Source organism: Streptomyces sp. NPDC002588 (assembly GCF_040295925.1).
In the GTDB taxonomy this organism is placed as follows: domain Bacteria; phylum Actinomycetota; class Actinomycetes; order Streptomycetales; family Streptomycetaceae; genus Streptomyces.
In genome coordinates this window covers 1-57,188 of the sequence record NZ_JBEOWF010000012.1, presented here as the reverse complement: position 1 = coordinate 57,188, position 57,188 = coordinate 1, and the positions used below count along the sequence as shown (strand labels likewise).

Sequence of the window (57,188 nt, the reverse complement as noted above, 5' to 3'; positions counted from 1 at the left end):
ATTCGGGCAGTTCGGGCACGGTGAAGCGGGGCACCTCGCCGAGGCCGGCCTTGGTGAGCAGGGCGCCGTACTGCCGGGAGACCTCGCCGACGACCTGGTGGGGTACGCGGTCGAGGACGGTGACGAGGGTGGCGTCGTACTCCTTGGCGGTGCGCAGCAGATGCCAGGGGACGGCGTCGGCGTAGCGGGCCGCGGTGGTGACCATCACCCAGATGTCGGCGGCGCAGATCAGTTCGGCGGCGAGGACGCGGTTGTCGGCCACGAGGGAGTCGACGTCGGGGGCGTCGAGGAGCGCGAGGCCGGGTGGGAGGGTTTCGGTGGTCTCGATGCGCAGGACGCGGCGGTCGTCCCCGCCGGGGAGCAACAGGTCGTCCGCCGACTCCTGATGGGGCACCCACACGCGCGTGAGGCCGGGCAGGACCCGCATGCCGCTGAACCAGTGATGGTCCTCCGGATGGCAGACCAGTACCGGCGTCCGGGTCGTCGGCCGCAGCACGCCCGCCTCGCTGACGCGCCGCCCCACCAGGGAGTTGACGAGCGTCGACTTGCCGGCCCCGGTGGAACCGCCCACGACGGCCAGCAGGGGCGCTTCGGGCTGTCTGAGCCGGGGCACCAAGTAGTCGTCGAGCTGGGCGAGGAGTTCGTCGCGGTTGGCACGCGCGCGTGGCGCCCCCGCCAGGGGCAGCGGGAAGCGTGCGGCGGCGACACGGTCGCGCAGGGCGGAAAGTGCGTCGAGCAGCTGAGGCCGTACGTCCAAGGTCACCACATGCGAAGAATGCCCAATTTTAGGGGATTTATGAAGCATATAGGCATGTCTGCGCGCCGATAGGACACAAGGGACGGAAGGGGCGAGTGGGACATCGCCACAGTCCAGGCATAACGAGTGCACAACACCCGGGGTGCGAGAGGCCAAAAGCGATGCACGATTCGCACCTGCCTGCGATTATCAGGACCGCTTCACTGAACCTCCACATTGAGCCACGGAGGCGAAGCAACCAGGACAAGGAACCGGGAGCCCTATCCTTGTCCCCGGCAACGTCACGGATCAGCCCACACCCGGGCAGCACGTACGAGGCCACCACACCGGCCCCCGTAGCTCAGTGGATAGAGCAGGCGCCTTCTAAGCGCTTGGCCGCAGGTTCGAGTCCTGCCGGGGGCGCAAGTCTCCGCCCTCCCCCTGGGAGGGCTTTTTGCTGGTCAGAGTGGGTTTCGCTCGGCGTCGGTCTCGCTCGTCGGCACCGGGTTTCGCGGGTGGTCGTGTCGTACACGTGTCGAAGATCTCGGTGGGGAAGCCTCGGTCTCCGTCGGCCGGCTCGGGGAGATCTCCAGCAGCCTCCAGGCGCACGGCGCGCCATGTGCGGCGGGCAGGCGAGAAATGATCTACCGAGCGCGTGAGTCCCTGGACAGACTTTCCGCATGGGGGCAACCACTGAACGCGCCGCATTCCGCCTGACGTTCACCGACTACCGTCAGGACCCGGACGACAGCGACGTCCTGCGCCGAGCCGTCACGATCCAGGCGGACCGACTCACCTTCCGCGATGAGCATCTGACGCTCTGGCTCGCCGGAACCGAAGTGGGGCACTTCCCGCTGGAGATCATCGAGTCCGTGTGCCCCGAAGCACAGCCCGGCAGGATCCGGGCATCCCCGGAAGAGCTCCGGGCGCGATACCCCAGCATGGGCGCCCCCTGGTCCGCCGAGGACGACGAACGTCTCCTCGCCCTTTACCGGCAAGGCGAACGAAGCCTCGACTCTCTCGGTAGGAAGTTCGGCCGGAAGCCCAGCGCCATCGGCTCTCGTCTGGCGAAGCTCGGCCTCGAAAGTCTCGGCTGAGCGGGTCCCTCCGATCAGCAGCCACGACGGCTCACCTGAGGCACGGACACGCCTCCCGCGGGGGCGCTCGGGCTCCGCGGCCTGACGGCTGGGGTCGTCCGTCGTCGCCGGTCGTCGCCGGTCGTCGGCGAGTGGCTTCGGGGGACGTCGGACGGCCCGGGGGCGGCCCAGCGGGGATCGTCCGCTCTCTGTCGGGCAGCGCTGTCCCGAACCCCCAGGTCAGCCGTCCCCCACCAATCGGGTTAACACCCAGGGGTGGCGGTCAGGCAAGATGGGGTGTATCTGCCCACTGCCAGATTTCAAGCTGCCGGACGGTTTCTCTTGGCTGAGTACATCTACACCATGCGCAAGACGCGCAAGGCAATCGGCGACAAGGTGATCCTTGACGACGTCTCGCTGAACTTCCTGCCCGGCGCGAAGATCGGTGTGGTCGGCCCGAACGGTGCCGGTAAGTCGACCATTCTGAAGATCATGGCGGGGCTGGAGCAACCCTCGAACGGTGACGCTTTCCTGTCGCCGGGGTACACCGTCGGCATCCTGCTCCAGGAGCCGCCCCTCAACGAGGAGAAGACCGTCCTGGAGAACGTCCAGGAGGGTGTCGCCGAGGTCAAGGGCAAGCTCGACCGGTTCAACGAGATCGCCGAGCTGATGGCCACCGACTACAGCGACGCGCTGCTCGACGAGATGGGCAAGCTCCAGGAGGAGCTCGACCACGCGAACGCCTGGGACCTCGACGCCCAGCTCGAGCAGGCCATGGACGCGCTCGGCTGCCCGCCCGGCGACTGGCAGGTCACCAACCTCTCCGGTGGTGAGAAGCGCCGGGTCGCCCTGTGCAAGCTGCTGCTGGAGGCGCCCGACCTGCTGCTCCTCGACGAGCCCACCAACCACCTCGACGCCGAGTCGGTGAACTGGCTGGAGCAGCACCTCGCCAAGTACGACGGCACCATCGTGGCCGTCACCCACGACCGGTACTTCCTCGACAACGTCGCCGGCTGGATCTGCGAGGTCGACCGCGGCCGGCTGCACGGCTACGAGGGCAACTACTCCAAGTACCTGGAGACCAAGACCACCCGTCTCAAGGTCGAGGGCCAGAAGGACGCCAAGCGGCAGAAGCGGCTCAAGGAAGAGCTCGAGTGGGTGCGGTCCAACGCCAAGGGGCGTCAGGCCAAGTCCAAGGCCCGTCTCGCCCGCTACGAGGAGATGGCCGCCGAGGCCGACAAGATGCGGAAGCTGGACTTCGAGGAGATCCAGATCCCGCCGGGCCCGCGGCTCGGCAGCATCGTCGTCGAGGTCAGCAACCTCACCAAGGGCTTCGGCGACAAGGTCCTCATCGACGACCTCAGCTTCACCCTGCCGCGCAACGGCATCGTCGGCGTCATCGGCCCCAACGGCGCCGGCAAGACCACCCTCTTCAAGATGATCCAGGGTCTGGAGACCCCGGACTCCGGCGCCATCAAGGTCGGCGAGACCGTCAAGATCTCGTACGTCGACCAGAGCCGGGCGAACATCGATCCGAAGAAGACCCTGTGGGCGGTCGTCTCCGACGAGCTCGACTACATCAATGTGGGCCAGGTCGAGATGCCGAGCCGCGCCTACGTCTCCGCCTTCGGGTTCAAGGGCCCGGACCAGCAGAAGCCGGCCGGCGTGCTCTCCGGCGGTGAGCGCAACCGTCTGAACCTGGCGCTCACCCTCAAGCAGGGCGGCAACCTGCTGCTCCTCGACGAGCCGACGAACGACCTCGACGTCGAGACGCTGTCGAGCCTCGAGAACGCGCTGCTGGAGTTCCCGGGCGCGGCCGTGGTCGTCTCCCACGACCGGTGGTTCCTCGACCGCGTGGCCACGCACATCCTCGCCTACGAGGGCGACTCCAAGTGGTTCTGGTTCGAGGGCAACTTCGAGTCGTACGAGAAGAACAAGATCGAGCGGCTGGGGCCGGACGCCGCTCGTCCGCACCGCGCCACCTACAAGAAGCTGACCCGGGGCTGATCGATCTTGCGGCACATCTACCGCTGCCCGCTGCGCTGGGCGGACATGGACGCGTACGGCCACGTCAACAACGTGGTCTTCCTCCGCTACCTGGAGGAAGCCCGTATCGACTTCCTGTTCCGCCCGGACAAGGACTTCCAGCAGGGGTCCGTGGTGGCGCGCCACGAGATCGACTACAAGCGGCAGCTCGTCCACCGGCACTCGCCGGTCGACATCGAGCTGTGGGTCACCCGGATAAGGGCGGCGTCCTTCACCATCTCCTACGAGGTGAAGGACGGCGACCAGGTCTACGTCACCGCCTCGACGGTGATCGTGCCGTTCGACTTCGAGGCGCAGCGGCCGCGCCGGATCACCGCCGAGGAGCGCGAGTTCCTCGAGGAGTACCGGGACGACGCCGAGGAGGCCGTCGCCGCATGACGGTGCTCCACCTCGCCGACGAGAGGGAGGCGGCGGACCTCGCGGCCTTCCTCTCCCGGCTGCTCCACTACGACCGTGGAGCAGCGGTGCGCCTGCAGGCCGCCGGGAAGGCGCTCGCCGTGTTCGGCCGCCCGCCCTCCTTCGAGGTGCTCGCGATCCGTGCCGTACGGCTCGCCAAGCCGTACGAGGACGGGCTCGACGTCACGCTGGACGTGACCGTGTCGGCCGGTGAGCTGCTGGAGACCGTGGACGAGGCCGCGGCCACGACGGCGGTACCCGTGGCCGTCACCGGGCCGCCGTGGGCGGGCGTGCTGCCGCCCAGGGGCGGCTGGCAGCCCGAGGAGGGGCTGCCGGCGCCGGACGCGCTGCGTGCGACGGTCGGCGCGGCTGTCGGCGAGTTCCGGCGCCGCACGGAGGAACTCGCGCCGGACGGCCGTACGCGCGCCGAACTCGACCGGATCGGACGGGAGATCTGGTCCCGGACGGTCGCCGGCACCGGACTTCCGGTACGGGCCGTGCACGCGGCCCAGTCACTGGGCTTCCTGCGGGCCGCGGCGACCCCGGCGGAGCTGGTCCTGCTCTCGTCGGGCGCGTGGCTGCGGCTGCGCACGCCCTACGGGTCGATCGCCGTACGACGTGCGGGGCAGGGCGGCCTCGGGATGCCGGCCCTCAGCGTCCGCTGACCCGGCCCTTCCCGCTCACTCGGGCGCGTTCACCATCGACGCCGCCGCGTACGTCAGGTAGTTCCACAGCGTCGTCTCGTGCTCCTCGGACAGGCCGAGCTCGTCGACCGCGTCGCGCATGTGCCGCAGCCAGGCGTCGTGCGCGGCCCGGTCGACCACGAACGGCGCGTGCCGCATGCGCAGCCGCGGGTGGCCGCGGTTGTCGCTGTACGTCGTGGGACCGCCCCAGTACTGCATGAGGAAGAGCACGAGACGCTCCTCGGCCGGCCCCAGGTCCTCTTCCGGGTACATGGGCCGCAGAACCGGGTCCCCGGCGACTCCCTCGTAGAAACGGTGGACCAGTCGGCGGAAGGTCTCCTCCCCACCGACCTGCTCGTAGAAGGTCTGCTCCTGAAGCGTGCCGCGCCGAATCTCTTTCACCTCACCATCGTCTCAGACGGGTGGACGGAGGACGGAAGTCCTAGGACACCCTCGGGCCACGCTCGCCTCGGAGCGCGTTCCGCAGCACAGTGGGACGTATGGGCGCCCCTGTTCCGGAGAACGACGACGAACTCGAGGCCCTCGCCGTCTCGGCGCGGGCCGGCCTGGTGCGTCTGATCGAGGCGAGCGGGGCCTTCGCCGCCGACCCCGGCTGGCGGGACGCCTTCGCGGCGGTCCCGCGCCACCTCTTCGTGCCGTACTACTACGTCAGCGGCGTCGGCGGACACGAACGGCGCTGGGGGGAGAGCCCCGACCCGCGCACCCGGGAGCGCTGGGTGCTCGGCGCCTACGAGGACGTCCCGCTCGCCACCCGGCTGCGCGACGGCGAACTGCTCTCGTCCAGCAGCCAGCCCTCCCTGATGGCGCTGATGCTGGCCGAGCTGCGGGTGGAGGAAGGCGACCGGGTCCTGGAGATCGGCGCGGGCACGGGGTACAACGCGGCGCTGCTGGCGCACCGGCTGGGCGACGAGCTCGTCACCACCGTCGACCTCGACCCGGAGATCACGGAGTCCGCGCGCCGCCATCTCGCCGCCGCCGGGTACCACCCGGCCGTCGTCACCGGGGACGGGGCGCGCGGGGTGCCGGAGCGGGCACCCTACGACCGGATCATCGCGACCTGCCAGCTGGCGTCGGTCCCGCGCGCCTGGATCGCCCAGTGCCGCCCCGGCGCGCTGATCCTGACCCCGCTGGCGACCGGACTGGTCGCGCTGACCGTGCGGGACGCGGCGCACGCCGAGGGGCATTTCCTGCACAGCCCCGCCTACTTCGTGCCGCTGCGTGGGGAGAGCCGGCCCGAGTCCGGGCCGGTCGCGCTCGGCGGGGTGCCGCACCGGGCCAGGGAGAGCGACCTGTTCCGCTTCCTGCTGGCCCTCACCCGCACCGCCCTCGATCCGCAGGAGGCGTACGCGCTGTGGGAGCGCGAGGGCATGCCGGACCGGCGGCGCTACGGGGTCACGGTCGGCCCGGAGGCCGCCTGGGCGTGGCTGGACGACCCGGAGGGGCCGTACGCCTGGCCCCTGCCGGGGTCGTCGGGCGCACGGCTCGTCGAGCCCTGAGGGAGCGCCCCCGCCGGGTCAGCCCCGCCGGATGGTGATCGTCGTCCAGGCGCCCACGTGCACCCGGTCGCCGTCCTGCAGCGGTACCGGGACGAAGGGCTGGATCGGCTCCTCGCCGTTGTTGACCGTCGTGCCGTTCGTCGAGTTCTGGTCGACGACCGCCCAGCTGCCGTCGGGCTGCTGGACCAGGACCGCGTGCTGGTGCGAGACACCCGGGTCCTCCGGCGGCACCGACAGGTCTATGTCGGGGGTCTCGCCGGTGGAGTGCCGGCGGCGGCCGATGGTGACCTGGTTGCCGGTGAGGGTGCGCTGCTGCTCGGGCGAGTACGCGGGGAGGTTGAGCCCCGTGGCCTCCGGGCCCGAGCGCTGCATCATCGCCATGAAGTACGCGCGGTCCGGGCCGATCGTCGCCGTCCAGGTCGCCGGCGCCTGCGGGAACGCCGGACCGGGCGGGGGCGCCTGCGTGGAACCGGGCTGCGGATAGCCGTAGCCGCCCTGCTGTGGGGCACCGGGCTGCGGGTAGCCGTAGCCGCCCTGAGGGGAGGAGCCGTGGCCCTGGCCGGTGTGCGACGGCGGGGAGATCACCCAGTCGTCGTCGCCACCGCCGAAGCCGCCACCGCCGGGCTGCGGGCGGCCCGTCTCCTGCGGGAACCCGGGCGGGGCCGGCGGACCGGAGGGCTGGAAGGCCTGTGGGGCCTGCGGCATCCCGGGGCCGCCGGGACCACCGGGCCTGTTCTGCCCCGGCGGCGGCGGAACCGGCCGCGAGGGGTCGGCACCGAAACCGCCCGGACCACCAGGACCCGACGGGCCGCCCGGCCCCTGCTGGCCGGGCCCGGAGGAGGGCTCGCGGCCGAAGGGGTCGGCGGGATCGCGCCGGAAGGGGTCGGAGGGCGGACCGGACGGCTCACGTCCGAAGGGGTCCGAGGGCGGACCGGCGGGGTCGCGCCGGAAGGGGTCGGGGGACGACGGACCGGACGGCTCACGGCCGAACGGGTCGGAGGACGGCTCACGGCCGAACGGGTCCGCGGGCGGGCGACCACCCGGACCGCCGCCCTGCTGCCCACCGGGCTCCCGTCCGAAGCCGCCCCCGGGCTCCCGCCCGAAGCCGTCACCGGATTCCCGTCCGAAGCCGCCCCCGGGCTCCTGCCCGAAGCCGCCACCAGGCCCGCCGGGCGCACCCGGCGGCGGCCCCGACGGCTCGCGACCGAACGCCCCCGGGCCTCCGCTCGTGCTGCCGGGCCCCGACGGCTCGCGACCGAAAGCTCCCGGGCCCCCGCTCGTGCTGCCGGGCCCCGACGGCTCGCGACCGAAAGCTCCCGGGCCCCCGCTCGTGCTGCCGGGCCCCGACGGCTCGCGTCCGCCGAAGGCGCCGGGCGGCCCGGACGGCTCACGACCGAACGGCGACGCGCCACCGGGTCCCGAGGGGTCCGAGCCGAACGGGGGGATCGGCTCGGCGGGGCGGTTCACCTGCGACGGCCGGGAGCTCTGGTAGTCGAAGGAGTCGGTGCCGCCGTAGGACGGCGGCGGTGGCTGGAAGCGCCCGCCCTGACCGCCAGGGCCACCGGGGGAGGCCGGGGGGCGTGGGGCGGCCGGGGTGTAGGAGGTCGCCGTGTTGGTGAGGAAGTTCCACCGGCACTCCTCGCAGAACGGCGCACCGCCCTCGCGGGGCGTGCGGCACTGCGGGCAGAGCTCGGGCTCGTGGTTCGGCACGGCGGACAGGTGGCCCCGCCCGCCGGGACGGCCCCCGGGAGGGTCGGGCTGGGTGCCCTGCGGGGGTGGGAAGCCATAGCCGCCGGCGGTGGGGGGCGGCGGCGGGGGCGGAGGTACGGCACCGGCCATGCGGTGACCGCAGACCTCGCACCAGTCGTCGGAACCCGACTGGTGTCCGTTCGGGCAGGTCGGCATGTCGGCGCGTCCCCCTCTCCTTCAGGTACGTGCTAGTACGTCACTTCTTTACACGAACAGTCTTTGTGGACCGGGTCTCGAGGGTCATCTCGTCGGCCTCCGCGACCTTCGCCTTCAGTCGCACAGTACCTGTCGTGGCGTCGACCACGTCCACCACCTTCGCAAGCAGTTTCGCAGTATCCGCGTTCCCCGAGACGCTCGCGAGCTGCACGGCCCGGCCCAGTTTGGCCGTCGCCCCGTCCATGTCCCCCGCTTTGCGCAGGTCCAGCCCCTGCTGGATGACCTGCGCCAGTTCCGCCTGTCCGGTGTAGTGCGCGACCTGCGGGTTGATGGAGGTGGACGCGGCCATGTCGTCCGTCCACACGGCCCTGACCAGGCCCGGGGCGGCCGCCAGGGGCTGCGCCTCGCCGTCCGGCTTCGGGACGACCAGCGAGACCCTGGCCGCCAGCATCTCCCGGCCCACCTCGGCCGCCGGGACCTCGACGCACACGTGGTAGTCGCGGGACTCGTCGCCCCAGGAGCCGGTGGGGTAGTCGCCGGCGCGCGGGCCCGCCTCCGTGCGGCGGTCGGTGAGTTCCTCGACCGTCGGCGCGACCTGCTTGACGAACTTGATGGTGGTGCCGACGGGGGTCCACAGGCGCAGCGCCACGTCCGCGACCTCCTTGCCCATCGCCGTCTCCATCATCTGTGTGAAGTCGGCGGCGAGACCGGTCGGGTCGGCGACGATGTCGGCTGTGCCGAGCAGTGCGGAGGCGATTCCTGTGACTTCTTTCACTTCCCAGTCGGTGCCCACACCGCGGGCGTCACAGGTGAACCGGCCCGCGCAGTCGTCGAGGGCGGCCTTGAGGTCGCTCGGCGACTCGTGCTCGTTGCGGCCGTCGGTGAGGAGGATGCCGTGCCGGATGGCGACCTCGGCGGAGGACAGCAGCCGGTCGGCGAGCCGCAGCCAGGTGCCGATCGCGGTGCCGCCGCCGGCGCTGAGCCGGCGCAGGGCCTGCTTGGCCTGCTCGCGGGTGGTGCGGTCGGCGACGGCGAGGCGGCCGCCGCCGGGGTAGACCTCCTTGGCGACGTGCGTGCCGCCGACCACCGCGAAGTGCACCCCGTCACGCAGGGTGTCGATGGCGGCGGCCGTGGCGTCACGGGCGTTGCGCATCTTGGCCGGCGGGTAGTCCATCGAGCCGGAACAGTCCACCATGATCGCCACGGCGGCGGACGGGCCCGCGCCGGGCGAGTACAGGTGCGGTGACGAGACCGCGCTGCCGACCGTGCCGCCGCCGGTCGAGGTGACCGTGACGATCGCGTTGACCTCGCGGCCGCCCTCCGGCAGGTACTCGTTCTGGTAGACGTCCACCGAGAACTGCGGCACGTTCGACTTCGAGAAATTGGCCATGGCTGCTCAGATCCCCCTCGAAAACCCCGTGTTCACAGGGTGAATTCCGGTTACGGACCGGTCCCCTCCGGTCCGTACGACTGCCACGCGGTGGAGCCGCATATCGGCACAAGCCGTTGGTGGCCTCAGGCCGATCCTGCCCCCTGCGGCGGCGCGGGGAACGGCAGGACGGCCACTGTTACGTTGTCGTGGCCCCCGCCGTCCAGGGCGTGCCCGACGAGGACCTGGGCGCCGTGCAGCGGCCGTACGGCGGCGTCGCGGGGGACGACCTCGGCCATCTCCTCGGCCGCCTCCGCGTAGTTCCACAGGCCGTCGGTGCACACCACGACCGCACCCGGCCGGTCCGGCTTGAAGGAGGCGGTGTGCGGCTCCAGTTCGTAGGCGTCCGCGCCGAGCCAGCCGGTGATCGCGTGGGCGCGCTCGTCTGCGTAGGCCTCCGCCTCGCTCATCAGGCCCGCGGCGACCATCTGGGCGGCCCAGGAGTCGTCCTCGGTGAGCCGGGCGGGGGGTGAGGTGCGGTCGGCGGGGACCCAGTAGGCGCGGCTGTCGCCGACCCAGCCGACGACCAGCAGGCCGGCGGTGACGACGGCGCCGACCAGGGTGCAGGCCGGGGCGTTCTGGTGGGGGGCGTGCTCGCGGGCCGTGGCGGGCTCGGCGGCCAGCGCGTTGACCGCGTGCGAGGCGGCGACGATCGCCTCGTGCATCGCCTGCTGCGGGTGGGTGCCCTGGGGCAGGGCGGCCAGCAGTGCTTCGCTCGCGGCCTTCGACGCGGCCATGGAGGCGTCGTCGGGGCGGGTCGCCGAGGAGACGCCGTCGCAGACGATGGCGACGAGCGCGGGGGAGCCGTCGGGCAGGACGGTGTGGCCGAGCCCGAACGCGTCCTCGTTGCGGTGGTGGCGCAGACCGCGGTCGCTGACGGCGGCCAGCGGTCCCGACTCCAGCTCCATGTGGTCGCGTTCGCGAGGCTGGGCGTGGCCGCAGTTCTCGCAGTACCCGTCGTCGTCGACGCGCCCCGCGCGGCACGCCACGCACACCTTGGAGTTCTCGGCGACGGCGGCGGCCTCCGCGGCCACCCGGGGGTCCGGCGCCTGCAACGGATACTCCTCGGGTTCGGCGGGCCGGTCGAACCGGACGCCGGGGACGGGGGACTCGGGAGTCCCCGGGCCGCCGACGTGCGGGGGCGGCGGCAGCGGGGCGCCCGGGTGGCCGGGCGGCGGCGGGTCCAGGTGTGGGGGCGGCGGTGTCGCGCCGGCCTCGGCGCCCGGCAGGGGTACCGGAGCGCCCGCCCCCGGTGGCGGAAGCGGCACCGGTGATCCGTTCATGGTGAGGGTCGGGTGGTCGTCGGGGTGGGGCGGTACGACCGACAGGTCGTATCCGCACGCACCGCAGAAACGGTCACCCGTGTCGAGCGGCTCCGCGCAGCTCGGACACGTCGGCAGGGCGGCCTGCCGGGGCATCTGGGACATCAACTACACCCACGTCCGGGGGCGGTAACGGTTGGCACGTTCCACCAGGTCGATCCTCTCCTCACCGCCGGTCGCCAGCCGGGCCAGCGTGCGGTACGAGCGCTCCAGGCCGAAGCGGAGCCCCCGCTCGTCCAGCCGGCTGCCGAGCAGTGGCCGCCGGGCGTCCTCGGAGGCGCCCTGGCCACCGGAGAGTATCCAGTCCAGCGCGCAGCCGAGGACTTCCGCGGACAACTGCTCCCGCCGCGTGGGGTCGAGGCCGTACGCCTCCAGCGCCTCGACCTGCGCCGCCGCCGCGATGAGGTCCTCCTCGAAGGGTACGTCGGCGGCGGCCCCGGTCCGCTGCCGGAGCCGTGCCCGCACCGCCGCCACCCGCGCGGCGGTGTAGTGGATGGACGCCTCCGTCACCGATTCGAGCGTGCGTACGGCGCTACGGCGGTCCCCGGCGGCGAGCTGCACGCGCGCCAGCCCGAACGCGGTGCTCACGTAACTCGGGTCGGTCGACCAGACCAGGCGGTAGTACTCGGCCGCGTTGTCCAACTGGCCCAGCAGCTCCGCGCACAGACCGAGCGCCAGCTTGGGCGCCGGCTCGCCCGGGAAGGCGTCGTAGATCGCGTCGAAGGCCAGCGCGGCGCCCTCGTGGTCGCCGGTGACCAGGGAGACCACGCCTCTGTACCAGACGACCCGCCAGTCGTCGGGCCGTTCCTCCTCCAGCTTCGCCAGCGATGCGAGGGCGGCCTGATGGTCGCCGTTCTCCAGCCGGCCGCGGATCTGCCGCAGCCGGGTCTCCACGGACGGCGCGGGCGCGGCGGCGAGAGCCGTGATCAGCTCCCCGGGCGCCGAGGTCATCAGGCCCGCGAGGAAACCGGCGTTGGGGTCGGTGGGATCCACGTGCGGGACGGGCAGCGCGAGCCCGGCGGCGGGCGCGGGGACGGTTCTCACCAGGCCGGGAGCCGGGGCGGCGGTCTGGACGGCGGTCGTGGGCGTGGAACTCCCGTTGCCGGGGCGGGACTTGGTGACCCGTGCGCCGAGCCGCGACACCTCGCCGTCCAGTTTCGGGAACAGCTCCGTGTCCGTGACCTTCACCTCGGGCCCGAACAGCGTCGACAGGGCCGGCCGCGCCCGGCCGCTCTGCAGCGAGACGACCTCCCGCAGCACGCCCGTGAGCTGCTCGGCCATCTCCTGCGCGGAGGCGAACCGGCGGGCCGGGTCGGGGTCGGTGGCGCGGACCAGCAGCCGGTAGAACGACTCGTACTGGCGGAAGACCTCGATGTTGTCGGGGTCGGGGAGGGAATCGACGAAGACCGTCGTGTAGCCCTGGAAATCGAAGGTCAGGACCGCGAGTGTGCGGCCGACCGTGTAGAGGTCGCTCGCCACCGACGGGCCGACGTCCGCGACCTCCGGCGCCTGGTAGCCGACCGTGCCGTAGATGGCCGACTCGTCGTCGTCCATCCTGCGCACCGCGCCCATGTCGATCAGCTTGAGCTGGTCCTCGGTCTGGATCGCGTTGTCGACCTTGAAGTCGCAGTAGAGGAGGTTGCGGCTGTGGAGATGGCCGAGGGCCTCCAGGGCCTCGATGCCGTACGCGCAGGCCTGCTCCACCGGCAGCGGATCCCGCTTGCCGCCGGACGTGCGGCGCTCGTTGGCGATCTCCTTGAGGGACTTTCCGCCGACGTACTCCATGACGATGTAGCCGTCGAGCGAGCCGGTCCGCTGGTCGAGGTGCTCCACGAAGTTGTAGATCCGCACGATGTTGGCGTGCTCGATCTCCGCGAGGAAGCGCCGCTCGGAGATCGCGGCCTCCATCGCGTCCTGGTCGCCGGTGTCGAGGAGGCCCTTGAGGACCACCCAGCGGTCCGAGACCGCGCGGTCCACCGCCAGGTAGATCCAGCCCAGGCCGCCGTGCGCGAGGCAGCCCACGACCTCGTACTGGCCGTGCACGACGTCCCCGGCCTTCAGCTTCGGCACGAAGGAGTACGGGTGGCCGCACTTGGTGCAGAAGCCCTCGGTGCGCCCGGCGTGCTCACCGCGCGCGCGGCCCACCGGCGCGCCGCAGTCCGAGCGCGAGCAGTACCGCTTGCGCTCGGGCACCTCGGGGTTCTCCAGGACCATCGCGCGCGGGTCGGGGCGCGGCACCTGCGGCACCGAGACCAGGCCGACCCCGAGCCGGGCCCGCCCGGAGGAGCCCGCCGAGGAGCCGGAGCTGCGCACCGACACCGAGCGGCCCGTCGACTTGCCCGACACGGAGCGCGAGAGCCGTCCCGACACCGAGCGCCGCGACTTCGCCGACTGCGACGACGTACGCGAGCTGCGGGAGCTGGCGGGCGTGCTGCCGCTGCCCGGCGAGCCGACCAGGCCTCCCCCGGAGGCGGGACCCACGGCCGACACCACCGGGGCGAGCCCGCAGGTGTCGCAGTACAGCTCGCCGCCGCCCACGTCCTCGTACGACCCCTCGCAGCCCGGCCGCTGACACGTCTGCCCTGCCTGACTCATGGCTACTGCTCCCCCCTGTGGTCCTGAGGTCCGCCGCTCGGCTCCGAGCCCTGCTCCGTCGCGCGCGGGGCGGCCAGCTGTTCGGCGGCCGCCCGCTGGTAGCGCAGGACGGCCTGTTCGGCGACGCGCAGATCGCAGGGCGCGCTCCACAGCATGCGGCGCGCCGCGTCGTAGCGTTCGATGAGGAACGGGTCCTCGGCGAGCCCGTGCCGGGCCACCTTGGCCTTGTAGGCGTCGAGCCGGCCGCGCAGCTCCGCGCGGACCGCGAGCGGCGCGGTCACCGCCGTGAGCGACTCGCGGGCGCGCAGCAGTTCGTCCTCCGCCTTGCGCTCCAGGGACTCAAGGAGCGGGGACAGCCGGTGCCACTGCGCGTGCCGCCGGTACTCGGCGGCCGTCGCCAGCTGCTCCTGCAGCACGGTCGGCGGACCGCTGACCACCGGCACCTCCGTCGCCGCGATCTTCGCGAGCACCTCACCGCGCGCGGTGCGCGCCTCGGCGAGCGTACGGTCGGCGCGGCTGAGGACGTCCCGCAGCTTCACGAGCCGCTGCTCGGCGTCCTGACGGACCGTCAGCACGGCGTCGATCTCCCGCCGTACGTCCTCCAGGGCGCGCGCCTCACGGTCGTAGACCGTGGTGTCCGGGCGACCGCCGCCGGGCGCCGAACTGCCCTGCGCGGGAACCCAGTACGCCAGCGGGTCCGAGACCACCTCCTCGCGCAGCCGCGTCAGCGTGTGGGTGATGCGCTCCAGGTCGTCGCCCGCCGGGTGCTCGCCGGGGCGCACACCCACGGAGTGCGCGAGCCGACGGGTGCGCTGGAGCTCCGCGGCCAGTAAATCGATCCGCGCGGGCAGCGCCGACCACACCGCGTCGGCGGTGACGACCATGTCCAGCGACGAGGCGTACAGCTCGTTCATCCGGTCGACGAGGGAGGCCAGGGAGAAACTCTGACTGAGCCTGCCGGTGCCGAACAGGGTGGGCGCGTTCGCCGTGGCGGTGGTGGAGCCGGCGACCGTGACGGACTCGCCGCGCAGCAGTTCCGTCAGCTCCACCAGGTCCTCGCGGCTGGACCAGCGGCGCCGCGAGCGGATCTCCCGCGCGCAGCGCAACGCGTCCGTGTACGCGTCGAAGTACGCCCACAGCAGCGTGATCGACGCCTCCGCGGTCGCCCAGCGCTCCTTGGTGACACCGGTCAGCTCGGCGCCCTCGAGGAGCCTGCGGCCCGCGTGGTCCTGCAGGGCGAGGAGGGAGGTCTCGATGGCCTCGTGCTCCGCGCCGAGCCGCGCCAGCGCACGGTCGACCTCGTCCCGGTCCATCACCGGCCCGGGGGGTCCCGTGACGCTGCCCATCGATCACCTCTCCGCTGCTGTGTCGGTCGTCACGCTCGGTGCACTGCCTTGCCTGCCGGTCCGTCAGTTCTTGCGCAGGTACTGCGGCGCGTCCGGCTTCGACGAGTCCGCGTCCGGCCCCAGTGTGGCCGACAGCCACGTGTCGTACGACTCCTGCCAGCCGTTCGCGCGGTAGTCCACGAGGATCTGGTTGACCCGGCGTACCAGGTCGTCGGCGTCCTTGTTCATCGCCACGCCGTAGTACTCGGTCGTGAACGGGGCGCCCATCAGTTTGACGGTCGGGTCCTGGGCTGCCTGACTGGCCGCGAGCGCGCCGTCGGTGACGACCGCGTCGACCTCGCCGAGCTGCAGCCGGACCAGGCAGTCGAGCTGGTTGGGGACGGGAGGGACGATGTCGACGGAGGAGGGAATGGGGCTCCCCTTGTCCCGGTCCTCGGTCATCGTGCGGTTGGCCGTGGAACTGGCCGCCGTGCAGACCTTTTTGTTCGCCAGCGTGTCGTTGTAGCCGGTGATCGTCGAGGAGCGGGGAGCGAGGACCTGCTGTCCGGTCTTGAAGTACGGTGCGGAGAACGCGACTTTGCCGAGACGGTCGCAGGTGATCGTCATCGTGCGCACGACCATGTCGACCCGGTGCGCCTGGAGGGCCGGGATGCGCTGGTCGGTGGGGATCGCCTTGAACAGCACCGCCTTCGGGTCGCCGAGGATGTCCTTGGCGATCCGGTGCACCAGGTCGATGTCGAAGCCCTCGAGCTCCGCCCCGGAGTTGTTCGGGTCGCGGTAGCCCCAGCGGTAGCTGTTCTGGTCGACGCCGACGATCAGCTTGCGCTTCTCGCCCTGCCGGGCCTTGATCTTGGCGATCGTCTCGCCGTCCGCGCCCGACGGCGAGAGCGTCTGCTTCTCGGGGTCGGTGCAGTGGGAGTCGGCCGCCGTGGTGCCCTGGGCGACCCCCGGACCGGTCAGGCCCGTCGAGCCGTCGCCGCCCCGGGGCTGGGACAGCGGCAGCAGCAGCACGAAGGCCAGCGCGAGGGCGCAGAGGGCAGCCATCGCCCCTACTCCGCCCCAGCCCTTCAGACCGTCCCGTACACGTCGCGCACGCATCGTCACGCCCCCTCTCACCGGTACTCCGACAGCCTGCGGCCGATGCCGAGCACCGCGCCCGCCGCGGCCAGCAGGGCGAGGACGGCCGCGCCGACCGGCAGCCCGGTCATCGCGTCCCGGCCGCCGCCGGCCGCGTGCTGCCACTCGGTCTGCTCGAGCTCGAGTGCGTGGTCCAGGTTCTTGTCGACGCTGTCGAAGCACGCGCCGGTCGCGTCCTTGCCGCCGATCACCATGGCCAGCGCCTGCTCGTAGTTGCCGTAGTCGTCCTGCCTGCGGGCTTCGGTGTGGCGCTTCTTCCACACCGTCATGCTCTCCTCCGCCGCGGTGACCGGTTTCTCGCCCGACTGGTCGTCGGCGAGCTTCGCGGCCAGGGCGAGCCCCTTGCCGAGGTCGTCGATGTCGGTGGTGAATTCGTGGTCGAACTTCTCGACCACGACCTTCTTGCCGCGGGTCGTCACCTCCACCGTCTCCGCGCCGCGCGCCACCAGTGTGAGGTTCTCGTTGCCGCGCGCCTTGAGGGAGGCGATCCGCGCGTCGTGCAGCACGGTCAGCGAGCGCACGCCGTTGTCCCACGAGTCGTTGAGACCCGCGCGGGCCACGGTGTGGCCGACGACGAGCCACAGCAGCACGACCGTGGCGGACGCCGTCGCGGCGGCCAGGCCGTGGTTCAGGACCCGGTTCGTACGGCGGTAGTTGCGGTGCTGGGCCCAGGCCAGGGCCGCCAGCGCGAGGACGCCCAGCGCGATCGCCGCCCAGGGATAGGGCGTGGCTTCGGCGTAGTCGTCCTTCAGGTGCTGGTTCTCCTTCTTGTAGAGGTCCTGCGCCGCGGGGAGCATCTCGCCCTGCATCTTCTGGTTCGCGTACCGCAGGTAGGCGCCGCCCACCGGGAAGCCTTGCCGGTTGTACGTCCGCGCCTGCTCTACCAGGCCTTTGTACTCCGGGAGCAGCTTGTTCAGCTTGGTGATGGCGTCGGCGGAGGGGGAGCCGGGGTCGGAGCTGTTGGCCGCGGTGACCAGCTTGGCCGCGGCCTTGTCGATGTCCTCTTCGTAGCGCTGCCTGGACTCGGCCGTCTCCGTGCTGCCGGCCAGGAAGCCGCTGGAGGCGGTCGTGTTGGCGTCCGCCAGGGAACGGTAGATGTCGGCCGCGGCCGCGCTCAGCGGCTGGCTCTTGTTCAGCACGTCGTCGGCCGCGGCGGCGCGGTCCGTCGTCTGCCAGGCCGTCACGGCGCCGAACGCGACCACGAGGAGGGCGAGGACGGCGCCGATCACACGGAGCCGTCCCGGCTCCGTGGTCGCGGCGGCGCGGGCCTTGTCCACACCCTCGGCGAAAGCCGTGCGGCGTGTGGGCGGTGGTGGTGCTGTGCTGGTCATCGGCGGGTTTGCCACGTTTCTGACCTCCCCCATGGTCATGTCTCGCCGCAAGTATCGCGGGAGGGAGTGACAATGCGAACCCGCTTGGCTGGATCTTGATCAGATCGCAGTCACCCTCCGCCCATGAATACGCCGTGGGCGGGTGTTCGGTTCCTTCCCGGGGGAGGGTGTTCCGGGAGGTGAGGTGCGGGGTACCTGCGCCTACGCCTCGAAGAAGCCCCGGGTCCTGGCCTGTACGTCCACCCCCGCTCCCAGCCTGTCCAGGCCCAGGAGCGCCGCCCCCAGCACGGGGCGGGCCTGCACCACCCGCGGTACCGCCTTCGGCGCGCGAGCCGCCAGCAACTCGCGTACGCCGTCCTCCAGCTGTTCGTGCCCCGCTGTCAGGACCCCGCCTCCCAGCAGCACCGGAGTCTCCTCCTCCAGCAGTTCCAGGCGGGTCAGGGCCACCGTCGCCATCGTCACCACCTCCTCCGCCAGCCGGTCGACGATCGCCCTCGCCACCGGGTCGCCGTCCGCCGCCGTCGCGAAGAGGACCGGGGTGAGTTCGTGGCGGCGCAGGTCCGGGATGTGTTCCAGGTGCAGGGCCTCGATCAGGGCGTACATGCCGGACAGGCCGAAGTGGGCGGGCAAGGTGCGGGCCAGCGCCGTGGGGCCGCCCCTGCCGTCCTCCGCCCGTGCCGCGTGCCAGATCGCCTCCTCGGCCAGGCCCCAGCCGCCGCCCCAGTCGCCGGAGAGGCGGCCCAGGGCCGGGAAGCGGGCGGTGCGGCCGTCGGGGCGCATGCCGACGCAGTTGATGCCGGCGCCGCAGACCACGGCCACGCCCCGGGGGTCGGGGACACCCGCGCGCAGGATGGCGAAGGTGTCGTTGCGGACGTCCACCGACCTGCCCCACGCGCGCGCGTGCAGCGCGGCCGCCAGCTGTTCCTCCTCGACGGGGAGGTCGGCGTTGGCCAGACAGGCGGAGACGTGGGTCACCTCGTTGACGCCCGCGGCCGTGTACGCGCGCGTGACGGTCTCGGCGAGGTCGTCCACCGCCGTCTCGACGCCCACCGCCGGCGGGCGGAAGCCGCCGCCCCGGGCCGTGGCGAGAACCTCGCCGTCGGCCGCCACCACCGCCACGTCGGTCTTGCTGTTGCCCGCGTCGATGGCGAGGACACTTGCGGTCAGGCCCACGCGAGGTGCTCCCGGTTGTGTGCGATCAGCTGGTCGGTCAGCTGTTCGGCGTACTCGTACTGGGCGATCAGGGGGTGGGAGAGGAGGGCGCGGAACACCCGGTCGCGGCCGCCGCGCAGCGCCGCCTCCAGGGCCAGGTCCTCGTACGCCGTCACGTTCGCCATCAGGCCCGCGTACAGGGGGTCCACCGGGGCCACCGGGAGGGGGGAGGGGCCCTTCTGGCCCACCGCCGCCTGGACCTCGATCACCGCGTCGTCGGGGAGGAAGGGGAGCGTGCCGTGGTTGAGCGTGTTCACCACCTGGTAGGGGCTGCCGGAGCCGGTGAGCAGGGCCGCCGCCAGGTCCACCGCCGCCTCCGAGTAGAAGGCGCCGCCGCGCCTGGCGAGCAGCTCCGGCTTCTCGTCGAGCGAAGGGTCGGCGTACATCTCGAGCAACTGCCGTTCCATCTCCGCCACTTCGGCCGCCCGCGACGGCTTCGTACGCAGCTCTCGTACGACCTCGTCGTGCGCGTAGTAGTAGCGGAGGTAGTAGGAGGGGACCACGCCCAGCCGGTCCAGCACGGGCAGCGGCAGGCGCAGGTCCGCGGCGATCTTCTCGCCGTGGTCGGCCAGGAGCCCCGGCAGGACGTCGTCGCCCTCGGGGCCGTCCAGGCGTACGCCCGTCTCCCAGGTGAGGTGGTTGAGGCCGACGTGGTCGAGGTGGACGTCCGACGGGGAGACGTCCAGCAGGGCCGCGAACTTCCGCTGCAGGCCGATCGCCACGTTGCACAGACCGACCGCCTTGTGGCCGGCCTGGAGCAGGGCGCGGGTGACGATGCCGACCGGGTTGGTGAAGTCGATGATCCAGGCGTCGGGGTTGGTGCGGCGGACGCGCTCGGCGATGTCCAGGACCACCGGGACCGTGCGCAGGGCCTTGGCGAGGCCGCCCGCGCCGGTCGTCTCCTGCCCGACGCAGCCGCACTCCAGCGGCCAGGTCTCGTCCTGCTGCCGGGCGGCCTGCCCGCCGACGCGCAGCTGGAGCAGCACGGCGTCGGCGCCGGCGACGGCCGAGTCCAGGTCGGAGGTGGTCACGATCCGGCCCGGGTGGCCCAGCCGGGCGAAGATACGGCGGGCCAGTCCGCCCACCAGCTCCAGGCGATCGGCCGCCGGGTCGACCAGGACCAGTTCCTCCAGGGGGAGCGTGTCGCGCAGCCGGGCGAAACCGTCGATCAGTTCGGGGGTGTAGGTCGAGCCGCCGCCTACCACGGTGAGTTTCATACGCTGTTAACCCTTTACTCCGGTGAGGGTGACACCTTCGACGAACGCCTTCTGGGCGAAGAAGAACACGAGGATCACGGGTGCCATGACCAGCACGGTGGCCGCCATGGTGAGGTTCCAGTCCGTGTGGTGGGCGCCCTTGAAGGACTCCAGGCCGTAACTCAGGGTCCACGCGCCCGGGTTCTCCGAGGCGTAGATCTGCGGGCCGAAGTAGTCGTTCCAGGCGTTGAAGAACTGGAAGAGGGCGACGGCGGCGATACCGGGCCTGGCCATCGGCAGGATGACCTTCAGCAGGGTGCGCAGATCGCCGCAGCCGTCCACCTTCGCCGCGTCCACGTACTCGTTGGGGATGGTCATCAGGAACTGACGGAGCAGGAAGATCGAGAACGCGTCTCCGAACGCCAGCGGGATGATCATCGGCCACAGTGTGCCCGACAGACCCAGCTGCTTCGCCCAGAACAGGTACATCGGGATGACGACCACCTGGGGAGGCAGCATCATCATCGAGATCACCAGCATGAGCGACAGGTTCCGTCCCCGGAAGCGGAACTTGGCCAGCGCGTACGCCACGGGGACGGAGGACACGACGGTGAGGACCGTTCCCAGTCCCGCGTAGATCAGCGTGTTCTTCCACCAGGTGAGGAAGCCGGGGGTGTCGAAGACCTTCCGGTAGTTGGCCCACTCCCAGGTGTGCGGGATCAGGTCCCGGCTGAGCGCCTGCGAGTCGCTCATCAGGGAGGTCAGGAAGACGAACACGAAGGGGAGGGTGAAGAAGAGGGCGGCCGCGATGCCCAGGGAGTGGATCGCGATCCACTCCAGCAGCGCCCTGCGGCGGGCCGTGCGCTCGGCGGGCGAGGCCGGTGCCTTCAACTCCACCGGCCGCTCCAGTACTTGGGCCATGTCAGTCACCTGCCTGGATGAGACCGCCCCGGCGCCGCATCAACAGCGCGGTGAACGCCATCGACAGGGCGAACAGGACCAGGGCGACGACGCAGGCGGAGCCGTAGTCGAAGCGCTGGAAGCCGAGGTTGTAGACGAGCTGGGGGAGGGTGAGCGTGGAGTGCTCGGGGTAGCCGGGCTCGAACATGGTGCCCGCGCCCTGGATCACGCCCGAGGCGACCTTCCCGGCGACGAGCGGCTGGGTGTAGTACTGCATCGCGCCGATGACGCCGGTGACGACGGCGAACATGATGATCGGCGAGATGTTGGGAAGGGTGACGTACCGGAACCGCTGCCAGGGTGTCGCGCCGTCCAGCTCCGCCGCCTCGTACTGCTCCTTCGGCACGTCGAGCAGCGCGGCCATGAAGATGACCATCAGGTCGCCGATGCCCCACAGGGCGAGCAGCGTCAGGGCCGGCTTGGACCAGTTCGGGTCGTTGAACCAGGCCGGGGCCGGGATGCCGATCTTCTCCAGGATGGAGTTGACCGGTCCCGTACCGGGGTTGAGGAGGAACGCGAACGCCATGGTCGCGGCCACCGGCGGGGCGAGGAAGGGCAGGTAGAAGAGGGTGCGGAAGACCCCCGTACCCGTCTTGATCTTCGTGATGAGCATGCCGATCCCGAGTCCGAACAGGACGCGCAGGCTCACCATGATCACGACCAGCCACAGGGTGTTGCGCAGGGCGGGCCAGAAGAAGGGGTAGGACTGGAAGACGTACGTCCAGTTCTTCGTTCCGCTCCAGGTGGGCGGCTTGAAGCCGTCGTAGTGCATGAACGAGAAGTAGACCGTCGAGATCATCGGGTACGCGAAGAAGACCGCGAAGCCGATCAGCCAGGGCGAGAGGAAGGCGAGGGTGCGAAGCGCCTGTTTGCGCTGCTTGGCAGCGAGGCCGGCCGACCGGCGCTTCGCCCTCGGTGTACGGGTGCTCATCGTCACTTCGCCTGCGCGATGTCCGTGTCGATCTGCTTGGCCGCCTTCTCCAGGCCCGCCTGCAGGTCGGTGAGCTTGCCGCTCTCGTAGTCGTAGCCGAGCTGCTGGATGGTCGTGAGGTAGACGCCGCCGTTGACCGAGGCCGGGGAGGTCGTCGAGTTCGGGTTCGCGGCGATGTCCAGGAAGGTCTTGAAGCGCGGGTCGTACTTCAGCTTCGGCGACTTCAGGGCGTCCAGCGTCGAGGGCACGTTGTGGATGGCGTTGGAGAAGTTCACCACCGCGTCGGTGTCCGTGGAGATGTACTTCACGAACTCCCAGGCCGCGTTCTGCTTCTGGCTGGTGGCGGCGATGCCGGCGATGGTGCCGGTGATGTAGCCCTTGCCGTACTGGTCCACCTGGTCGTCGGCGACGGGCAGCGGAGCGACGCCGATCTCGAAGCCGGGCTTGGCGTCCATGGCCATCCCGAGGCGCCACTCACCGTCCAGCTGCATGGCCACCTGGCCGGTCTGGAAGGGGTGCTTGGGGCCCCACTCGTCGCCCAGGCCGGAGCGGAACTTCTCCAGCTTCTTGAAGCCGCCGAGGTCGTCGACGAGCTTCTTCTGCAGCGTCATGGCGTCGGAGACGGCCGGGTCGGTGGCGATCGTCGACTCGCCGGACTTGTTGAAGTAGGTCGGCGAGAACTGGCCCATGTAGTGCTCGGTCGTCGTCTCCCAGCCGTGGTAGTCCGGCATGAAACCGAGTCGCTTGTACGAGTCGCCCTGAGTGATCGTCAGCTTCTTGGCGTCGGCCTCGAACTCGGTCCAGGTCTTCGGCGGGCTGGTGATGCCGGCCTTCTCGAACGCGGTCTTGTTGTAGTAGAGGCCGTACGCGTCGCCCAGCAGCGGCACCGCGCAGCGGTTGAGCTGGTACTGCGTGTACTGGTTCATCGCCTTCGGGAAGGTGGTGTTCGGGTCGATCTTCGACTTCTTGAAGAGGGGGTTGAGGTCGACCAGGGCGCCGGAGGAGCAGAACTTGCCGACGTTGTTGGTGGTGAACGACGAGATCACGTCGGGAGCCTTGCTGCCGCCGGCCCTCAGCGCCTGGTTGATCTTGTCGTCGGTCATGTTGCCGACGACGTTCACATGGATGTTGGGGTGGGCCTTCTCGAAGCCGGCGACCAGCGCCTTGACGCCCTTCACCTCGTTCGGCGCGCTCCAGGCGTGCCAGAAGGTGATGGTCTGCTCCTTCGACGCGTCGTCGCTCGCACCGGAGGACGACGCCTGGCCGGTACAGGCGGCGGTGAGCAGAACGGCGGAAGCAGTCAGGGCAAAAGCCGTGTTTCGGGCAGCTCTGGGCATGGATGAGGACATGACGGGTCTCCCTGGGGCGGGGCGGGGTGATGAAGGGAAGCGGGAAGGACTGCGAGGGTTCAGCGCGAGGTGTCGAAGACCTCGTCGCGGGTGGCCACGAGCGCGCTCTCCAGTGCGCCGCGCAGCACGGGTCGTTCGGTGACGTCGCCCACGACCAGCTTCGGCCGGGACGCGGCCAGTTCCTCCAGTTCGGCCTGGACGAGGGCGCGCAGCACCTCGCCGCCGGCTGTCAGGGAGGCTCCGCTGAGGACGACGAGTTCGGGGTCGAGGACGGACACGAGCGACGCGAGACCGGTCGCGAGCCGGGTCGCGTACGTCTGGAGCAGCAGCCGGTTCAGGACCGTGTCCTCGGCCACGGCGCGCTCGACGAGCGCGGCGGCGGCCTCGGCGTACGGCCCCGAAGGGATGTCGCCGATGCCGAGCTCCCGGGCGAGCTGGGGGAGTGCCTGGGAGCCGGCGAGTTCCTGGTAGCCGCCACTGTTGGCTTTGGTCACCTGTCGCACCAGCGGCGCGCCGGGAACCGGCAGGAAACCCACCTCTCCCGCGCCGCCGGTCCAGCCGCGGTGCAGCCGGCCGCCGAGGACCAGGGCGGCGCCGAGACCGCCCTCGTTCCACAGCAGGACGAAGTCGTCGTGGCCCCGGGCCGCGCCGAGCCGTTGTTCGGCGACGGCGACGAGGTTGACGTCGTTCTCGTACTCGACCGGCATCGGCAGGGCTGCGGCGAGTTCGTCGAGCAGCGCGGGCGAGTGCCAGCCGGGGAGGTGGGAGGCGTAGCGCAGTCGGCCGGTGGTGGGGTCGAAGGCGCCGGGGGTGGCGACGACGAGCCTGCGCACGTCGTCCCTGGTCAGGGCTGCGGCCTTCACCGCGCCGTCGAGGGCCTCGGTGACCTGTCGTACGACGGCCTCCGCGGTCCTCCTCCCGGGGGTGGCCACCTCGTACGTGCCCACGGCTTTGCCGGTGATGTCGGCGACGGCGGCGAGGACGCGTTCGGGGGTGACGTCGAGGCCGGCGGCGTAGGCGGCGCCGGGGTTGACCTCGTACAGCTGGGCGTTGGGTCCCGGCCGTCCCTCGGTCGTGCCGGTGGCGAGGACGAGTCCCGCCGCCTCCAGGCGGGCGAGCAGCTGGGAGGCCGTCGGCTTGGACAGGCCGGTGAGCTTGCCGATGCGGGTGCGGGACAGGGGGCCGTGCGCCAGCAGAAGGTCGAGGGCGGCACGGTCGTTCATGGCGCGCAGGACGCGCGGGGTGCCCGGCGTACCGGCGGTTCCTGCCATGGGTCGACACCTGCCTCTCTGAACTGCATAGCTTCCCAGTGACTTAGGACGCGAGTCCACTTCCCGGCCACTGTTAGGAAACTTTCCTATCGGCTGGAGGGAACGTAAGCCCGGCACGAAGGGGGCGTCAAGGCAAGAAAACGGAAACCGCCCCCGAGGCAACGCAGTCGTTACCTCGAGGGCGGTGGGTGTTACGTGCGGGGCGTGCGGGGCGCCCCGGTACTACTGGACGGCGACGTAGTCCCCGGCGGCCGTCGCGGCGCCGGTGGTGGAGGTGCCGGTGAAGACGAAGCGGAAGTAGCCGCTCCTGGCCGCCTTCACGGTGGTGGTCAGGGCGCCGCCGGTGCCGGAGGTGATCCCCTTGACGTTCGTGTAGGTGCTGCTGCCCTTGGCCCGGAACTGGAGGGCGACCTTCTGGCCCTTGTAGCCGGTGTACGTGCCGGTGTCCCAGTTGGCGCGGGTCAGCTTGCCCTTGACGGTGAGCGTCTTCCCCTTCTTGACGGGTTCGGGTGAGGCGTCGGTGGTGAGCTTCGCGGCGCGCTGGATCTTCGCGGTCCCGGTGGTGGTCCACAGGTCGTAACCGAAATCGAAGCTGATGTGGCCGTCGGAGTCGTCGTCGTCCTGGTCGACGTGGCTGTAGAAGCCGGCGGCCTTCCAGGTGGTGGCGTCGGCGGCCTCGAAGAGGCTGTCGGACGGGTCGATGACCAGGGTCGCGGTGCACGACTGGGTCACCGTGGTGTCGGTGGTGGCCGTGGTGGTGCAGGCCGGCGCGGTGTCCGGTTCTATGAGGTTGCCCGGGTCCCCCAGGGTGCCGCGGTAGAGGGCGACGCCCGCGAAGTGCGTCGTGTAGTCGATCACCACGTCGGACCCGCGGGTCAGCGAGTACGTCACGGGCACCTTCACCTTGGCGGTGGTGCCCGCGACGATCGTCTTGCCGTTGTTGACCTTCACATCGGAGAACGTCAGATTCGGCGTGGCCGCCTGTGCGGCGGGTGCGGCCAGAGCCCCCAGAGCCAGGGCACCGGACAGGGCGGTGCCTATGGCGAGCTTTCTCATCAATCCCCACCTCCGGCCGAACCCCTGGGCGTTGCGCTCCAGAACAAGGGCTCGACATGGAGGTGACGATATGGGGCGGCCAGGTGGGGAGGAAGAGTGAAATACCTATGAAGATCGTAAGTACACGTACTCATTCCGGCGACGCGAGCGGGTACGCGGACCCACCCCGCGCCTGAACGCGGCGCCTCCTCGTCCCGGCTACTTCGGCGCCGGTGCCGACGCCGCCCGAGGCGAAGCGATCGGGGTGGCCGCAGCCACCTGCGGGGAGTCCGAGTTGGAGAAGGCCGACGGGGCCGCGACCGCCGCCGTCGGGTCGGCCGGGTCCTCCGCCGCGGAGGCGGTCGCGCCGCCGACGATGCGGATGTCCGCCGCGTCGAAGGCACGCTTGACGCGCCAGCGCAGCTCCCGCTCGACGGAGAGCGACTTTCCCGGCATGGTCTTGGCCGAGACCCGCACCACCATCGAGTCCAGCAGCACGCTGTCCAGGCCCAGCACCTCGATCGGGCTCCACAGGAGCTCGTTCCAGGGCTCCTCCTTGCTCATCTTCTCGGCGACCCCGTCCAGCGTCGCCTTGACCCGGTCCAGGTCCTCGGACGCCTTCACGGTGACGTCGACCCCGGCCGTCGCCCAGCCCTGCGAGAGGTTCCCGATCCGCTTGACCTCGCCGTTGCGGACGTACCAGATCTCACCGTTGTCGCCGCGCAGCTTCGTCACGCGCAGACCCACCTCGATGACCTCGCCGGAGGCCACCCCCGCGTCGATCTGGTCGCCCACCCCGTACTGGTCCTCCAGGATCATGAACACGCCGGAGAGGAAGTCCGTGACCAGGTTGCGCGCGCCGAAACCGATCGCCACACCCGCGACACCCGCCGAGGCCAGCAGCGGGGCGAGGTTGATCTCGAAGGCGGACAGGGCCATCAGCGCGGCCGTCCCGAGGATCAGGAAGCTCGCCACCGAGCGCAGCACCGACCCGATCGCCTGCGAGCGCTGCCGGCGCCGCTCGGCGTTGACCAGCAGACCGCCCAGCGTCGTGCCGTCGTTCGTCTCGACCGTGCGGTTCATCCGGTCGATGAGCTTGGTGATCGCGCGCAGCACGAACTTTCTCAGCACCGCCGCGATCACCAGGATCAGCAGGACCCTCAGGCCGATCGCGAGCCAGGTCGACCAGTTCTGCTCGACCCAGCTGGCCGCGTTCGTCGCGCTCTCCTGGGCGTCCTGGAGGGACGGGACCGCCACCGTCGGCGACCCCGAGGGAGTCGGCGACGGCGACGAGTCGGCGGCCAGTAGGACGGCGGGCAAGGACACGGCAGGTACCTCCAGATGCAGCGGTCCGCCTCCGGCGTGGTGGTCGGCGTCGTAGAGGTCACGAAAAGGTCACCGGACAGGCAGCACCACCACACTAACGGGGCATTGCGTGTGCTTCGGCCAGATACGGGAAGGAGAGACGGTCCTCACCTGCGCTTGAACCGGCCATGATCCGGGGGATGAATCAGGGTGTGGTCGAAAACACTCCCAGCCCGTTACCGGGACATGGTGGCGCGTCCACCAGGCCAGAGGAGAGACTGACTGCAGTTCGTCCCGGCGCGAGCCACGCGCCGCCGACGCCCAAGGAGGCATCCGTGCCGCATGTCCTGGTCCTCAACGCGTCGTACGAGCCGCTCGGCGTCGTACCGCTCCGCCGCGCGCTCGTCCTCGTTCTGGAGAACAAGGCAGTCTCCCTCGAGGAATCCGGCGCCTTCATGCACAGCGCGACCGTCACAGTCCCCGCACCCAGCGTGGTCCGGCTCAAGCGATTCGTCCGGGTTCCCTATCGGGGGCCCGTTCCTCTTACCCGTCGGGCGCTCTTCGCGCGGGACGGGGGCCGGTGCATGTACTGCGGTGGCGTCGCAACCAGCGTCGACCACGTCATCCCGCGCAGTCGCGGGGGCAAACACGTGTGGGACAACGTCGTGGCGTCCTGCCGTCGCTGCAACCACGTCAAGGCCGACCGCCATCTCGTCGAGATCGGCTGGCGGCTGCGCCACAAACCCGCTCCCCCCTCCGGCCTCGCCTGGCGCATCATCGGCACGGGCCATAGGGATCCGCGCTGGCTGCCGTACTTGCAGCCGTACGGCGCGGACGACGCCTTGGCCCGGATCGACGGCATCTCCGCCTGACGACCCGGGCTTCTTCGTGCCCCGTGGCACCCGCTGTGCAGGCCGGTCCGCCACGGGGCTCTCCGGCGGGCGCGGGCGGCACCGCGCCGCCGCCTCCTCGTCAGGCCGCGACACCCCGGCTTCTCAGCAGGGCGGTGTACGCGGCTTCGGCGGCGCGTCCCTCCAGGGTGCCGGGCGGGGTGTGGGTCAGGAACGTGCCGGTGTTCCCGTGGTGCAGGACGCTCCCCCCGTACATGACGGTGACGTGGTCCGCCTCCTCGGCGAGGTCGGCGACGTCGTGGGTGGACAACAGCACGCGCACGTCGCCGGTCAGCCCGCGCAGGATGTCACGGAACACACGACGCTGATAGGGGTCCATGCCGGCGGTGGGCTCGTCCAGCAGCAGTACCCGGGCTCCGTGCACGAGCGCCCCGGCGACCCCGACGCGCCGCAGCTGGCCTCCGGAGAGCGCGCTCGTCCGGGCGTCGGTCTTGTCGGCCAGGTCGACGCGGAACAGCGCCTTGCGGGCCTGCTTCCAGGCGTCGGTACGGTTCATGCCCTTGAGCCAGCCGATGTACGCGACGTACTCGCGCGCCGTGAGCGTGGGCATGGGCACGATGTCCTGCGGCATCCACGCCACGGCACGCCGGTACGCCGGACTGCCCGCCGGCGCGTCGTCCAGGGTGACCCGCCCCTTCTGCGGCCGGGTCACCGAGGCCGCGAGTTTCAGCAGAGTGGACTTGCCGGCCCCGTTGGGGCCGAGCAGGACGGTGAGGCCGTCCGGCAGGGAGTAGGAGAAGTCCCGCAGGACGGGCTGCTTCCAGCGCCGGTAACCGTAGGTGCAGTTGCTGAGTTCGAGTGTCACGCTGTCTTCCTCGACGAACGGATCTGGGCGGCGAGGCCGATGGCGAACACCGCCAGGGATGCGGCTGCCGGGAACAGGGCGTCCGCGGGGAGTGCGACGACGGTCCAGGAACGCGGGACGTTTCCCCGGAAGCCGATGACCACGACGGTGACCAGCCATCCCACCGGGAACATCACGGCCGCCTGGCCGGCCCATGCCCGTCCGAGCAGCATCAGGCCGGTGAGGAACAGCACGTTGCGCCCTCCGGTCGTGGGGGCGGCCGCGCCCTGCAGAGCGGCGACGACCAGGCTGCACAGTACTGCCATGGCCATGACCGAGGTGACGAGGGCGTTGTCGAGCCGTGTCATGGACCGCACTCCGGAGGTCTCGGCCGCCGGCAGCCGGGATTCCAGCATCGCCATCAGGAAGGCGAGTACGGGTACGGGCACGAAGAGGGAGAGCGCGACACGTGGACTGCCGGTGATCGAGGGCAGCAGCACCGTGGTGTCCTGCACCGCGTACAGTCCGGCAGCGAAGAGGGCCAGCGCGAGGGGCAGGAACATGTGCCCCTTGCGTGCCTTGAACCACCACTTCACGACTTCTGCGCCTCACAGGTGTCGAGCGTCCGCCTGATCCACTCCGTCTGCTCGGCCTGCGTTTCAGCCAGCACACGGGTGACATCGGCCCGGACCTGCTTCTCCAGCTCCTTGGCCACGGGATCCAGGCCCTCCTGCTCCCGGCGCATCTGATAGGCCTTCTCCTGGCCGGTCTTGACGGCGCCCCACAGCCAGGCCGAGTGGGCGGTACGGACATCGACCTGCTTGCAGCGGAAGTGCAGGGCCTTCACCACGACCTGGTACACGGCATCACCTCGCGGGACGGGACGGGTCAGCATCATGCGCCACACGCTGTCCGTGGAGCCCTTCTGCAGACGCCCGTCGACGTAGCCGTCGGTGATGAGCCGGGGCTGTGCCGAGGTCGCCCCGGCGGCCCGCAGTACACGCAGGGCCTTGGCGGTGTCGCGCTGGACCTTCGGCAGGTAGCGGGCGTTGAACTCCGGTACGCACATGCGGGGCGCGCTGCCCGTGCACTCCATCGCCACGTGCCCGGCGGTCAGGGGCGGGGCGGCCGACCAGCCGGCAGCCGTGTGGTGGGCGCCGAGGAGCCCGCCCAGGGCGACCGCGGCCGCGACCACGACCCGCAGGGGGCGCCACAGGTAGGGCGCCCACAGGATCATCAGTCCGACGGCCACGCCACCGGCCAGCAGCAGCGGAGCCACCACGGTGACCATCCGCGGTACCTCTCCGAAACCGATGCTGCCGTACTGGCCGGAGACGTGGCGCGGCCAGTACGGCAGCATCGCCCTCGTGAAGGCCACGATGATCCAGTCGGCCACGGCCAGGATCGGAGTGCCGATGACCCGGGGTACCCAGCAGCCCACGGCGAATCCGAGGACGGCGTGCGCCACACACAGCGCCATTGCGGCGAGCGGCAGCCGGAGGCTGTCGATGCTGGGCATGGTCGCCGAGCGTGCCAGGGAGATCGCGGGCGGAATCAGCAGGACCAGCCATGAGAGAACGATCACAGGAGCCAGGACATTCGCCGCGATTCGATAGCGGGAACGCGCCGAGGCCAGTGACCATATTCGTGCGCTTTTCAGGCGACCGCTTTCCCAGCAGGAAAGAGCGGCAGCCACCGTATAAGCCAGTGCGTAAAGGGTCATCAGTGGCTCTGCGACGATGCTGGGTGCGTAGTTGTAATAGCTTGAGAGCGGAGCCGTTTCCCCTGTCGCGTAGTAAAGGAATGTCAATATGAGAACGACCGGGGAGGCCCATCGTACGCAACCGCTTCGCAGGGCCGTGCTGAATTTCATGGGGTTTCACCGCGCCACTTGTCGGCCGAAGAGGGGTGTCCCTCGGGGACACCCCTCTGGAGGTGGTTCGTCAGTCGGCCTTGGTGGTGTCCACCGAGACCGAGCGGACGGTCAGCTGCGGGCCGAAGGTGGATCCGCCGATCTTCATGATCTTGAAGTAGTAGTCCCGCATGCCGGACGGCAGGTCGGTCCACTCACCGTTGCTGGTGCCGCCGTTGAAGCAGGCCGTGAACGTCTTGCTGTCGTAGGACTCGTCCGGCTGGAGCGAGATGTCGTTCCACATCTGCGCGTCGGTGCTCTTCGAGCCGTCGGTGGTGCAGCCGGTGAAGAGGACCTGCGAGTACAGCTCGTCCGACCAGCGCCGGGACTCGAAGCCGACGCTGGCGCCGGTTATGGAACTGCTCCAGTGGCCTCCGCGATGGGAGCCAGTGCGAGAGTGATCGCTGCGGTCGTGCCGGAGATTACAGAAATACGCGTGCTGCGCTTCATTTCCCCTGTTCCTTTGCAATTGAAGCGTAAAGCACGGGGTGAGGCAAGTGTGCAGAAAGGAATGTTCCCCCACATTCCTCTTCCCCCGTTGACCAAGATTCATTGGTCGTTCATGGAATCTATATGGTTGGTTGATGAAACGTCAAGCTTCGGTATGTGCGGTTGCGATCGTATGCCCGCCGGAAAGTATGTCGGGATGCTCCGCCGAGGGGTGATGGCGGGTGGTCTATCCTGATTGCCCCTCTTCTTGGGGAAGCGGTATGTCTGCCGGGGCGCGCACTGGGTAGAGCTGTGGTAATCCGCTGACGTCGCACTCGACAAGGAGGCCACCGTGATCGCTCCCGCCCGCTCCAAACGCCTGGCGGAGACCTTCGCCGAGCTCCAGGAAATACCGCTGAGCTCGGAAGGCGCCTCCGCCGAACCCCCGCTGACCAGCGAACCCCCGCTGCCCGACGCCGAACCCCTCACCAGCGAGCCCCCGCTCGCCGCCCTGGACTCCGACTCCACGAGGCCCTAGATGACCGCACCCCTCGACGAGGAGCTCGCCCGGCTCGCCGCGCTGCACGGTGTCGCCACCGCCTACCAGCCCTCTCCGGACCGTACGGTCACCGCCTCCGCCGCCGCGGTGACCGGAGTTCTGGCCGCCCTCGGGGTCGACGCCGGCACGCCGGAAGCCGTCCGGGCCGCGCTCGCCGCGCGGGAGCGCGAGCTGCGGGAACGGCTGCTGCCGCCGACGGTGGTCCGCTGGGACGGCAGCCCGTGCGAGGCGCTCGCCGCGCTCCCCGAGGGGACCCGCGTGCGGGTGGAGACGGAGGACGGGGAATTCACGGACGAGGTCGAACGACTGCCCCAGGGCGTCCACCGGCTGACCGCCACCGCTCCCGACGGCCGTACCGCCCGCGCCCACCTCGTCGTGGCCCCGTCCCGTCTGCCCGCCCCGCCGGCGGGACGCTCGTACGGACTCCTCGTCCAGCTCTACTCCCTCCTCTCCCGCCGCTCCTGGGGCATGGGTGACCTCGGGGATCTCGCGGAGCTCGCCGGGTGGGCCGGGCGGACGCTCGGGGTCGGGTTCGTACAGGTCAACCCGCTGCACGCGGCCGTACCCGGGGCGCCGACCGACCCTTCTCCCTACCGGCCGTCCTCCCGTCGTTTCCCCGACCCGGTGCACCTGCGGATCGAGGACGTGCCCGAGTACGCGTACGCCGATCCCGGCTCCCTGCCCGAGCGGGCGGCGCGGCTGCGGGAGGCGGTGCTGGAGAAGAGGGAGCTGATCGACCGGGACGCCGTGTGGGAGCTCAAGCGGGAGGCGCTGGAGCTGCTCGCCGGGGTACCCCTCGGTCCCGGCCGCCGCGCCGCCTACTGCGACTTCCTCGCCGAACAGGGAAGGGCCCTGGAGGACCACGCCACCTGGTGCGCGCTCGCCGAGGTGCACGGGGCGGAGTGGCAGCGGTGGCCGGAGGGGCTCAGGGATCCCCGGTCTCCCGAGACCGCCCGTGCGCGGCGGGAGCTGATGGACCGTGTCGACTTCCACTCCCGGCTCGCCTGGCTCACCGACACCCAGCTCACCGCCGCGCAGCGCGCCGCGCGCGAGGCGGGGGCGGGGATCGGGATCGTGCACGACCTGGCCGTCGGGGTGCACCCGGGCGGCGCCGACGCCTGGGCCCAGCGGGAGTACTTCGCCGCCGGTATGTCCGTCGGCGCCCCGCCGGACGCGTTCAACGCGCGCGGCCAGGACTGGGGTCTGCCGCCCTGGCGCCCGGACCGGCTCGCCGAGTCCGGCTACGACCCCTACCGACGACTGCTGCGGGGCCTCTTCCGGTACGCGGGCGCCCTGCGCATCGACCACGTCATGGGCCTGTTCCGGCTGTGGTGGGTGCCGCAGGGGGAGGCGCCCACCGAGGGCGCGTACGTCCGCTACGACGCCGAGGCGATGCTCGCCGTCCTGGTGCTGGAGGCTTCGCGGGCCGGCGCGATCGTGATCGGCGAGGACCTCGGCACCGTGGAGCCGGGAGTGCGTGAGGCGCTGCGTGAACGCGGGGTGCTCGGGACGTCCGTCCTGTGGTTCGAACGGGACTGGGACGGCGACGGGCGCCCCCTGTCCCCCGACCGGTGGCGCGCCGACTGCCTGGCCACCGCCACCACCCACGACCTGCCGTCCACCGCCGCCCGCCTCTCCGGCGAGCACGTCGAGCTCCGCGACCGGCTCGGTCTGCTGACCCGCCCCTTGGAGGAGGAGCGTGCGGAGGCCGCCGCCGACACGCTGGAGTGGCTGGACCTGCTGACCCGGCTCGGACTGCTGGCGGGCACGGCCGGGGGCGGCGACCGCTCCTCGGAGGAGGCCGAGGTCCAGGCCGTCCACCGCTTCCTGCGGCGCACCCCGGCCCGCATGATCGGCGTCTGGCTCCCGGACGGCGTCGGCGACCGGCGCCCGCAGAACCTCCCCGGCACCTGGGACCAGTACCCGAACTGGCGGCTGCCGATCGCCGACGGCGAGGGGCGCCCGGTGCCCCTGGAGGAACTCGCGGCCTCCCCGCGCCTGCACGCCCTGATCGACGTGCTGCGGGAGGCGCCGGAAGCGTAGGGCGCGCCTCCGCGGCAGTCCGTGCGTCGCCCGGTGCGTCGCCCCGTACGGCACCCCGGGCGCGCGGCCCCGGAAGCCGTTCGCTACTTTTGCTCTGTGGACAAGAAGAACGCTCTGCGCGCCGGGGCCCTGGCCGCCGGTACGACGCTGATGATGCTGCTCATGTCGTCCCCCGCGCTCGCGCTGACCCGCGACGACGGCGACGACCCCGGCACGGGCCTGAGCGTCGCCGAGACGCTGGGCCTCTACGTCGCGTTGCCGCTCGTGATCTTCGCGGCCATCACCGGCCTGGTGATCGTCCTCGACAAGTCCAAGACCGAACACCGGGTGCTCAAGCCGGGCAAGGCCAAGGCCTGATCACCCACCGCATCCCTCCGAGGGCGCGGCTCGCCCTACTTCTCCGTCGCGAGCAGCAACTCCCTTAGCAGGCCGGCCAGTTGGTCGGCCTGTTCGGCGTTCAGGGCCGCGTTCAGGCTCTGCGTCTGGATGGCTACGCCCGCGCCGACGGCCCGGTCGACCAGGTTCAGCCCCTCCTCGGTCAGGGTGACCTGGAGGCCCCGGCGGTCGTGCGGGTCGGGGGAGCGGCGCAGCAGACCCGCGCGTTCCAGTTTGTCCAGGCGGCCGGTCATCCCGCCGGTGGTGAGCATGAGCGTGGTCGACAGCGCGCGGGGCGAGAGGGTGTACGGCTCGCCCGAGCGGCGCAGGGTGGCCAGGACGTCGAACTCGCCGCGTCCGATGCCGAGTGCCGCGTACGCCTTCTCCACCTTGTCGCCCATCGCGCGCGAGATCCGGTAGATCCGGCCGAACACCTCCATGGCGGCGGTGTGCAGGTCGGGCCGGACGGCCGCCCACTGCTCGATGATCGCGTCGACGGGGTCGTGGGGCGCGGGCTCTGGCCTGGTCATGGGTCGATTATCCGCCGGTGTCCGGTCGCCCGCAAGAAAGTAGCTTGACCGTAAGTAGCTTGAGAGTAAGCTACTTAGTGTCAAGTTGATGAGGGTCCGTGAAAAGAGGGAAGCCATGCCGCGCCCCACGACCGTCCTGCTCACCGCCCTCGCCCCGGTCTCCTGGGGCACCACCTACGCCGTCACGACCGAGTTCCTCCCGCCCGACCGCCCCCTGTTCACCGGCCTGGTACGCGCCCTGCCCGCCGGACTGCTGCTGCTCGCGGTCGGCCGGAGACTGCCGCGCGGTGCCTGGTGGGGCAAGGCCGCGCTGCTCGGGGCGCTGAACATCGGCGCCTTCTTCCCCCTCCTCTTCTTCTCCGCCTACCGGCTCCCCGGCGGGATGGCCGCGGTCGTCGGCTCGGTGGGCCCGCTGTTCGCCGTGGGGCTCTCGGCGCTGCTGCTGGGGCAGCGGCCGACGGCGCGGACCCTGGCCACCGGGGTGGTGGCCGCCTTCGGGGTGAGCCTGGTCGTCCTGAGGGCGGCCGGAGCACTGGACCCGCTCGGTGTGCTCGCGGCGCTCGCGTCCACCGCGTCGATGTCGACCGGTACGGTCCTCACCAAGAAGTGGGGCCGCCCGGAGGGCGTCGGCCCCCTCGCCATGACCGGCTGGCAGCTCACCGCGGGCGGCCTGCTCATCGCCCCCGTCGCCCTGCTGGCCGAGGGCGCCCCGCCCACCCTGGACGGCCGTGCCGTCGGCGGCTACCTGTACCTCGCCCTGGCGAACACGGCGGTCGCCTACTGGCTGTGGTTCCGCGGCATCGGCCGGCTCACCGCCACCCAGGTCACCTTCCTCGGCCCGCTCTCGCCGCTGACGGCGGCCGTGGTCGGCTGGGCCGCGCTCGGCCAGACACTCACGCCGGTGCAGGTGGCGGGCATGGCGCTGGCGTTCGCCGCGACGGTGGCGGGGCAGCTGGGGACGGCCGTACGACCGTCCCCGCCGACGGTCCGCACCGGAGCCGTGGTGCGGTCCCGGGAGCGGCTCAGCTGAAGTAGTGGCCCTCTTCGAGGTCCGCGAGGAGACGGGGGCCCGTCGGCTCCCAGCCCAGCCACTTCCGGGTCAGGGCGTTCGACGCCGGGATGTCCGGACCGGCGATACGGCCCAGCCAGCCGAAGTGGGCGTCCGCCTCCTCGGGCGCGATGGCCCGGACCGGCACGTCCAGGTGGCGGCCGATGACGGCGGCGATGTCGCGGAACGGTACGCCCTCCTCGCCCACGGCGTGCAGCCGTGACCCCGCCGGGGCCGACTCCAGGGCCAGCCGGACCAGCCGGGCCGCGTCCGAGCGGTGCACGGCGGGCCAGCGGTTGGCGCCGTCGCCGACGCACGCGGCGAAGCCCTTCCGCCGTGCGGTGGCGATGAGGTGCGGGACGAAACCCGCTTCGCCCCGGCCGTGCACGGACGGCGCGAAGCGGATGGCCGACGAGCGCACGCCCCGGTCGGCCAGCGCCACGGCCGTGTTCTCCGAGGGGGCCCGCGGCGCCCCGGCCGTGCCGGAGGGCACCGTTTCCAGCAGGTGGGCGCCCGTCTGCTGGACCGCACCCCGCAGGGCACCCGGCTCACCGAGGCCGGAGAGGTGTTCCTGCCGAGCGCGAAGGCGCTGCTGCGGTCCGCCGAGCAGGCCACGGCCCAGGCCAGGGCGGCCGCCGAGCCCAGCCGGATCACCGTCGGCTTCACGCGGGGGATCATCGTCACCCCCGCGGTCCGCGAGCTGCGGCGCCGGCATCCGGACGCCGACGTACGGTCCCTGCACCTGGACTGGGGCACGGCGCGCGAGGCGCTGCTCGACCACCGGGTGGACGCGTTGGTGTCCCGACTACCCCTCCCCACCGAGGGGTTGGAGGTGACGGTCCTCTACGACGAACCCAGGGTGCTGGTCGTCCCCTTCGACCACCGGCTGGCCGGCAAGGAGTCCGTCACCCTCGACGACATCGCGGACGAACCCATGCCACGGATGGCCGGTGCCGATCCGGCCCTGAACGTGTTCTGGGGCGTCGACCCCAGGCCGGACGGCAGCCCGGCACCCGACGGCCCCTTCATCTCGGCCCTGGAGGACAAGTTCGAGGTCGTCGCCGAGGGGCAGGCGCTGGTCATCGTGGCCGGCTCGCGCAGGCACGCCCCGCGCCCCGACCTCACCACCGTCCCGCTGCACGGGGTCGAGCCGTGCCAGGTCGCCCTCGCCACCCGGGCCGGTGACCGCAGCCGCCTGGTGGCCGCGTTCCGCAAATGCGCGCGCACCCACCCTGACCGGGGCGTGAGAAAGGGCGCCCGGTGTGACACCGGGCGCCCTGGACACCGTACGGACTACGACGCGTCCGCGGCCTGGGCCCTCAGCGCGCGCTCCACGCCCGAGCGGGACTCGGAGACGAGGCGGCGCAGGGCCGCGTTCGGCTCGGCGGAGGCCAGCCAGGCGTCCGTCCTGTCCAGGGTCTCCTGGGACACCTGGATCGTCGGGTAGAGACCGACCGCGATCTGCTGGGCGATCTCGTGCGAGCGGGACTCCCAGACGTCCTTGACGACCTCGAAGTACCGGCCCGTGTAAGGGGCGAGCAGCTCGCGCTGGTCGGTCTGGACGAAGCCGCCGATGACGGCCTCCTGCACGGCGTTGGGCAGCTTGTCGGACTCGACGACCTGCGCCCACGCCTCCGCCTTGGCCTCCGGCGTCGGACGCGCGGCCCGGGCCGTCGCCGCGTGCCGCTCACCCGCGGCGGTCTTGTCGCGCTCGTACTCGGCGGCGATGTCCGCCTCGTCGAAGGTGCCGACCGCCACCAGCCGCTGCACGAACGCCCAGCGCAGCTCGGTGTCGACGGCGAGACCCTCGATGGTCTGCCCCCCGTCGAGCAGCGACTCCAGGAGGTCGATCTGCTCCGGTGTACGGGCCGTGGCCGCGAACGCGCGCGCCCACGCCAGCTGGTGGTCGCTGCCCGCGGCGGCGGCGCGCAGATGGGCCAGCGTGGCGTCCGTCCAGCGGGTGAGGAGCGCCTCGCGGGTCGCCGGGGCGCCGTACAGGTCGATGGCGAGCTTGACCTGGCGCTGCAGCGACTGGACCACGCCGATGTCGGACTCCTTGCCGATGCCGGACAGCACCAGGGACAGGTAGTCGTGGGTGGGCAGTTCGGCGTCCCGGGTCATGTCCCAGGCGGAGGCCCAGCACAGGGCGCGGGGGAGCGAGGACTCGAAGTCGCCGAGGTGCTCGGTGACGAACGCGAGGGACTCCTCGTCGAGGCGGACCTTCGCGTACGACAGGTCGTCGTCGTTGAGCAGGACGACGTCCGGACGGCGCCTGCCGACCAGCTCCGGCACGGCGGTCAACTCGCCGTCGACGTCCAGCTCGAGACGCTCGTCGCGCACCAGCTTGCCGCTGTCGTCCCGGAGGCCGTAGAGGCCGATCGCGATGCGGTGCGGGCGGAGAGTGGGCTCACCCTTGGCGCCGGCGGGCAACGCCGGGGCCTCCTGGCGGATCGCGAAGGAGGTGATGACACCGTCGGCGTCGGTCTCGATCTCGGGGCGCAGGACGTTGATGCCGGCGGTCTCCAGCCACGCCTTCGACCAGGCCTTCAGATCACGGCCGGAGGTCTCCTCCAGGGCGCCCAGGAGGTCGGAGAGACGGGTGTTGCCGAAGGCGTGCGCCTTGAAGTACGCCTGGACGCCCCTGAAGAACTCGTCCATGCCGACGTACGCGACGAGCTGCTTGAGGACGGACGCGCCCTTGGCGTACGTGATGCCGTCGAAGTTGACGAGGACGTCGTCCAGATCGCGGATCTCCGCCATGATCGGGTGGGTGGACGGCAGCTGGTCCTGCCGGTAGGCCCACGTCTTCATGGAGTTGGCGAACGTCGTCCAGGAATGCGGCCACCGCGAGTCGGGGTGGTGGGCCTGGCAGGCGATGGAGGTGTAGGTGGCGAACGACTCGTTCAGCCACAGGTCGTTCCACCACTCCATGGTGACCAGGTCGCCGAACCACATGTGGGCCAGCTCGTGCAGAATCGTCTCCGCGCGGACCTCGTACGCCGCGTCGGTCACCTTCGACCGGAACACGTACTGGTCGCGGATGGTGACCGCGCCCGCGTTCTCCATCGCGCCCGCGTTGAACTCCGGCACGAACAACTGGTCGTACTTCTTGAACGGGTACGCGTAGTCGAACTTCTCCTGGAACCAGTCGAAGCCCTGCCGGGTCACCTCGAAGATCGCGTCGGAGTCGAGGAACTCGGCGAGCGAGGGCCGGCAGTAGATGCCGAGGGGGACGCTCTGGCCGTCCTTCTCGTACACGCTGTGGACCGACGTGTACGGGCCCACGATGAGCGCGGTGATGTACGTCGAGATCCTCGGCGTCGGCTCGAACACCCAGACGTCGTCCTTGGGCTCGGGCGTCGGGGAGTTGGAGACGACGGTCCAACCGGTCGGAGCCTTCACCGTGAACTGGAAGGTGGCCTTCAGGTCCGGCTGCTCGAACGACGCGAACACGCGACGTGCGTCCGGCACCTCGAACTGCGTGTAGAGGTAGGCCTGTTCGTCGACCGGGTCGACGAAGCGGTGCAGTCCCTCACCCGTGTTGGTGTACGCGCAGTCCGCGACGACACGGAGCACGTTACGGCCCTCCAGCAGGCCCGGCAGCGCGATCCGGGAGTCCTTGAAGAGCTCGGCCGCGTCCAGCGGATCGCCGTTCAGCGTGACCTCGTGGACGGTCGGGGCCACCAGGTCGATGAAGGACTCCGCGCCGTTGTCCGCGCCGGTCGCCGCCACGTCGAAGCGCACCGTCGTCACGGACCGGTAGGTGCCGCCCTCCTGCGCGCCGGAGAGGTCGAGATCGATCTCGTACGAGTCAACGGTGAGCAGCTTCGCCCGCTGCTGCGCCTCTTCGCGAGTCAGGTTTGTGCCAGGCACGCGGTCATCTCCTCGTTTTTGTGTGGGTTGCGCCATCCTTCCATGCGAAGGGCGCGCCGGGCGACGACGTTCGGGAGCGTCCGTTCTCCGGGACGGGGATGTCGAAGCGGGCGCGTGGAGCTGAATGGTGGAGGCATGGCTTCCACATCCCCCACCTCGGTCTCCTCCGACACCTCCGGCCACCCCACGGGCCACCCCTGGGCCGGCGTACTCGCCCTCGGCGCCGCCACCTTCTCCGTCGTCACCACCGAGATGCTCCCCGTCGGCCTGCTCACCTCACTCGAGGACGGGCTCGGGGTCTCCGCCGGGACCGCCGGGCTCGCGCTCACCCTGCCCGGACTGGTCGCCGCCGTCGCCGCGCCACTGCTGCCCGTCGCCGTGCGGCGGGCCGACCGGCGGTATGTGCTGTGCGCGTTACTGCTCCTGCTCGCCCTGGCCGACCTCGTGTCCGCACTCGCGTCCGGCATCACCGCACTGCTCCTCGCCCGGGTCCTGGTCGGAGTCTGCATCGGCGGGGTGTGGGCGGTCGCGGCCGGACTCGCCGTACGGCTCGTGCCGGCGGACTCCGTCGGGCGGGCCACCTCCGTCGTCTTCAGCGGGATCGCCGTCGCGGCCGTGCTCGGCGTCCCCGCCGGGACGTATCTCGGCGCGCTCGCCGGATGGCGGTGGGCGTTCGCCGCGCCCGCCGCGCTCGCCGTGCCGGTCGCCGCCGCGCTGACCCTCGCGCTGCCCGCGCTGCCCGCCGAACGGGCCGTGCGGCTCCGGGAGCTGGGGCGGCTCGCGGCCGACGCGCGGATACGACGGTGTCTGCTGGCCGTGGCGCTGCTCGTCACCGGCCACTTCGCCGGGTACACGTATGTCCGGCCGGTGCTGGAACGGGTGCCCGGGGCCGGTGCGGGGGAGGTGAGCGGCCTGCTCCTCGGGTACGGCCTCGCCGGGCTCGCCGGCACCTTCGCGGCGGGGGTGTGCGCGGGGCGTGATCCGCGGCGGACGCTGCGCGGGATCGCGGCGGGACTGGGGGCGGTCGTCGCCCTGCTCATACCGGCGGGACGCTCACTGACCGCCTCGACGGTGCTGCTCCTGCTCTGGGGCTTCTTCTACGGCGGTGTGTCCGTCGCCGCCCAGACGTGGCTGTCGGCCGCGGTGCCCCCCGGGGCTCGTGAGGCCGCGTCCGCGCTGGTCGCCGGGGTGTTCAACACGGCGATCGCGCTGGGGGCGTTTGCGGGGGGCCGGGGCGCGGACGCGCTGGGGCCAACGGCTGTTCTGGCCCTCGCGGCGGCGCTGGCGCTGGCCTCCGTCCCGACCCTGCCCACCCACCCACCCGACTCGGTCGGCTGACGGGTCACCGACGTCCCGGGGCTCCGCCCCGTGCCCCGGCGGGGGCTGCGCCCCCTGCGCCCCCTGCGCCCCCGGCGGGGCTGCGCCCCGTCTTTGCCTACCCGCCCGCCCGACTCGGTCGGCTGGGGGACACCGACGTCCCGGGGCTCCGCCCCGTGTCCCGGCGGGGGCTGCGCTCCGTTTTTGCCCATCTGCCGGCCCGATTCGGTCGGGTGGGGGGAACCGTTGTCCCCGGGGCTCCGCCCGTGCCCCGGCGGGGGCTGTGCCCCCTGCGCCCCCGGCGGGGCTGCGCCCCCGGCGGGGCTGCGCCCCCGGCGGGGCTGCGCCCCGTTTTGCCTACCTGCCCGCCCGGCTCGGTCGGCTGAGGGGGCGCCGTTGTCCGGGGCCCTGCTTCGTGCCCCGGATAACGGCTGCGCCCCTGCGCCCCTGCGCCCCCGGCGGGGCTGCGCTTCGTTTTGCCCACCCGGGCGGCCCGATTTCGGGGCTTCGCCCCGCGGGAGAGTGGGGGGTGCGTGGTCAGGCCTTGAGTTCGGCTGCCACCAGTTCCGCGATCTGGACCGCGTTGAGTGCCGCGCCCTTGCGCAGGTTGTCGCTCGAGACGAACAGGGCGAGGCCGTTCTCCACCGTCTCGTCGCGGCGGATGCGGCCGACGTACGACGGGTCCTTGCCGGCCGCCTGGAGGGGGGTCGGGATGTCGGTGAGGACCACGCCCTCGGCGGACGACAGCAGCTCCGTCGCGCGCTCCGCCGACAGGGGGCGCGCGAAGCGGGCGTTGACCTGGAGGGAGTGGCCGGAGAAGACCGGGACGCGGACGCAGGTGCCGGAGACCTTGAGGCCGGGGATCTCGAGGATCTTGCGGGACTCGTTGCGGAGCTTCTGCTCCTCGTCCGTCTCGTTCAGGCCGTCGTCCACGACCGAGCCCGCCAGCGGGACCACGTTGAAGGCGATCGGGCGCTTGTAGATCTGCGGCTCGGGGTAGTTGAGCGCCTCGCCGTCGTGCGTGAGCCGGTCCGCCTCGGCCGCGACCTTCTGCACCTGGCCGTGCAGCTCCGCCACGCCGGCCAGACCCGAGCCGGACACCGCCTGGTAGGTGGCGACCACGAGCGCCTCGAGGCCGGCTTCCGCGTGCAGCGGCTTCAGGACCGGCATCGCGGCCATCGTCGTGCAGTTCGGGTTCGCGATGATGCCCTTGGGGCGGTTCGCGATCGCGTGCGGGTTCACCTCGGAGACCACCAGCGGGACTTCCGGGTCCTTGCGCCAGGCCGAGGAGTTGTCGATCACCACGGCGCCCTGTCCGGCGACCTTCTCGGCCAGCGCCTTCGACGTCGCGCCGCCCGCCGAGAACAGGACGATGTCCAGGCCGGTGTAGTCGGCCGTCGCCGCGTCCTCCACCGTCACGCCGTCCAGGGTCGTCCCCGCCGAGCGGGCCGAGGCGAACAGGCGCAGCTCGGTGACCGGGAAGTCGCGCTCCTTGAGGATCCTGCGCATGACCGTGCCGACCTGACCGGTGGCTCCGACGATTCCGACCCTCACGGCGACTCCCTCTGTCTCGTTACGTGCGTATTGCCTGGCCGCGGCGTTTCCATCATGCGGCCGACACCGGCCCGCCTGTCCAATTCTTTGCCCGGCATGCCCGAGGACTGGGACACCGGCGACGGGGCGACGGTTACGGAAGTACCGTCCATACCCCCGCCGAGCTGGAGATATTCCCTCCACGGCCGTCCCGCGCCGCAAGCTGTGCTGCCCCGCCCGCGGGTGTGACGTACACCTCTGAACAATTGTCCGGCACCGTGCCGAACGTTCCGGTGCGCTCCGGCGTCGTAGAGGAGACGCGGAAGGGGAGGGGTGTCTGTGCTGCGCAGAATCGCCCGCCGTGTCCAGGGGGAACCGGCCGTCGGACCGGCCGCCGACGGCGATCCTCTGGACGCGGCGCAGGAACGTCGGGTGCGGGCGGTGCTCGCGCTGGGCGGAGTGCCGCAGGCGGACCTGCTGGACGGGGTACAGCAGGTCCGCCTGCGGCTGCTGGAGCGGGCCGCCAAGGGGTACGAGGCGCCGCGGGACGTCTCCGCGTGGGCGGCGGTCGTCGCCTCCAACCTCGCCATGGACTGGCACCGGGCCAAGCGACGCCAGGAACGACTGGGTGAGCGGCTGGCCGGGCTGCGCCAGCACGCGCATCCCTCCGGGGAGGACACGAGTGTGCTCTCCCTGGCCGTCGCCCAGGGGCTGGACGGCCTGCCCGACGCCCAGCGGCAGGTCGTCGTCCTGCGGTTCTTCGCCGATCTGCCGGTGAGTTCGATCGCCCGGGAGCTGGGCGTCCCGGAGGGCACCGTCAAGAGCCGCCTGCACACGGCGGTCCGGGCTCTGCGCGCCCGCCTGCACGAGGACGAGGTGGTGTGACATGCCCGGACAGGACCGGGACGGGTCCGAGGAGTACGGCGGGACGTACGGCGAGGAGCACGCCGGGGAGTACGGCGGTATGGACGCGCTGATGGCCGCCGTCACCGGTGAGTCCCTTCCCGAGGAGGCCCTCGCCGACCGCGCCTACCTGGCCGCCCACCGCTCCGCGACCGCCGACGTGGCGCTGCTGCGGGAGCAGTTGCGCGTGATCGCGGACGCCCTGACGGAGCCGGGGGAGGAACCCGCCTCCGCCGTCGTACGGCCGCTGCGGCGGTCCCGGCGGCGTGTCCTGCCGTACGCGCTGCGCGCCGTGGGCGTCGCCGCCGCGAGTGCGCTGGTCGTCGGGACCGGGTGGCTGGTCGTCCGGTCGGGCGGGGCGGTGTCCGACTCGGGGGCGGGCAGCAGCGCCGACAAGGCGGCGCCCGGCGACAGCGCCGCCGAGGGGGCAGGCGGCCTCCTCGGCGATCCCGGCTGGCTCGCGTGTGCTCGGCTGGTCGTCGAGGGCGATGTGACGGGGGTCGTCCCGGTGTCCGGCGGGGGCGAGGAGCGGGTGACCCTGCGGGTGACCCGCTCGTACAAGCCGGAGAAGAGCCCGGGGACGGTCGACTTCGTACTGGCGGAGGACGCGGATCCGCCGGTGGGGGAGGGCGATCACATCCTGGTCGGTGTTCCGCGGGGGGCCGCCGGGCCCGATGTGTGGGTGGTCGGCGAGGACGGCATCGCCGCCGGGCGGGCGGCGCTCACCGATGCCCTGCCCCGGGCGGACGGCGCCGGCTGCGAATGAGTGAGGGGCGGGCGTCCACCCGGGCGCCCGCCCCTCACATTCCGCGTTACGCGGTCAGTCCTGCGAGTCCCACACCCAGCTGCCGGTGTCGGTGCCGACCACCTCGGCCACGACGTGCCGGGATCCGTCGTGCGAGTGTTCGGTGGGGAGGTTGAGGGCCAGCGGCAGCGCCAGCGTCGCGAGGGCTGCCACGGTGCCGAGGACGGTCCGGACGGCTCGACCGGTGATGTGTCTCATTCTCTGCCTCTGCAATTCTCGAAGCCGAAGCGGCGATCGTGTGCCTGGACCGATCATCAGCTGTGGTCGTACCCGTGTCAGCGGATTCCGGTGGCCTCTGGCGGACATGGCATCGTCATGCCACTCAGGTAGCGGTCCGGACGGCAGTCGCCCAGCACCCAGTCCGGCAGCAGGCCCGGCAGGCTCAGCCACCACTCCCAGCCGTCGCGGGCCCGGTCCAGCGCCTCGTCGAGACTCGCGGCCTCGACGAACGTCATCCCCACCAGACGCCGGCCCCACCGGGCCAGGGTGACATGCGCGATGCCCGGTCGCGGGGCCGTTCTGGTGTACCGCGCGACGGCGTCCAGCCGCTGGTCGCTGAGCGGGAGAGCGGGGGGACCGGGCCCGTCGGGGGTGGTCGGCGAGTGGAGAACGACCTTGACTGCGTACACCCGCCGACCTTAGGCGGCGGACCTGCCCGGGGCCGTGCCGTCCGTGTGTCAGCCCCCGGTCATGGCAGCGAGCGGCCAGCGCCGCGCGGGGTCACAGCCAGCCGCGCCGCACCGCCTCGGCGCCCGCCTGGAAGCGGCTCTGCACCCCGAGGCGTCTTTGCAGGTCGGCGGTGTTGCGCCGGACCGTGCGCAACGAGACGCCCATCTTGCGGGCGATGCCCTCGTCGGTGAGTCCGGCGGCGAGCATCTTCAGCAGGGCCGTCTCCCGGTCGGTCGGCGCGTCCTCGGGGGTGCTCTGCGGTGCGGCGCCGAGCGGGACCGCGCTCTCCCAGACCGTGTCGAACAGCTCCTCCAGCGCCCGGACCATCCCCGGGTACCGGATCAGCAGGGCGCCCTGCCGGCTGTCGTCGGCGTCGATGGGGATCACGGCCGCCGAGTGGTCGGAGAGGATCATCCGCATCGGCAGGGCGGGGACGGTGCGGGTCTCGCCGCCGAGGGAGGCGAGCCAGGTCGCGTACTCGACGGTCGCCGGGTCGTTGCGCACGCTGTCCAGGTAGACGGTGCGCATCCGCACGCCGCGTGCGAGGTTCTGCGCGTCCAGCGGCCGGCCCGCCTCCAGGGCGGCGGCGCTGAGCGCCCCGCCGGGCACGAAGGTGCGTACCTCGACGGCGGCCTGGTGGGCGAGTTCCATGAGCCGTACCCGTACCGCGTCGACGCCCTCCAGCCGTTCGACACCGCTGTCGGCGCGGGTGGCGGCGAGGGCGGCGTAGTCCGAGGCGAGCGCGGCCAGCGCGGCGCGTTCCTGTGTCAGACGGGCCCGCTGCTCGTCGAGCTCGGCCTCCCTGCGCAGCAGCAACGGGGAGAGGACGACCTCGGGGCTGGCCGGGACGAACTGGTGGTCGGCGGCCTCGTGCAGCAGGGACAGCTGGGTGAGGACGTCGAGCGCCGAGCGGACGCCGGCGGTGGGGAGGCCGGTCTCGCGGGCGATGTCCTCGAGGGTCCACGAGGGGTGCAGCAGCAGGGACCGGTAGACGTCATGTGCCGGCCGGTCGATGCCGACGGTCTCCAGCATGGTTCCCCCTGCGATGCCGGTGACGGGTGTGGCCCGTGATTACTGGTGAGTTCGTTGAGCCGACGGTAGTCGATCCTCCGTTTGCGTGTTCGCATATTCAAGTGTTCGGGTTGCAGGGGGAGTTCGGCTGGCATTTCCCGGCCATGGCCACGGGGTGCCAGCCGGCGGGACGCCACGGGGCCGGTGGCGGGCCTACTGTCGACAACGCCCGGGCAATAACCGGACAACTCCCGGCAAGGGGCCGCTCGCCGGGCGATCCGATGCCGGACGGTGCCGCCGCGGGGGGCGGCATCGCCCGGCATCGCGCAGGACGAAAGGGTGGGCCCTTCGGGGGAGCCCGCCCCTTTCCCCGTTCCCGGCGCCGTGAAATGCCTTCGCCCCCGGCCGGTCCGGCCGGTAACGTCGGCGTGTGCGCCAGAAGTTGAGGGTGGCGGCCTACGCCGTTGTCGTCCGGGACGACCGGATCCTGCTCGCCCGATCCCCCGTGCCCGGCGGCACCGGCCACGAGTGGGTGCTGCCCGGCGGCGGCATGGACCACGGCGAGGATCCCCTCGACACCGTCGTGCGCGAACTCGACGAGGAGACCGGCTACCGCATCGAGGTCACCGGACTGCTCGGTCTCGACTCCTCCCGCCATGTGCTCCCCGGGGAGGGTCTGCGCGGCCCGGTCGACCACCAGGGGCTGCGCATCGTCTACGAGGGCCGGGTCGTCGGCGGCGAACTCCGCAACGAGGTGAACGGCTCCACCGACCTCGCCGACTGGCACGACCTGGCCGCGGTGCCCGCGCTGACCCGGGTGCGGCTGGTCGACATCGCGCTGAAGCTGTGGCGGGAACGGCCGGTGGACGGCCGGGCGTTCGTACCGCCGGAGGCAGCCCGGGAGGGGTAGCCCCTACCCGCAGAGATGAACACGGAGTGACGGGCTCCGGGACGTCCGAGGAGCAGTCGCGGTCCGGCCAGGGGCCCCTAGATCCACGTACAGTGATCGGCGCTCCACGTTGCGCGGGCGTTCACGTGCAGGCCATTCCGGGTGTCGAGCATCCGATACGAGCGGGGCGTTCGCGGTTGCGACCGGCCCGCGTCCACTGTCGACGCGTTCGCACTCGGGGAGATCGCGCCATGTCGCGCTCACGCTCTGTCACGTCCTCCGCGCTGGGGGTCGACCGTCGTACCGTCCTCGCCGCCACCGCGGCCGTCTCCGTCTCCGCGGGCGTCGGTTACGCCCTGCGGCCCACCGAAAGCGCGGCCGCGGCCGTGCAGCCCCCGGCCCCGGCCCGGGAGGCCGCCGCCGCAGCCGAGCCGTCCGCCGCCGCGGCCGCGCCCTCCGTCGCGCCCCTGGCCCCCTACACCAAGGGCACCACCCTCGCCTCCGTCGCCGCCCCGCGCTCCGGTTCCGGCTACCGCCGCCTCGGCAGTGCCGCCGGCTGGCAGCGCGTCGTCCGCGGCGACCTCGCCGCCCCCAGGTCCGGGCGTGCCGGGCGCCGTACGACCCTCGCCGTGTTCGTCCAGCTCACCGATCTGCACCTGATCGACAGCCAGCACCCGCTGCGTCTGGAGTACCTGCGCTCCGCGGACCCGGCCGCCTGGCGGCCGCACGAGGCGCTGACCGTGCAGGGCGCGGTGTCGCTGATCGAGCGGGTCAACTCGCTGCGGGCCGCCCCCGTGACCGGCTCCCCGCTGGACTTCGTGATCACCACCGGCGACAACACCGACAACAACTCCCACACCGAACTGGAGTGGTACCTGAAGGTGATGAGCGGCGGCCGCATCACCCCCAACTCCGGTGACCCGCGCCGCTACGAGGGCGTCCTCAGCAGCGGCATCCCGCTGTACTGGCAGCCCGACTCGGCCTCCCGCGACGGCTACAAGCAGCGCGGCTTCCCGCACCTGGACGGCTTCCTCGCAGCCGCGATCCGGGAGGTGCGGAGCCCCGGCCTGGCCCTGCCCTGGTACTCCACGGTCGGCAACCACGACGCGCTGCCGCTGGGCTGCTACGCGCACGGCGAGTCCTACCTCACCGAGTACGCGGTCGGCGGCCGCAAGCTCATGGAGCTCAGCGCCACCGAGGCGACGAGGCTCCAGCAGAGCATCGCCAAGGACAAGGACCCCCGGGGGACGGTCCTCCGCGACCTGCTGAAGTCCAGGACCCGGGCCATGCGCCCGGTCACCCCGGACGAGCGGCGCGCCCCCTTCACCCCCGCCGAGTACCTCAAGGCCCACCTGGACCCGGCGTACAAGGGACTGGGCCCGGTCGGTCACGGCTACACGGCCGGCAACCTGGCCGCGGGCACCCAGTACTACACCTTCCCCGTGGCCGACGACGTGATCGGCATCAGCCTCGACACCACCGACCCCGGCGGCCACTACAACGGCTCGATCGGCACCGCCCAGCTGAAGTGGCTGGACGCGACGCTGCGCGCCCACAAGGACTCGTACGCGATCGTCTTCAGCCACCACACCAGCGACAGCATGAAGAACACCCACACCGACCCCGCCCACCCGCGGGAGCGGCGGCACACCGGCGCCGAGCTGACGGACCTGCTGCTGAAGCACCGCAACGTCGCCGCGTGGGTGAACGGCCACATCCACCGCAATCACATCAAGGCGCACCACGGCTCGGCGGGCGGCTCCTTCTGGGAGGTCTCCACCGCCTCCCACGTGGACTTTCCGCAGCTCGCGCGGGTGATCGAGCTGGTCGACAACAAGGACGGCACCCTGTCGCTCCACACCACGCTCGTCGAGTCGGCCGCCCCGCACCGCACCGACTTCACCGATCTCTCCCAGACCGGTCTCGCGGCCCTCTACCGGGAGCTTTCGGCGAACACCCGCTCCGACGGGGACAAGCTGAGCGGCGACCCGGACGACCGCAACACCGAGCTGGTGCTGCAAAAGGGCTGAAACAGGCGGTGGCCCGTACGTCATCCAGGATGCGCGGACATGTGACGCCACGTTCACGCATGTGAAACGTCTGTACCGCCTCATATCGGCTAGCCCGCGCTGGACGGGGATGGCTGGATATCGGTGCAAGGCGGGTGATCGTGTGCGTACGGGACGCGGACTGCGGGTGCTGTCGGTCTACGAGGGTTTCTTCTCCGGAGGGGCCCGGATCGTGCACAGTGACGTGGTGCTGGGACTGCGGGAAGGCGGCCAGCACCACCGGGTGCTGAGCATCCACGGCGAGGTGCACCGCGAGGCCACCCGCCAGCGGATGGAGGACGACGCCTGTTACCAGGCGCTGACGGGCGCCGACGTGGGCGTCACCTCACTCGGCCGTACGTTCGGGATCGGCGGCACGGATCCGGCCGCCTTCAGCGGGCCGGAACTCGCCGACACCGCTCGGGCGACGGCCGACGCCGACGTCATCCTCTCCCTGAAGGAGCAGCCCCTCGCGCTGCTCCGGCAGGCGGGCCTGCCGCGCCGCCCGGTGGTGGTGTGCCTGCACCGCTCCGACCCGGAGAACCAGGGCCGCGCCCTGGACGACCTCAAGGGCGCGATCGCCGACGGCACGGTCGCGGCGGCCGTGTGCTGCGCCGAGTCGACCCGGGCGGCGTACGAGGCGGCGGGGGTTCCCGCGGCGCTGCTGCATGTGATCCCCAACGGCGTCGACCTGATCCGCTTCCGCCCCGACCCGGCGCGGCGCCTGGCGGTCCGCACCTCCCTCGGTGTCCCGGCCGGCGCCCCGGTGGTCGTCTTCGCGGCCCGCTACGACGGCATGAAGAACGTGCCCCTGTTCGTGGCGGCCGCCCGGAAGTGGCTGGACGCGGTGCCCGACGGGCACGTCCTGATGTGCGGGGCGGGGATGACGGCGGACAACCCGGGCCTCATGGCCGACCTCGCCGACGCCTTCGGCACGCGTGACCGGGGGCGCCTGCATCTGCTCGGCGTGCGGCGCGACATGGAGACCGTGTACGCGGGTGCCGACGTCGTGGCGCTGACCTCCTCCTGGGGCGAGGCGGCCCCGCTGTGTCTCATCGAGGGCATGATGTGCGGCGCGGTCCCGGTCGCCACGGATGTCGGGGACACCGCGGCCATCGTGGCCGGACACGGCATCGTGACCGCGCCGGACCCGGAGGAGATCGCGGACGCCTGGTCGGAGGCGGTGGCGAACCGGGACGCGTACGCCCCCGCGCTGGCCGCGAGCCGCGAACGCTTCAGCCGCACCCGGATGATCGCCTCGTACGCGGCCCTGATCGACCATGTCTACGCGGGCGACGCCGTGACGGTCGCCTCGCCCGAGGACGGCTGAGCGCGCCACAGGAGGAGGGGCCACCGGCCGCATGACCCCGGTGGCCCCTCCTCTCCCCTCCTGATCCCGCCCCCGGTCCGTCCGGTCCTTCACTACCGGGGCACCACGACGACGTACGCGGCCGGGTCCCGGTCCCCGGCGGCCATCAGGGCCGTGCGGATCACCGTCGCCTGCTGTTCCGTCGCGTCCCGCAGCTTCTTCGGGGTGATGTGGACGACCGTGATGCCCAGCCGCTCCAGGTGCTCGCGCTTGCGGGCGTACTCCGACCACACGGCGTCGTCGTCCTGCCGGTGGCGCTGACGGGGCGCGCGGGTGTCCAGTTCGACCGCCACCGCCTGCTCCGGCCAGTACGCGTCCAGGCCGCCCAGGTGCGGGCCGCCGGGCAGGCGGAGGTCCACGTTCCACACCGGGTCGGGCAGGCCGTACTCGCTCACCATCCGGTAGAGCCGGTCCTCGGCGATCGCGCGGCCCTCGGCCAGCAGCGAGTCCACCGCGTCCACCACGTGCGGCCGGCTCAGCAGTTTCGCCTCGTTCAACTCCCGTACGACGGCGGCCGGTTCGCAGTGACCCCCGCGCACCGCCTCCGACAGCAGCCGACGCACCGCGCCCGCGTCCGTGAGCCCGGCCACCGCGTCCGCCAGGGCCCGGGGGACGGGGGCCACCGGGAGGCCCGTGGCCTGCTCGGGGGTGGGCAGGCAGGCCGTGCGGATGATCTGGGCGCAGCCCGTCGAGCGCAGCCGGCGCAGCCGCGGCACCAGGACTCCGATCCGCTCCAGGGACAGCAGCGGGGGAGCGGAGGTGAAGCCGTGCAAGGTCAGGGCGGCCAGGCCTGTGATCATCGCGGCCGCGTACACCGGGTGGTGCGGGCCCTCGGCGTCCGGTTGTTGGGGCACCCCGGTCCCGGCCGGTGCCTCGCGGGCCGCGTACAGCAGGACCGCGTGCAGCCGCTCCTCGCTGGTCGGTGGTCCCGGGTGGAGCAGGTACACGCCCGGCAGGAGTTGCTGCCACGGGCCGCCGGCCCGGCAGTGCTCGTCGGTCTCGGCCGGGGAGACGCCGTGCGAGCGGAGCTGGGCCGCCGTCAGGACGCGGCGGTGGACGCCCTGGGGCAGGTGACGCAGGGGGCGGGGGGAGGCCGGGGGGAGCGGGGTGTTGTGGTTCATGACTCGGGGATTCCGCACTCGGTCCGCCCTTTAACCGCTGTTACACGCCCGTCGGCAAACCCGGACAAGATGGCACTAAAGGACAGGTGTTCGGATGCCGATAGGACGCGGAAACCCCTGGTCCGTACGGGGCGAATCTGGGGTTACGGGTATGACGGAACGAATTCCGTAACGGTCACCGGAGGCCTAAGTGTTGGCCATGGGTCTGCCCCTAAGGGCAATGTCCGCCGAGCGCTGCAACGCCTGGCCGCTTCCCTCTCGTCCTAGGGCGTGTTGCGCCCCAGGCGTCGTGCCCCTGCCAATGAATCGGAGAACAACGTGAGTTCCTCTCGCCGCAGCCGTACCGTGCTCGCCCTGGCCGTGAACAACTGGGTGTCCCGGGCCTACTTGGCGGCCGTGGCCCTCGCGGTCGGGATCGCCCTCTGCGAGGACGTGTTCACGAACCATTCCAACACCTCGATGTCCTACGTCGCGTCCTTGGTGCTGACCGCCCCGCTGAACGTACTGTTCGTCCCCGCGTTCGGCTGGCTCCCCACCGACACCGACGCCCCCTTCTACCTGGGCGTCGCGCTCGCCGCGCTGGTGAACGCCGTCGTCCTGGGCGCGGCCGTCCGCGCGGTCCGCAAGCGCCGACTGTCGTCGGCGCGCCCGGCGACCGGTGCCTGACCTCACCGAAGGGCCCTGAAGCGGCAGCCCGGGACGGACCACGTCTCTGCGCCGGTCGCCTCGGAGCCGGGGCGCACGCGCGGACCGACGGCGGCCGGTCGGCCCACCGCCAGGAGGACGAGCCGCGCGTACGTCCCCTCGCACATCGCGCCAGGTGAGCAGGGCCCGTAGCCCCGCCGCGAGGGCCGGCCCGGCGAACGACAGCCGGCCGTCCGGGCCCGCGGGCGTGTCGGGCCGGGCGAACCGGATCGGTCCGGCCGCGGCCGTGCCCAGGCGCAGTCCTTCTTCCGGCACCGGCAGGCCCAGCCGGCCGTTCAGGGCGTGTGTCGAAGGACCGTCCGGCTCTCGGGGCGGACGACGGTACTTTCGACCACGCCCTTGCTTTGTCAGGTCGCGCGCGTTCAGCGAGTCCCGCACCGACAGCACGGCCCGGGGTTCCCGTCGGCGTGCCCGGCGCCCGCGCCACGGCGTCCGCCGGCCGACCCAACCGCCCGGTGAGGACCGCGATGACGACCGTGGTGACGTCGGCCACGCCCCGCGGGCGGAAAAGCCGCAGCGGCAGCCCCAGGCCTCGGCGACGCGGCGCGGCCTGCCTTCGACGCCGTCCACGAGCAGCGCGTAGGGGGCCTGGCGGGCCGCCTCCGTCAGCGCCTCGCCCCGGACGGACAGCAGAGTCGTCTCGCCGTCGAGCTCACGTCGGCGGGGTCCGCGGCGCCCTCCCAAGCCGAGCCGCAGCATCCTGGCGCCCTCCTGGACCGCCGTCCGGCGCGCCTCCTCCCATGACCCCATGCCCCCCGATGACTCTCTCGCAGGGAGATGTGTCACAGCGCCCGGGCCGTTCGCTTCGTGGCGGAGTGATCATAATGTCTGCATACGAAGGGATCTCGGATGGTGGCCACGCGGCCGGACGGCGACGGACTGGTCCGCAGCGGAACGGCCGCGAGCGTGGACCGGACGAACGGCCGCCTCTTCGGCCGCGAGCGCGAGTCGGCCGAGATCCACGGTCTGCTGAGCGACCCGCACGGCCCGCGGCTGGTCCTGGTACGTGGCGAACGGGGCGTGGGACGCGGTGCGTTCGTCAGGGCCGTCGCCGATCGGCTGCGCGCCCAGGGGACCGTCGTGTCCTCGGTGGTGTGTGCCCCGGGCGACGGCGAACGGCCGCTGCTGCTGGCGCTGCGGCTGGTCATGGCACTTCAGGAGCACCGATCCGGCGTCGCCCGGCAGCCGGCGGGACAGCTGGTCACCCGGGCGCTGTCCGCCGTCGACCGAGGCGACCGGGCGGCGATGGACGAGCTGCTCGGCGCCGCGCTCGAACAGTCCGAGGAGTCCGAGGAGTCCGAACAGTCCGAGCAGGGTGCCCCGGAGGCGACGGGCCGACCCGTGACCGTGCTCGTCGACGACGCCCAGCACGCCGATGCCGAGTCGCTGGCCGTGCTGGGCCGGATCGAGGTCCCGCGGCTCGCGCCCGAGGTCCGGCTCGTGGTCTCGGCCGTGCGGCACGGCGAGCCGAGCGCGGGCGGAGCGGACGCGACGGGCCGAGCGGGCGGAACGGCCGGAGCGGCCGAGGCCGTGGAACGGCTGGCGGGCGTCCCGGGGGCCCGTACGGTCGTACTGTCCCGCCTCGGACCGGACGACACCGCCGCACTCGTGGCCCGGCGGCTGCGCGCGACTCCCGACGCCGCCCTGGTCCGGCGCGTGTGCGAGCTCACCCGCGGGCTCCCCGGGGCGGTCGACGCCCTGCTCACCGGCTGGACGTGCCGGGGCGAGATCCGGGTCGCCGACGGGCACGCCTTTCTCCTCGCGCGGACGCCGGTCCCGGTGCTGCCGGACGACGACCGGTTCGTCACGGCGCTGGACGCGCTCGGCGGGCCGTCCCGCGCGGTGGCCGCCGCGCTCACCGTCCTGTGGCCGCTCGGCCGGCCGGTCCGGGAGATGATCGCGGCGGAGACCGGACTGTCCGCCGAGGCCGTCGACGACGGCCTGCGCGGCCTGGTCGAGGAGGGGATCGTCGACGAACTGCCCGGCCCCGGGAACACCGCGGTGCGGGGCTGGACGTTCCGCCTGCCGCTGACGGCGCACACCGTCCTCGAACGGCTGCGGCCGATGGAACGCAGCCGGCTGTCCGCCGCCGCCGTGCAGGCACTGTGGGCGGCCCCGGACGCGGCGGACGCCCTGCTCGACGAGGCGGACGCGCGGAGCTATCTGCCGGACCGCATCGCGGACGCGGGCATACTCGTCGACCGGGACCGCGCGGTGGCCGAGCTGACGGCCGCCGCCGCACGGATCTACCCCGACCTCGAGGGCCTGGGGATGCTCCGCTGGTTCCGGGCCGCCGCCCAGCTGATCGAGCGGCCCGCCGCCCGCGATCTCGCCCTCCAGCGGTACGCCGGCGCCGCCTACGTGGCAGGCGACTACCCGACCGGGCGGACCATCGCGGAGGCGTTGCTGCGCAACCCGGGGGAGGCGCTGACCCCGCTGGCGCTGCAGCAGACCGCCTGCCTTCTGGTGGCGGCCACGGCCAACGAGATGAACTGGCCGACGTTGTCCCGGCAGGCGACGGCACCCTGGTGGGACGAGCTGCCGCTGCCCGCCCTCGCCAGGGTGACCGGACAGGGCCTGGCCCTGTGCCGGCTGGGGAGATGGGAGGAGGCGCTGGAGGTGTTCTCGGCGGCGGAAGCGGTGTGGAACACCGACCCGCACTCCCGCGCCAAGCCCGAGGTCTTCAGCGCCGCGGCGGAACTGGCGTTGGGCCGGCCGGAACGTTTCCGCCGAGCGATGGTCCAGCAGAAGGCGCCGGAGCTGCTCCCCGACATCGACTACGGGCTCGCCATGGCGATGTTCGACGAACTGGCCAACGCCTGGGACCTCAACGCGGCAACCGCACTGCTGGACTCGCGCGGGCTGACCGTCGACGTCCTGCCCCCGCTCAGCCGCTTCCTCTGGTGCCACCTCACGGGCCGGTGGGACGAGGCGATGGAGTCGGCCCGCCGGCTGCTGGCGAACAGCCAGGTCCAGGTGCCCGCGTCGGACAGCCAGTTGCTGCCCGCCCGCACCGCGGCCATCCTGCTCGCCCGGGGCCGGGTCACGACCGCCCTCCGGACACTGGAGAGCATGCGCGGCCCGGAGGGCGGCCCGCCGCAGTACTCGATGCACCTCGCCGAGGCGGAGGTGCTGCGCACCCTGGGTGACCTGGACGGTGCCGAGCGGGCCCTGCACCGCGGACTGGACGGGGCCGCGGTGCGCGGACAGGTCCACAACACCGAGGAACTGTGGGCCCTGCTCGCCGAGGTGCGGGCCGAGGCGGGGCACACCGCCGGGGCGGTGGTCTGTCTCGAGCGCCTGGGGCGGATCGCCGACCGGACCGGCGCCGGCCGGGCACGGCTGCGGCACCTGGTGGCCTCGGCGCTCGTCCTGCGACGGGACGACCCCGACACCGCGCGCGGGCACCTGCGCGAGGCGGTCGGCCTGGCCCGCTCCCGCGGCCTGCCCTTCGAGACGGCGACCACCCTCGTGGCGGCCGCCGAGGCGGGCGCGGCCCCCGCGACGCTGCTGCACGAGGCGTACGAGATCTTCGGCGCGGCCGGCGCCGGCCTGTGGCGCTTCCACACCAGGACCGCCCTGCGCGAGGCCGGGCTCACCGGCCCCGGCCGCAAGCAGGCCACCGCGGAGAACGAGCAGCTGTTGGCCACCCTGATCGCCGAAGGACTCACCAACCGTCAGATCGCCCGCGTACTGCGGCTCAGCGAGGACGCTGTCGCCCAGCGCCTGTCCCGGCTGTTCGCCCGCACCGGGCTGCGGTCGCGCACCGAGGTCGTCAACGCGGTGCGCACGGGCACGCTCTGACATGCCCCTTCGGCCCCGACCGGATGTACATGCGGATCGCGTCAGCTTTCCCTGTCCTTAACGGGTGAGGGCCCGAGCGGACCGGAGTGGCTGATCCCGCATGGCAGCATCGTGCTCCCGACCTTGTGGAACGCGCCCTGCTACGACGCCCCGCCTCGGGCGGCCGAGCGCGCAGCGCGCCTGTTTCCCTCCGTCGGCGGGCGACATCCCCGGTCGACCTCCCCATCGACACGACGAATTGACATACCCCGGGCCGGCCGCCCGGAGACGGGCGAAAGGAACCCCATGCCCGAAGCAGCAGTCGTCCTGGCCCGGTCCGCCCAGCAGCTGCTGGGCGCGCCCCTTCCCCTGCGGATCCGCGCGTGGGACGGCAGCGTGGCCGGACCGGCGGACGGCCCCGAACTCGTCCTGCGTGACCGCACCGCTCTGCGGCACCTGCTCTGGCAGCCCGACGACCTGGGCCTGGCCCGGGGCTGGGTCACCGGAGACCTGGACGTCCAGGGCGACCTGTACGAGGTGCTGGACCGCCTCTCGCGGGTGCTGTGGGACAAGGACGTCCGGCGCGGCACCGACGACGGCGGGGACGCCGGGGCGGGGCGCGCGGCCAGGGGCGCCGGGCGGGCGGTGGCGGCGATGTCCGCGCTGCGCGAGGTGCTGCCCCTGATCGGCAACCCGCTGCCGCCGCCGCGCCCCGCGGAGGAGGTTCCGCCCCGCCGGGGCCCGGCGCACACCCTGCGCCGGGACCGGGCCGCGATCAGCCACCACTACGACGTCGGCAACGACTTCTACGCCCTGATGCTGGGACCTTCCCTGGTCTACTCGTGCGCCTACTGGGAGGACGGGCCCGACGCGCCGGACGCGACCCTGGAAGCGGCGCAGGCCGCGAAACTCGAGCTGGTGTGCCGCAAACTCGCCCTCGAGAAGGGCGGGCGGCTGCTGGACGTGGGCTGCGGCTGGGGCTCGATGGCGCTGCACGCGGCCAAGCACCACGGGGTGGACGTGGTGGGCGTGACCATCTCCACCGAGCAGGCGTACGCGGCCCGCGAACGGGTCGCCGGGGCGGGGCTGTCCCACCGCATCGAGATCCGGGTGCAGGACTACCGGGAGATCACCGACGGCCCCTACGACGCGATCTCCTCGATCGGCATGGCCGAGCACGTGGGCACGGCCGGCTACCTCGAGTACGCCCTGGCGCTGCACGGCCTGCTGCGGCCGGGCGGTCGCCTACTCAACCACCAGATCGCCCGCCGCCCGGTCCCCGGTGAGAAGGACTACCGCCTCAACGGCTTCATCGACCGGTACGTCTTCCCCGACGGGGAGCTGTCGCCGGTGGGCGCGACCGTCGGACAGCTGGAGGAAGCCGGCTTCGAGGTCCGCGACGTCCAGGCGCTGCGCGAGCACTACGCCCTGACGCTGCGCGCCTGGGTGACCCGGCTGGAGAAGAACTGGGAGGAGGCGGTACGGCTCGTCGGACCGGCTCGGGCCCGGATCTGGCGGCTGTACATGGCGGCGTCGGCGGTCGGCTTCGAACGGAACACGATGGGCGTGAACCAGGTCCTGGCCGTCCGTGCGGCCGCCGACGGAACCTCCGGGATGCGCTGGTCCCGCAGCGGAGACCGATGGTGACACCGGTCCCCGCCCGCGTCCTCTCCCCGGCGGGCTCTCCAGGGCGGCCCTAAGGGCTGTCCCGTAATCCCCGGCGGGCGCGCGACGACAGCTACGGCACCTCGCCGCGTTGTCGGAACATCCGCATACATCCAGTATGCGGATGC

General features: G+C 71.9%; 50 protein-coding genes, 1 tRNA gene and 1 pseudogene (1 of these 52 running past the window's edge). 23 read left to right on the top strand and 29 right to left on the bottom strand.

The annotated features are described in order from the left end of the window. Positions 1–766, bottom strand: the 5' portion of a protein-coding gene (locus ABT057_RS15735) for a dynamin family protein (RefSeq protein WP_352343505.1). Its footprint begins 842 nt before the window's first position; the window shows 766 of its 1,608 coding nt (coding positions 1–766); its start codon is at positions 764–766; its stop codon lies off the left edge, out of view. A gap of 320 nt (positions 767–1,086) precedes the next feature. Between ABT057_RS15735 and ABT057_RS15730 the strand changes: the two genes are divergently transcribed. The 5 genes from ABT057_RS15730 to ABT057_RS15710 all read left to right on the top strand — a co-directional run bounded on the left by ABT057_RS15730 (position 1,087) and on the right by ABT057_RS15710 (position 4,919). Continuing rightward, positions 1,087–1,159, top strand: a tRNA-Arg gene (locus tag ABT057_RS15730). Between the two features lie 257 nt (positions 1,160–1,416). Next, positions 1,417–1,833 carry a hypothetical protein gene (locus ABT057_RS15725; protein ID WP_352343503.1) on the top strand — a complete coding sequence of 139 codons (417 nt, stop codon included), beginning with the start codon at positions 1,417–1,419 and terminating at the stop codon, positions 1,831–1,833. Positions 1,834–2,154: 321 nt separating this feature from the next. Continuing rightward, a complete protein-coding gene (gene ettA, locus ABT057_RS15720; RefSeq protein ID WP_352343502.1) occupies positions 2,155–3,819 on the top strand; it encodes an energy-dependent translational throttle protein EttA in 1,665 nt (554 codons plus the stop codon). Positions 3,820–3,825: 6 nt separating this feature from the next. Further along, positions 3,826–4,236 carry an acyl-CoA thioesterase gene (locus ABT057_RS15715; protein ID WP_352343501.1) on the top strand — a complete coding sequence of 137 codons (411 nt, stop codon included), beginning with the start codon at positions 3,826–3,828 and terminating at the stop codon, positions 4,234–4,236. Then, entirely contained in the window at positions 4,233–4,919 is a 687-nt protein-coding gene (locus tag ABT057_RS15710) for a DUF8185 domain-containing protein (protein WP_352343500.1), read from the top strand. The genes ABT057_RS15715 and ABT057_RS15710 overlap by 4 nt, the downstream gene beginning before the upstream one ends. A gap of 15 nt (positions 4,920–4,934) precedes the next feature. Here the strand turns inward: ABT057_RS15710 and ABT057_RS15705 are convergent, their stop codons facing one another. After that, positions 4,935–5,339, bottom strand: coding sequence for a globin (locus tag ABT057_RS15705; protein ID WP_352343499.1), 405 nt, complete (start codon positions 5,337–5,339; stop codon positions 4,935–4,937). Positions 5,340–5,437: 98 nt separating this feature from the next. Between ABT057_RS15705 and ABT057_RS15700 the strand changes: the two genes are divergently transcribed. Next, the gene (locus ABT057_RS15700; RefSeq protein WP_352343498.1) at positions 5,438–6,454 is read left to right on the top strand and encodes a methyltransferase domain-containing protein; all 1,017 of its coding nucleotides are present in this window, start codon (positions 5,438–5,440) and stop codon (positions 6,452–6,454) included. 18 nt (positions 6,455–6,472) lie between these two features. Here ABT057_RS15700 and ABT057_RS15695 read toward each other — a convergent pair whose 3' ends face one another. From ABT057_RS15695 to ABT057_RS15680, 4 genes are all read right to left on the bottom strand, one after another. Beyond that, the gene (locus ABT057_RS15695; protein WP_352343497.1) at positions 6,473–8,359 is read right to left on the bottom strand and encodes an FHA domain-containing protein; all 1,887 of its coding nucleotides are present in this window, start codon (positions 8,357–8,359) and stop codon (positions 6,473–6,475) included. 40 nt (positions 8,360–8,399) lie between these two features. Further along, positions 8,400–9,749 carry a vWA domain-containing protein gene (locus tag ABT057_RS15690; protein ID WP_352343496.1) on the bottom strand — a complete coding sequence of 450 codons (1,350 nt, stop codon included), beginning with the start codon at positions 9,747–9,749 and terminating at the stop codon, positions 8,400–8,402. Between the two features lie 125 nt (positions 9,750–9,874). Next, positions 9,875–11,215: a PP2C family protein-serine/threonine phosphatase gene (locus ABT057_RS15685; RefSeq protein ID WP_352343495.1), complete on the bottom strand. Its 1,341-nt coding sequence runs from the start codon at positions 11,213–11,215 to the stop codon at positions 9,875–9,877. A 3-nt stretch (positions 11,216–11,218) separates the two neighbouring features. After that, positions 11,219–13,456 carry a serine/threonine-protein kinase gene (locus tag ABT057_RS15680; RefSeq protein WP_502973917.1) on the bottom strand — a complete coding sequence of 746 codons (2,238 nt, stop codon included), beginning with the start codon at positions 13,454–13,456 and terminating at the stop codon, positions 11,219–11,221. Between ABT057_RS15680 and ABT057_RS49190 the strand changes: the two genes are divergently transcribed. Then, positions 13,446–13,682, top strand: coding sequence for a hypothetical protein (locus ABT057_RS49190; RefSeq protein ID WP_502973916.1), 237 nt, complete (start codon positions 13,446–13,448; stop codon positions 13,680–13,682). The two genes, ABT057_RS15680 and ABT057_RS49190, sit on opposite strands and share 11 nt — an antisense overlap. 25 nt (positions 13,683–13,707) lie before the next feature. Here ABT057_RS49190 and ABT057_RS15675 read toward each other — a convergent pair whose 3' ends face one another. The 11 genes from ABT057_RS15675 to ABT057_RS15625 form a co-directional block, all read right to left on the bottom strand. Next, complete coding sequence (locus ABT057_RS15675; RefSeq protein ID WP_352343492.1) at positions 13,708–15,051, bottom strand: hypothetical protein; 1,344 nt, start codon at positions 15,049–15,051, stop codon at positions 13,708–13,710. Positions 15,052–15,114: 63 nt separating this feature from the next. Continuing rightward, positions 15,115–16,149, bottom strand: a complete 1,035-nt coding sequence (locus tag ABT057_RS15670) for a glutamate ABC transporter substrate-binding protein (RefSeq protein ID WP_352343491.1) — start codon at positions 16,147–16,149, stop codon at positions 15,115–15,117. Positions 16,150–16,163: 14 nt separating this feature from the next. Next, complete coding sequence (locus ABT057_RS15665) at positions 16,164–17,552, bottom strand: GlnX family signal transduction membrane protein (protein ID WP_502973915.1); 1,389 nt, start codon at positions 17,550–17,552, stop codon at positions 16,164–16,166. 168 nt (positions 17,553–17,720) lie between these two features. Beyond that, the gene (locus tag ABT057_RS15660) at positions 17,721–18,692 is read right to left on the bottom strand and encodes an N-acetylglucosamine kinase (RefSeq protein ID WP_352343489.1); all 972 of its coding nucleotides are present in this window, start codon (positions 18,690–18,692) and stop codon (positions 17,721–17,723) included. Further along, the gene (locus tag ABT057_RS15655; RefSeq protein ID WP_352343487.1) at positions 18,683–19,948 is read right to left on the bottom strand and encodes a 6-phospho-beta-glucosidase; all 1,266 of its coding nucleotides are present in this window, start codon (positions 19,946–19,948) and stop codon (positions 18,683–18,685) included. The genes ABT057_RS15660 and ABT057_RS15655 overlap by 10 nt, the downstream gene beginning before the upstream one ends. 6 nt (positions 19,949–19,954) lie before the next feature. After that, positions 19,955–20,848, bottom strand: coding sequence for a carbohydrate ABC transporter permease (locus ABT057_RS15650; RefSeq protein WP_352343486.1), 894 nt, complete (start codon positions 20,846–20,848; stop codon positions 19,955–19,957). Position 20,849: 1 nt separating this feature from the next. Continuing rightward, positions 20,850–21,818, bottom strand: coding sequence for a carbohydrate ABC transporter permease (locus ABT057_RS15645; RefSeq protein WP_352343485.1), 969 nt, complete (start codon positions 21,816–21,818; stop codon positions 20,850–20,852). A gap of 2 nt (positions 21,819–21,820) precedes the next feature. Continuing rightward, positions 21,821–23,167, bottom strand: coding sequence for an ABC transporter substrate-binding protein (locus ABT057_RS15640; protein ID WP_502973914.1), 1,347 nt, complete (start codon positions 23,165–23,167; stop codon positions 21,821–21,823). A gap of 59 nt (positions 23,168–23,226) precedes the next feature. After that, the gene (locus ABT057_RS15635; RefSeq protein ID WP_352343484.1) at positions 23,227–24,438 is read right to left on the bottom strand and encodes an ROK family transcriptional regulator; all 1,212 of its coding nucleotides are present in this window, start codon (positions 24,436–24,438) and stop codon (positions 23,227–23,229) included. 222 nt (positions 24,439–24,660) lie between these two features. Continuing rightward, positions 24,661–25,494: a hypothetical protein gene (locus ABT057_RS15630; protein WP_352343482.1), complete on the bottom strand. Its 834-nt coding sequence runs from the start codon at positions 25,492–25,494 to the stop codon at positions 24,661–24,663. A 198-nt stretch (positions 25,495–25,692) separates the two neighbouring features. After that, complete coding sequence (locus tag ABT057_RS15625) at positions 25,693–26,799, bottom strand: mechanosensitive ion channel family protein (protein WP_352343480.1); 1,107 nt, start codon at positions 26,797–26,799, stop codon at positions 25,693–25,695. 314 nt (positions 26,800–27,113) lie between these two features. Between ABT057_RS15625 and ABT057_RS15620 the strand changes: the two genes are divergently transcribed. Continuing rightward, complete coding sequence (locus ABT057_RS15620; protein ID WP_352343479.1) at positions 27,114–27,650, top strand: HNH endonuclease; 537 nt, start codon at positions 27,114–27,116, stop codon at positions 27,648–27,650. Positions 27,651–27,750: 100 nt separating this feature from the next. On the opposite strand, the gene ABT057_RS15615 is transcribed toward ABT057_RS15620, so the two are convergent. The 4 genes from ABT057_RS15615 to ABT057_RS15600 form a co-directional block, all read right to left on the bottom strand. Then, a complete protein-coding gene (locus ABT057_RS15615; protein WP_352343478.1) occupies positions 27,751–28,494 on the bottom strand; it encodes an ATP-binding cassette domain-containing protein in 744 nt (247 codons plus the stop codon). Beyond that, the gene (locus ABT057_RS15610; RefSeq protein WP_352343476.1) at positions 28,491–29,069 is read right to left on the bottom strand and encodes a hypothetical protein; all 579 of its coding nucleotides are present in this window, start codon (positions 29,067–29,069) and stop codon (positions 28,491–28,493) included. Before ABT057_RS15610 ends, ABT057_RS15615 begins: the two co-directional genes overlap by 4 nt. Beyond that, on the bottom strand, positions 29,066–30,058 hold the full coding sequence (locus ABT057_RS15605; RefSeq protein WP_352343475.1) for a hypothetical protein: 993 nt from the start codon (positions 30,056–30,058) through the stop codon (positions 29,066–29,068). Before ABT057_RS15605 ends, ABT057_RS15610 begins: the two co-directional genes overlap by 4 nt. A gap of 358 nt (positions 30,059–30,416) precedes the next feature. Beyond that, entirely contained in the window at positions 30,417–30,629 is a 213-nt protein-coding gene (locus ABT057_RS15600; protein ID WP_352343474.1) for a hypothetical protein, read from the bottom strand. 153 nt (positions 30,630–30,782) lie between these two features. Here ABT057_RS15600 and ABT057_RS15595 point away from each other — a divergent pair, with 153 nt between their 5' ends. The 4 genes from ABT057_RS15595 to ABT057_RS15580 all read left to right on the top strand — a co-directional run bounded on the left by ABT057_RS15595 (position 30,783) and on the right by ABT057_RS15580 (position 33,773). Then, the gene (locus ABT057_RS15595) at positions 30,783–31,070 is read left to right on the top strand and encodes a hypothetical protein (protein ID WP_352343473.1); all 288 of its coding nucleotides are present in this window, start codon (positions 30,783–30,785) and stop codon (positions 31,068–31,070) included. Positions 31,071–31,166: 96 nt separating this feature from the next. After that, on the top strand, positions 31,167–31,352 hold the full coding sequence (locus ABT057_RS15590) for a hypothetical protein (RefSeq protein WP_352343718.1): 186 nt from the start codon (positions 31,167–31,169) through the stop codon (positions 31,350–31,352). Continuing rightward, on the top strand, positions 31,353–33,416 hold the full coding sequence (gene malQ, locus ABT057_RS15585) for a 4-alpha-glucanotransferase (protein WP_352343471.1): 2,064 nt from the start codon (positions 31,353–31,355) through the stop codon (positions 33,414–33,416). 96 nt (positions 33,417–33,512) lie between these two features. Then, entirely contained in the window at positions 33,513–33,773 is a 261-nt protein-coding gene (locus ABT057_RS15580; protein ID WP_352343469.1) for a hypothetical protein, read from the top strand. A gap of 35 nt (positions 33,774–33,808) precedes the next feature. Here the strand turns inward: ABT057_RS15580 and ABT057_RS15575 are convergent, their stop codons facing one another. Next, positions 33,809–34,321 carry a MarR family winged helix-turn-helix transcriptional regulator gene (locus ABT057_RS15575; RefSeq protein WP_352343468.1) on the bottom strand — a complete coding sequence of 171 codons (513 nt, stop codon included), beginning with the start codon at positions 34,319–34,321 and terminating at the stop codon, positions 33,809–33,811. A gap of 115 nt (positions 34,322–34,436) precedes the next feature. Here ABT057_RS15575 and ABT057_RS15570 point away from each other — a divergent pair, with 115 nt between their 5' ends. Beyond that, complete coding sequence (locus ABT057_RS15570) at positions 34,437–35,351, top strand: EamA family transporter (protein WP_352343466.1); 915 nt, start codon at positions 34,437–34,439, stop codon at positions 35,349–35,351. Here the strand turns inward: ABT057_RS15570 and ABT057_RS15565 are convergent. Further along, entirely contained in the window at positions 35,344–35,862 is a 519-nt protein-coding gene (locus ABT057_RS15565; RefSeq protein ID WP_502973927.1) for a Rossmann-fold NAD(P)-binding domain-containing protein, read from the bottom strand. The genes ABT057_RS15570 and ABT057_RS15565 overlap by 8 nt on opposite strands. Between ABT057_RS15565 and ABT057_RS15560 the strand changes: the two are divergent. Further along, positions 35,752–36,594, top strand: a pseudogene (locus ABT057_RS15560) (LysR family substrate-binding domain-containing protein); the annotation flags it as partial. The gene ABT057_RS15565 and the pseudogene ABT057_RS15560 sit on opposite strands and share 111 nt — an antisense overlap. A 68-nt stretch (positions 36,595–36,662) precedes the next feature. On the opposite strand, the gene pepN reads toward ABT057_RS15560, so the two are convergent. Next, positions 36,663–39,242, bottom strand: coding sequence for an aminopeptidase N (gene pepN / locus ABT057_RS15555; RefSeq protein WP_352343464.1), 2,580 nt, complete (start codon positions 39,240–39,242; stop codon positions 36,663–36,665). 135 nt (positions 39,243–39,377) lie between these two features. On the opposite strand from pepN, the gene ABT057_RS15550 reads away from it, so the two are divergent. Continuing rightward, on the top strand, positions 39,378–40,580 hold the full coding sequence (locus ABT057_RS15550; RefSeq protein WP_352343462.1) for an MFS transporter: 1,203 nt from the start codon (positions 39,378–39,380) through the stop codon (positions 40,578–40,580). Between the two features lie 516 nt (positions 40,581–41,096). On the opposite strand, the gene ABT057_RS15545 is transcribed toward ABT057_RS15550, so the two are convergent. Then, positions 41,097–42,113, bottom strand: coding sequence for an aspartate-semialdehyde dehydrogenase (locus ABT057_RS15545; protein WP_352343461.1), 1,017 nt, complete (start codon positions 42,111–42,113; stop codon positions 41,097–41,099). A gap of 318 nt (positions 42,114–42,431) precedes the next feature. On the opposite strand from ABT057_RS15545, the gene ABT057_RS15540 reads away from it, so the two are divergent. Then, complete coding sequence (locus tag ABT057_RS15540; RefSeq protein ID WP_502973913.1) at positions 42,432–42,977, top strand: sigma-70 family RNA polymerase sigma factor; 546 nt, start codon at positions 42,432–42,434, stop codon at positions 42,975–42,977. Position 42,978: 1 nt separating this feature from the next. After that, on the top strand, positions 42,979–43,761 hold the full coding sequence (locus tag ABT057_RS15535) for a hypothetical protein (RefSeq protein ID WP_352343457.1): 783 nt from the start codon (positions 42,979–42,981) through the stop codon (positions 43,759–43,761). A gap of 54 nt (positions 43,762–43,815) precedes the next feature. Here the strand turns inward: ABT057_RS15535 and ABT057_RS15530 are convergent, their stop codons facing one another. The 3 genes from ABT057_RS15530 to ABT057_RS15520 all read right to left on the bottom strand — a co-directional run bounded on the left by ABT057_RS15530 (position 43,816) and on the right by ABT057_RS15520 (position 45,501). Beyond that, positions 43,816–43,998: a hypothetical protein gene (locus ABT057_RS15530; protein ID WP_352343456.1), complete on the bottom strand. Its 183-nt coding sequence runs from the start codon at positions 43,996–43,998 to the stop codon at positions 43,816–43,818. 77 nt (positions 43,999–44,075) lie between these two features. Further along, a complete protein-coding gene (locus ABT057_RS15525; protein WP_352343455.1) occupies positions 44,076–44,429 on the bottom strand; it encodes a hypothetical protein in 354 nt (117 codons plus the stop codon). 91 nt (positions 44,430–44,520) lie between these two features. After that, positions 44,521–45,501: a LuxR C-terminal-related transcriptional regulator gene (locus ABT057_RS15520; protein WP_352343454.1), complete on the bottom strand. Its 981-nt coding sequence runs from the start codon at positions 45,499–45,501 to the stop codon at positions 44,521–44,523. Between the two features lie 409 nt (positions 45,502–45,910). Between ABT057_RS15520 and ABT057_RS15515 the strand changes: the two genes are divergently transcribed. The 3 genes from ABT057_RS15515 (at position 45,911) to ABT057_RS15505 (ending at position 49,747) form a co-directional block, all read left to right on the top strand. Next, entirely contained in the window at positions 45,911–46,390 is a 480-nt protein-coding gene (locus ABT057_RS15515; protein ID WP_352343453.1) for an NUDIX hydrolase, read from the top strand. A 230-nt stretch (positions 46,391–46,620) separates the two neighbouring features. Beyond that, on the top strand, positions 46,621–48,399 hold the full coding sequence (locus ABT057_RS15510; RefSeq protein WP_352343452.1) for a TIGR03767 family metallophosphoesterase: 1,779 nt from the start codon (positions 46,621–46,623) through the stop codon (positions 48,397–48,399). 166 nt (positions 48,400–48,565) lie between these two features. Then, the gene (locus ABT057_RS15505; protein WP_352343696.1) at positions 48,566–49,747 is read left to right on the top strand and encodes a glycosyltransferase; all 1,182 of its coding nucleotides are present in this window, start codon (positions 48,566–48,568) and stop codon (positions 49,745–49,747) included. Between the two features lie 92 nt (positions 49,748–49,839). Here the strand turns inward: ABT057_RS15505 and ABT057_RS15500 are convergent, their stop codons facing one another. Beyond that, positions 49,840–50,907, bottom strand: a complete 1,068-nt coding sequence (locus ABT057_RS15500; protein ID WP_352343450.1) for a hypothetical protein — start codon at positions 50,905–50,907, stop codon at positions 49,840–49,842. A 318-nt stretch (positions 50,908–51,225) separates the two neighbouring features. Here ABT057_RS15500 and ABT057_RS15495 point away from each other — a divergent pair, with 318 nt between their 5' ends. The 3 genes from ABT057_RS15495 (at position 51,226) to ABT057_RS15485 (ending at position 57,042) form a co-directional block, all read left to right on the top strand. Continuing rightward, the gene (locus tag ABT057_RS15495; RefSeq protein ID WP_352343448.1) at positions 51,226–51,573 is read left to right on the top strand and encodes an SCO4225 family membrane protein; all 348 of its coding nucleotides are present in this window, start codon (positions 51,226–51,228) and stop codon (positions 51,571–51,573) included. Between the two features lie 888 nt (positions 51,574–52,461). Further along, a complete protein-coding gene (locus ABT057_RS15490) occupies positions 52,462–55,416 on the top strand; it encodes an AAA family ATPase (RefSeq protein ID WP_352343447.1) in 2,955 nt (984 codons plus the stop codon). 285 nt (positions 55,417–55,701) lie between these two features. Next, complete coding sequence (locus ABT057_RS15485; RefSeq protein WP_352343446.1) at positions 55,702–57,042, top strand: class I SAM-dependent methyltransferase; 1,341 nt, start codon at positions 55,702–55,704, stop codon at positions 57,040–57,042. Positions 57,043–57,188: the final 146 nt, after the last annotated feature.

What these genes read in the sequence shown, in the direction of transcription:
- ABT057_RS15725 (WP_352343503.1), top strand. Translation starts at nt 1,417, where the DNA reads ATGGGGGCAACCACTGAACGCGCCGCATTCCGCCTGACGTTCACCGAC.
- ABT057_RS15710 (WP_352343500.1), top strand. Translation starts at nt 4,233, where the DNA reads ATGACGGTGCTCCACCTCGCCGACGAGAGGGAGGCGGCGGACCTCGCG.
- ABT057_RS15700 (WP_352343498.1), top strand. Translation starts at nt 5,438, where the DNA reads ATGGGCGCCCCTGTTCCGGAGAACGACGACGAACTCGAGGCCCTCGCC.
- ABT057_RS15695 (WP_352343497.1), bottom strand. Translation starts at nt 8,359, where the DNA reads ATGCCGACCTGCCCGAACGGACACCAGTCGGGTTCCGACGACTGGTGC.
- ABT057_RS15690 (WP_352343496.1), bottom strand. Translation starts at nt 9,749, where the DNA reads ATGGCCAATTTCTCGAAGTCGAACGTGCCGCAGTTCTCGGTGGACGTC.
- ABT057_RS15685 (WP_352343495.1), bottom strand. Translation starts at nt 11,215, where the DNA reads ATGTCCCAGATGCCCCGGCAGGCCGCCCTGCCGACGTGTCCGAGCTGC.
- ABT057_RS15675 (WP_352343492.1), bottom strand. Translation starts at nt 15,051, where the DNA reads ATGGGCAGCGTCACGGGACCCCCCGGGCCGGTGATGGACCGGGACGAG.
- ABT057_RS15670 (WP_352343491.1), bottom strand. Translation starts at nt 16,149, where the DNA reads ATGCGTGCGCGACGTGTACGGGACGGTCTGAAGGGCTGGGGCGGAGTA.
- ABT057_RS15665 (WP_502973915.1), bottom strand. Translation starts at nt 17,552, where the DNA reads ATGGGGGAGGTCAGAAACGTGGCAAACCCGCCGATGACCAGCACAGCA.
- ABT057_RS15655 (WP_352343487.1), bottom strand. Translation starts at nt 19,948, where the DNA reads ATGAAACTCACCGTGGTAGGCGGCGGCTCGACCTACACCCCCGAACTG.
- ABT057_RS15650 (WP_352343486.1), bottom strand. Translation starts at nt 20,848, where the DNA reads ATGGCCCAAGTACTGGAGCGGCCGGTGGAGTTGAAGGCACCGGCCTCG.
- ABT057_RS15645 (WP_352343485.1), bottom strand. Translation starts at nt 21,818, where the DNA reads ATGAGCACCCGTACACCGAGGGCGAAGCGCCGGTCGGCCGGCCTCGCT.
- ABT057_RS15640 (WP_502973914.1), bottom strand. Translation starts at nt 23,167, where the DNA reads ATGTCCTCATCCATGCCCAGAGCTGCCCGAAACACGGCTTTTGCCCTG.
- ABT057_RS15635 (WP_352343484.1), bottom strand. Translation starts at nt 24,438, where the DNA reads ATGGCAGGAACCGCCGGTACGCCGGGCACCCCGCGCGTCCTGCGCGCC.
- ABT057_RS15630 (WP_352343482.1), bottom strand. Translation starts at nt 25,494, where the DNA reads ATGAGAAAGCTCGCCATAGGCACCGCCCTGTCCGGTGCCCTGGCTCTG.
- ABT057_RS15600 (WP_352343474.1), bottom strand. Translation starts at nt 30,629, where the DNA reads ATGTGGAACGACATCTCGCTCCAGCCGGACGAGTCCTACGACAGCAAG.
- malQ (WP_352343471.1), top strand. Translation starts at nt 31,353, where the DNA reads ATGACCGCACCCCTCGACGAGGAGCTCGCCCGGCTCGCCGCGCTGCAC.
- ABT057_RS15575 (WP_352343468.1), bottom strand. Translation starts at nt 34,321, where the DNA reads ATGACCAGGCCAGAGCCCGCGCCCCACGACCCCGTCGACGCGATCATC.
- ABT057_RS15570 (WP_352343466.1), top strand. Translation starts at nt 34,437, where the DNA reads ATGCCGCGCCCCACGACCGTCCTGCTCACCGCCCTCGCCCCGGTCTCC.
- ABT057_RS15550 (WP_352343462.1), top strand. Translation starts at nt 39,378, where the DNA reads ATGGCTTCCACATCCCCCACCTCGGTCTCCTCCGACACCTCCGGCCAC.
- ABT057_RS15535 (WP_352343457.1), top strand. Translation starts at nt 42,979, where the DNA reads ATGCCCGGACAGGACCGGGACGGGTCCGAGGAGTACGGCGGGACGTAC.
- ABT057_RS15530 (WP_352343456.1), bottom strand. Translation starts at nt 43,998, where the DNA reads ATGAGACACATCACCGGTCGAGCCGTCCGGACCGTCCTCGGCACCGTG.
- ABT057_RS15520 (WP_352343454.1), bottom strand. Translation starts at nt 45,501, where the DNA reads ATGCTGGAGACCGTCGGCATCGACCGGCCGGCACATGACGTCTACCGG.
- ABT057_RS15510 (WP_352343452.1), top strand. Translation starts at nt 46,621, where the DNA reads ATGTCGCGCTCACGCTCTGTCACGTCCTCCGCGCTGGGGGTCGACCGT.
- ABT057_RS15500 (WP_352343450.1), bottom strand. Translation starts at nt 50,907, where the DNA reads ATGAACCACAACACCCCGCTCCCCCCGGCCTCCCCCCGCCCCCTGCGT.
- ABT057_RS15490 (WP_352343447.1), top strand. Translation starts at nt 52,462, where the DNA reads ATGGTGGCCACGCGGCCGGACGGCGACGGACTGGTCCGCAGCGGAACG.
- ABT057_RS15485 (WP_352343446.1), top strand. Translation starts at nt 55,702, where the DNA reads ATGCCCGAAGCAGCAGTCGTCCTGGCCCGGTCCGCCCAGCAGCTGCTG.